This window comes from Stenotrophomonas sp. YJH_SMC_6 (genome assembly GCF_059371335.1).
On the sequence record NZ_JCAFUM010000016.1, the window covers coordinates 57031 to 112936 of the forward strand.

At 66.3% G+C, this 55906-nt stretch carries 52 protein-coding genes and 1 other RNA gene (2 of these 53 running past the window's edge); 24 read left to right on the forward strand and 29 right to left on the reverse strand.

What is annotated here, in order from left to right; translation table 11 throughout:
- From fabV to queA, 6 genes are all read right to left on the reverse strand, one after another.
- Positions 1-924: the 5' portion of an enoyl-ACP reductase FabV gene (gene fabV / locus AC5P9N_RS18040; RefSeq protein ID WP_005413023.1), read on the reverse strand. 336 nt of this gene lie to the left of the window's left edge; only the first 924 of its 1260 coding nucleotides appear in the window; it begins with the start codon at positions 922-924; the stop codon falls past the left edge of the window.
- An 875-nt stretch (positions 925-1799) separates the two neighbouring features.
- Entirely contained in the window at positions 1800-2780 is a 981-nt protein-coding gene (gene secF / locus AC5P9N_RS18045) for a protein translocase subunit SecF (RefSeq protein ID WP_005409259.1), read from the reverse strand.
- A gap of 16 nt (positions 2781-2796) precedes the next feature.
- A complete protein-coding gene (gene secD / locus AC5P9N_RS18050) occupies positions 2797-4653 on the reverse strand; it encodes a protein translocase subunit SecD (RefSeq protein ID WP_043035689.1) in 1857 nt (618 codons plus the stop codon).
- Between the two features lie 61 nt (positions 4654-4714).
- Positions 4715-5059, reverse strand: coding sequence for a preprotein translocase subunit YajC (gene yajC, locus AC5P9N_RS18055; protein WP_005409257.1), 345 nt, complete (start codon positions 5057-5059; stop codon positions 4715-4717).
- Positions 5060-5192: 133 nt separating this feature from the next.
- Positions 5193-6323, reverse strand: coding sequence for a tRNA guanosine(34) transglycosylase Tgt (tgt, locus tag AC5P9N_RS18060; RefSeq protein ID WP_099484006.1), 1131 nt, complete (start codon positions 6321-6323; stop codon positions 5193-5195).
- Between the two features lie 177 nt (positions 6324-6500).
- Complete coding sequence (queA, locus tag AC5P9N_RS18065) at positions 6501-7568, reverse strand: tRNA preQ1(34) S-adenosylmethionine ribosyltransferase-isomerase QueA (RefSeq protein ID WP_012479927.1); 1068 nt, start codon at positions 7566-7568, stop codon at positions 6501-6503.
- 211 nt (positions 7569-7779) lie between these two features.
- Between queA and AC5P9N_RS18070 the strand changes: the two genes are divergently transcribed.
- Positions 7780-9276 carry an aminotransferase class III-fold pyridoxal phosphate-dependent enzyme gene (locus AC5P9N_RS18070; protein WP_005409254.1) on the forward strand — a complete coding sequence of 499 codons (1497 nt, stop codon included), beginning with the start codon at positions 7780-7782 and terminating at the stop codon, positions 9274-9276.
- Positions 9277-9459: 183 nt separating this feature from the next.
- A complete protein-coding gene (locus AC5P9N_RS18075; RefSeq protein ID WP_005409253.1) occupies positions 9460-10053 on the forward strand; it encodes an LOG family protein in 594 nt (197 codons plus the stop codon).
- 19 nt (positions 10054-10072) lie between these two features.
- Here the strand turns inward: AC5P9N_RS18075 and AC5P9N_RS18080 are convergent, their stop codons facing one another.
- A complete protein-coding gene (locus AC5P9N_RS18080; RefSeq protein WP_223846490.1) occupies positions 10073-12871 on the reverse strand; it encodes a bifunctional diguanylate cyclase/phosphodiesterase in 2799 nt (932 codons plus the stop codon).
- 292 nt (positions 12872-13163) lie between these two features.
- On the opposite strand from AC5P9N_RS18080, the gene AC5P9N_RS18085 reads away from it, so the two are divergent.
- From AC5P9N_RS18085 to AC5P9N_RS18105, 5 genes are all read left to right on the forward strand, one after another.
- Positions 13164-13682, forward strand: a complete 519-nt coding sequence (locus AC5P9N_RS18085) for an RNA polymerase sigma factor (RefSeq protein WP_229295586.1) — start codon at positions 13164-13166, stop codon at positions 13680-13682.
- Positions 13679-14695, forward strand: a complete 1017-nt coding sequence (locus tag AC5P9N_RS18090; RefSeq protein WP_495223873.1) for a hypothetical protein — start codon at positions 13679-13681, stop codon at positions 14693-14695. Before AC5P9N_RS18085 ends, AC5P9N_RS18090 begins: the two co-directional genes overlap by 4 nt.
- A 40-nt stretch (positions 14696-14735) precedes the next feature.
- The gene (locus AC5P9N_RS18095; protein WP_005409249.1) at positions 14736-15332 is read left to right on the forward strand and encodes an IMPACT family protein; all 597 of its coding nucleotides are present in this window, start codon (positions 14736-14738) and stop codon (positions 15330-15332) included.
- Positions 15325-17097 carry an ABC transporter transmembrane domain-containing protein gene (locus AC5P9N_RS18100; protein WP_012479922.1) on the forward strand — a complete coding sequence of 591 codons (1773 nt, stop codon included), beginning with the start codon at positions 15325-15327 and terminating at the stop codon, positions 17095-17097. Before AC5P9N_RS18095 ends, AC5P9N_RS18100 begins: the two co-directional genes overlap by 8 nt.
- A 70-nt stretch (positions 17098-17167) precedes the next feature.
- The gene (locus tag AC5P9N_RS18105; protein ID WP_099484005.1) at positions 17168-17362 is read left to right on the forward strand and encodes a hypothetical protein; all 195 of its coding nucleotides are present in this window, start codon (positions 17168-17170) and stop codon (positions 17360-17362) included.
- A gap of 230 nt (positions 17363-17592) precedes the next feature.
- Here the strand turns inward: AC5P9N_RS18105 and AC5P9N_RS18110 are convergent, their stop codons facing one another.
- The 3 genes from AC5P9N_RS18110 to AC5P9N_RS18120 all read right to left on the reverse strand — a co-directional run bounded on the left by AC5P9N_RS18110 (position 17593) and on the right by AC5P9N_RS18120 (position 21393).
- The gene (locus tag AC5P9N_RS18110; protein WP_099484004.1) at positions 17593-18717 is read right to left on the reverse strand and encodes a prephenate dehydrogenase; all 1125 of its coding nucleotides are present in this window, start codon (positions 18715-18717) and stop codon (positions 17593-17595) included.
- Positions 18714-19622: a pyridoxal kinase gene (gene pdxY, locus AC5P9N_RS18115; protein WP_012479920.1), complete on the reverse strand. Its 909-nt coding sequence runs from the start codon at positions 19620-19622 to the stop codon at positions 18714-18716. Before pdxY ends, AC5P9N_RS18110 begins: the two co-directional genes overlap by 4 nt.
- 571 nt (positions 19623-20193) lie before the next feature.
- Entirely contained in the window at positions 20194-21393 is a 1200-nt protein-coding gene (locus tag AC5P9N_RS18120; RefSeq protein ID WP_099484003.1) for an MFS transporter, read from the reverse strand.
- Positions 21394-21465: 72 nt separating this feature from the next.
- Here AC5P9N_RS18120 and AC5P9N_RS18125 point away from each other — a divergent pair, with 72 nt between their 5' ends.
- Positions 21466-22263 (forward strand): AraC family transcriptional regulator, encoded by a 798-nt coding sequence (locus AC5P9N_RS18125; protein WP_043035461.1) that lies wholly within the window; start codon positions 21466-21468, stop codon positions 22261-22263.
- 59 nt (positions 22264-22322) lie between these two features.
- Here the strand turns inward: AC5P9N_RS18125 and dnaJ are convergent, their stop codons facing one another.
- The 4 genes from dnaJ to hrcA form a co-directional block, all read right to left on the reverse strand.
- The gene (gene dnaJ / locus AC5P9N_RS18130; protein WP_005409242.1) at positions 22323-23447 is read right to left on the reverse strand and encodes a molecular chaperone DnaJ; all 1125 of its coding nucleotides are present in this window, start codon (positions 23445-23447) and stop codon (positions 22323-22325) included.
- 154 nt (positions 23448-23601) lie between these two features.
- The gene (gene dnaK / locus AC5P9N_RS18135; protein ID WP_005409241.1) at positions 23602-25524 is read right to left on the reverse strand and encodes a molecular chaperone DnaK; all 1923 of its coding nucleotides are present in this window, start codon (positions 25522-25524) and stop codon (positions 23602-23604) included.
- A gap of 182 nt (positions 25525-25706) precedes the next feature.
- Complete coding sequence (grpE, locus tag AC5P9N_RS18140) at positions 25707-26222, reverse strand: nucleotide exchange factor GrpE (RefSeq protein WP_005409240.1); 516 nt, start codon at positions 26220-26222, stop codon at positions 25707-25709.
- A 63-nt stretch (positions 26223-26285) separates the two neighbouring features.
- Complete coding sequence (hrcA, locus tag AC5P9N_RS18145; protein WP_005409239.1) at positions 26286-27350, reverse strand: heat-inducible transcriptional repressor HrcA; 1065 nt, start codon at positions 27348-27350, stop codon at positions 26286-26288.
- A gap of 115 nt (positions 27351-27465) precedes the next feature.
- Between hrcA and recN the strand changes: the two genes are divergently transcribed.
- Positions 27466-29127 carry a DNA repair protein RecN gene (recN, locus tag AC5P9N_RS18150; RefSeq protein WP_099484002.1) on the forward strand — a complete coding sequence of 554 codons (1662 nt, stop codon included), beginning with the start codon at positions 27466-27468 and terminating at the stop codon, positions 29125-29127.
- A 109-nt stretch (positions 29128-29236) separates the two neighbouring features.
- On the opposite strand, the gene AC5P9N_RS18155 is transcribed toward recN, so the two are convergent.
- Positions 29237-30154 carry a LysR family transcriptional regulator gene (locus tag AC5P9N_RS18155; protein ID WP_005409237.1) on the reverse strand — a complete coding sequence of 306 codons (918 nt, stop codon included), beginning with the start codon at positions 30152-30154 and terminating at the stop codon, positions 29237-29239.
- A 97-nt stretch (positions 30155-30251) separates the two neighbouring features.
- Between AC5P9N_RS18155 and AC5P9N_RS18160 the strand changes: the two genes are divergently transcribed.
- Positions 30252-31478 carry an SGNH/GDSL hydrolase family protein gene (locus AC5P9N_RS18160; RefSeq protein WP_049460536.1) on the forward strand — a complete coding sequence of 409 codons (1227 nt, stop codon included), beginning with the start codon at positions 30252-30254 and terminating at the stop codon, positions 31476-31478.
- A 114-nt stretch (positions 31479-31592) separates the two neighbouring features.
- Here the strand turns inward: AC5P9N_RS18160 and fur are convergent, their stop codons facing one another.
- Complete coding sequence (gene fur, locus AC5P9N_RS18165) at positions 31593-32000, reverse strand: ferric iron uptake transcriptional regulator (protein WP_005409235.1); 408 nt, start codon at positions 31998-32000, stop codon at positions 31593-31595.
- A 103-nt stretch (positions 32001-32103) separates the two neighbouring features.
- Between fur and AC5P9N_RS18170 the strand changes: the two genes are divergently transcribed.
- Positions 32104-32496, forward strand: coding sequence for an outer membrane protein assembly factor BamE (locus AC5P9N_RS18170; RefSeq protein WP_005409234.1), 393 nt, complete (start codon positions 32104-32106; stop codon positions 32494-32496).
- A gap of 36 nt (positions 32497-32532) precedes the next feature.
- Here the strand turns inward: AC5P9N_RS18170 and AC5P9N_RS18175 are convergent, their stop codons facing one another.
- Together AC5P9N_RS18175 and AC5P9N_RS18180 are read right to left on the reverse strand one after the other, a co-directional pair.
- On the reverse strand, positions 32533-32790 hold the full coding sequence (locus tag AC5P9N_RS18175; protein ID WP_005409233.1) for an RnfH family protein: 258 nt from the start codon (positions 32788-32790) through the stop codon (positions 32533-32535).
- A gap of 3 nt (positions 32791-32793) precedes the next feature.
- Positions 32794-33219 carry a type II toxin-antitoxin system RatA family toxin gene (locus AC5P9N_RS18180; protein ID WP_005409232.1) on the reverse strand — a complete coding sequence of 142 codons (426 nt, stop codon included), beginning with the start codon at positions 33217-33219 and terminating at the stop codon, positions 32794-32796.
- Between the two features lie 57 nt (positions 33220-33276).
- Between AC5P9N_RS18180 and smpB the strand changes: the two genes are divergently transcribed.
- The gene (smpB, locus tag AC5P9N_RS18185) at positions 33277-33780 is read left to right on the forward strand and encodes an SsrA-binding protein SmpB (RefSeq protein WP_005409231.1); all 504 of its coding nucleotides are present in this window, start codon (positions 33277-33279) and stop codon (positions 33778-33780) included.
- A gap of 125 nt (positions 33781-33905) precedes the next feature.
- Here the strand turns inward: smpB and AC5P9N_RS18190 are convergent, their stop codons facing one another.
- Positions 33906-34478, reverse strand: a complete 573-nt coding sequence (locus tag AC5P9N_RS18190; RefSeq protein ID WP_005409230.1) for a hypothetical protein — start codon at positions 34476-34478, stop codon at positions 33906-33908.
- Between the two features lie 219 nt (positions 34479-34697).
- On the opposite strand from AC5P9N_RS18190, the gene ssrA reads away from it, so the two are divergent.
- The 3 genes from ssrA (at position 34698) to AC5P9N_RS18205 (ending at position 37167) form a co-directional block, all read left to right on the forward strand.
- Positions 34698-35051, forward strand: a transfer-messenger RNA (tmRNA) gene (ssrA, locus tag AC5P9N_RS18195).
- A gap of 61 nt (positions 35052-35112) precedes the next feature.
- A complete protein-coding gene (locus AC5P9N_RS18200) occupies positions 35113-36603 on the forward strand; it encodes a hypothetical protein (protein ID WP_133050682.1) in 1491 nt (496 codons plus the stop codon).
- Positions 36604-36684: 81 nt separating this feature from the next.
- Positions 36685-37167 carry a hypothetical protein gene (locus tag AC5P9N_RS18205; protein ID WP_043035468.1) on the forward strand — a complete coding sequence of 161 codons (483 nt, stop codon included), beginning with the start codon at positions 36685-36687 and terminating at the stop codon, positions 37165-37167.
- Between the two features lie 13 nt (positions 37168-37180).
- Here the strand turns inward: AC5P9N_RS18205 and AC5P9N_RS18210 are convergent, their stop codons facing one another.
- Complete coding sequence (locus AC5P9N_RS18210) at positions 37181-37642, reverse strand: methyltransferase family protein (protein ID WP_043035469.1); 462 nt, start codon at positions 37640-37642, stop codon at positions 37181-37183.
- Positions 37643-37795: 153 nt separating this feature from the next.
- On the opposite strand from AC5P9N_RS18210, the gene AC5P9N_RS18215 reads away from it, so the two are divergent.
- The 7 genes from AC5P9N_RS18215 to AC5P9N_RS18245 all read left to right on the forward strand — a co-directional run bounded on the left by AC5P9N_RS18215 (position 37796) and on the right by AC5P9N_RS18245 (position 44076).
- Positions 37796-39817 (forward strand): esterase/lipase family protein, encoded by a 2022-nt coding sequence (locus tag AC5P9N_RS18215; RefSeq protein ID WP_043035470.1) that lies wholly within the window; start codon positions 37796-37798, stop codon positions 39815-39817.
- Between the two features lie 84 nt (positions 39818-39901).
- On the forward strand, positions 39902-40774 hold the full coding sequence (hchA, locus tag AC5P9N_RS18220) for a glyoxalase III HchA (protein WP_043035483.1): 873 nt from the start codon (positions 39902-39904) through the stop codon (positions 40772-40774).
- A 5-nt stretch (positions 40775-40779) separates the two neighbouring features.
- A complete protein-coding gene (locus AC5P9N_RS18225) occupies positions 40780-41484 on the forward strand; it encodes a PA1136 family autoinducer-binding transcriptional regulator (protein ID WP_043035471.1) in 705 nt (234 codons plus the stop codon).
- Between the two features lie 86 nt (positions 41485-41570).
- On the forward strand, positions 41571-41807 hold the full coding sequence (locus AC5P9N_RS18230; protein ID WP_024956430.1) for a hypothetical protein: 237 nt from the start codon (positions 41571-41573) through the stop codon (positions 41805-41807).
- 59 nt (positions 41808-41866) lie between these two features.
- Positions 41867-42094, forward strand: coding sequence for a hypothetical protein (locus AC5P9N_RS18235; protein ID WP_223846394.1), 228 nt, complete (start codon positions 41867-41869; stop codon positions 42092-42094).
- Between the two features lie 138 nt (positions 42095-42232).
- Positions 42233-43084, forward strand: a complete 852-nt coding sequence (locus AC5P9N_RS18240) for an endonuclease/exonuclease/phosphatase family protein (RefSeq protein ID WP_043035472.1) — start codon at positions 42233-42235, stop codon at positions 43082-43084.
- Between the two features lie 35 nt (positions 43085-43119).
- Positions 43120-44076, forward strand: coding sequence for a toll/interleukin-1 receptor domain-containing protein (locus AC5P9N_RS18245; protein ID WP_080334826.1), 957 nt, complete (start codon positions 43120-43122; stop codon positions 44074-44076).
- Positions 44077-44126: 50 nt separating this feature from the next.
- On the opposite strand, the gene AC5P9N_RS18250 is transcribed toward AC5P9N_RS18245, so the two are convergent.
- Positions 44127-44390: a hypothetical protein gene (locus AC5P9N_RS18250; RefSeq protein WP_049395953.1), complete on the reverse strand. Its 264-nt coding sequence runs from the start codon at positions 44388-44390 to the stop codon at positions 44127-44129.
- 139 nt (positions 44391-44529) lie between these two features.
- On the opposite strand from AC5P9N_RS18250, the gene AC5P9N_RS18255 reads away from it, so the two are divergent.
- Positions 44530-44907: a VOC family protein gene (locus tag AC5P9N_RS18255; protein ID WP_043035474.1), complete on the forward strand. Its 378-nt coding sequence runs from the start codon at positions 44530-44532 to the stop codon at positions 44905-44907.
- A 41-nt stretch (positions 44908-44948) separates the two neighbouring features.
- Here the strand turns inward: AC5P9N_RS18255 and AC5P9N_RS18260 are convergent, their stop codons facing one another.
- From AC5P9N_RS18260 to AC5P9N_RS18285, 6 genes are all read right to left on the reverse strand, one after another.
- Positions 44949-46370 (reverse strand): efflux transporter outer membrane subunit, encoded by a 1422-nt coding sequence (locus AC5P9N_RS18260; RefSeq protein ID WP_043035475.1) that lies wholly within the window; start codon positions 46368-46370, stop codon positions 44949-44951.
- Positions 46364-47101, reverse strand: coding sequence for an SDR family oxidoreductase (locus AC5P9N_RS18265; protein ID WP_005409112.1), 738 nt, complete (start codon positions 47099-47101; stop codon positions 46364-46366). Before AC5P9N_RS18265 ends, AC5P9N_RS18260 begins: the two co-directional genes overlap by 7 nt.
- A 64-nt stretch (positions 47102-47165) precedes the next feature.
- Entirely contained in the window at positions 47166-50336 is a 3171-nt protein-coding gene (locus tag AC5P9N_RS18270; RefSeq protein ID WP_005409111.1) for an efflux RND transporter permease subunit, read from the reverse strand.
- Positions 50337-50448: 112 nt separating this feature from the next.
- A complete protein-coding gene (locus tag AC5P9N_RS18275) occupies positions 50449-51672 on the reverse strand; it encodes an efflux RND transporter periplasmic adaptor subunit (protein WP_005409110.1) in 1224 nt (407 codons plus the stop codon).
- Between the two features lie 91 nt (positions 51673-51763).
- On the reverse strand, positions 51764-52534 hold the full coding sequence (locus AC5P9N_RS18280; protein WP_005412995.1) for an SDR family NAD(P)-dependent oxidoreductase: 771 nt from the start codon (positions 52532-52534) through the stop codon (positions 51764-51766).
- On the reverse strand, positions 52531-52758 hold the full coding sequence (locus AC5P9N_RS18285; RefSeq protein WP_005409108.1) for a hypothetical protein: 228 nt from the start codon (positions 52756-52758) through the stop codon (positions 52531-52533). The genes AC5P9N_RS18280 and AC5P9N_RS18285 overlap by 4 nt, the downstream gene beginning before the upstream one ends.
- 147 nt (positions 52759-52905) lie before the next feature.
- On the opposite strand from AC5P9N_RS18285, the gene AC5P9N_RS18290 reads away from it, so the two are divergent.
- Positions 52906-53937 (forward strand): LysR family transcriptional regulator, encoded by a 1032-nt coding sequence (locus tag AC5P9N_RS18290; RefSeq protein ID WP_005409107.1) that lies wholly within the window; start codon positions 52906-52908, stop codon positions 53935-53937.
- Between the two features lie 179 nt (positions 53938-54116).
- On the opposite strand, the gene AC5P9N_RS18295 is transcribed toward AC5P9N_RS18290, so the two are convergent.
- Positions 54117-54812, reverse strand: a complete 696-nt coding sequence (locus AC5P9N_RS18295; protein ID WP_005409106.1) for a YiaD family glycine zipper/OmpA-like lipoprotein — start codon at positions 54810-54812, stop codon at positions 54117-54119.
- Between the two features lie 139 nt (positions 54813-54951).
- On the reverse strand, positions 54952-55906 hold the 3' portion of the coding sequence (locus AC5P9N_RS18300; protein ID WP_060380712.1) for a cryptochrome/photolyase family protein. The gene runs 461 nt beyond the window's last position; 955 of the gene's 1416 nt are visible here — the last part of the coding sequence; the start codon falls outside the window, past its right edge; it ends in the stop codon at positions 54952-54954.

Below are 55906 nucleotides of genomic sequence, written 5' to 3' on the forward strand. Positions count from 1 at the left end.
CAGCTGCTCAATGCAGCCTTCGTGGGTGCCCTTTTCCTTCATCACCTTGAACAGGAGCGACAGGTAGAGCGGCATGGTCGGAATGGCCGAGCTGGCCTGGGTGACCACGGCCTTCAGCACCGACACGCGCGCGTCGCCGCCGATTTTCGCCAGCTTCTCGCGCAGGCCCAGCACCTTGGTGTCCAGGTCCTTCTTGGCGGCGCCGATCGAGCCGTTCCAGTAAATCGCCTGGGTGATCTCTTCGCCCACGTAGGTGAAGGCCGTGGTGGTGCAGCCGTTGGCCAGCACGCCGGCGTCGGCCAGCGCGTCGATCCACATCTGCCAGTCTTCGCCACCCATCACCGCGACGGTGCCAGCGATCTCTTCCGGGGTAGCCGGCTGCAGGGTGGTTTCCGTGATTACTTCCTTGTCGGTATCCAGGCCGCGCAGGGTGATCGGCTCGCCGATCGGCTTCAGCGTGGAGCTGATGACTTCACCGGTCTTGGGGTGCTTGCGACGCGGCGCCGCCAGGCTGTAGACGACCTGATCGACCTGGCCGAGATCGGCCTTGATCATTTCGATGGTCTTCGCCTTCACTTCATCGGAGAAGGCATCGCCGTTGATGCTCTTGGCGTACAGGCCGGCTTCGTCGGCGTACTTGTGGAACGCAGCCGAGTTGTACCAGCCCGCGGTACCCGGCTTGCTCTCGCTGCCCGGGCGCTCGAAGAAGATGCCCAGGGTCGCGGCGCCGCTGCCGAAGGCAGCGGTGATGCGCGCAGCCAGACCGTAGCCGGTGGAGGCGCCGATCACCAGCACGCGCTTGGGGCCGTTCTGGATCGGCGGACGCGCGCGGATGTAGTCGATCTGCTGCTTGACCGCGGCCTCGCAGCCGGTCGGGTGGGTGGTGACGCAGATGAAGCCGCGGACGCGCGGTTTGATGACCATGGATACCTCGGGTTGGCAGATGCGGCGCACGGGGCGCTCAGCAGGAATACGGGTGCGCGCCTGCGCGCGCGAACCGCAGGATCGTAGTGCGCGGGGGCCGAATGCACAACCGACGCTGGCGTAGGGTGGTGTTTCTTTTGCAGGGTTGCACCCTGCACCCGCGGTAGTGCCGGCCGCTGGCCGGCAACCTCAACAGCAACGTCAAAAGCTGGGTTCCTGTGGGTTGGCGGGGTGGGTCCGGTTGCGGGGGGGCGCTGCAAGTCCCCCTCCGGGGCCCGGCCCAGCCGCTGGCGGCTGTGCGTTCGGGCGCTTGCGAAGCAGTGCTTCGCAAGCAAAGCGCCCTCACCCATGTAAGCTCGGTCGCCGCTTGCTCGTGTGCGCTGTCCTGCGCACACGGCAAGACCGGGGTTGGGCGTCCTGCCCAACCCGCCCGAGGCATGCCTCGGGCCCATGCGGCTCACGCCCCCGCAACCGGACCCACCCCGCCTTCGACAGATTTCCGCGATCTGTCGGGACAGCATTCTTCTCTGGTGGGTGTCGACCTTGGTCGACACGGTAGATCTGATTCCAGTTTGATTATCGATATCTGACAGATGTGTCGACCAAGGTCGACACCTACCAACAGCCGCCGGAATCTGTCAGAGGTGGGGCGGTGTCGGAGTGCGGGGTGTCAGCCGCATGGATGCGGCTGCCAAGCCTACACGGACGTACTTGCGGCGTCCCCGCACTCCGACACCGCCCCGCCCAACCACGGAATGCACGCTGTTGCTGTTGCCGGCCAGCGGCCGGCACTACCGCGGGTGCAGGGCTGCACGCCCTGCACACAAAAAACCCCGCTTGCGCGGGGTTCTCTGTGTGCTGCGTGCAGCAGGCGTTTACGGGCGACGGGCCAGGGCCTCGACGTCCTTCGCCTTCGGCAGCAGGTCCTGCTTGCTGACGCGCAGGAAGCCGATCGTCAGCATCGGCACCGCCACCAGGATCGAGGACAGCACCACGATCACCGCACCGATCATGTGCGTCTCGGCCAGGCCTTCCATCGAGCTGCCGCCGTACATGTACAGCGCCAGCGCCGACAGGAAGAACATCACCGCGGTGATCACCGTACGCGACAGCGTCTGGTTGATCGAACGGTTCAGCACTTCCATCGAGTCCACGCGCAGGCTGCGGAAGTTCTCGCGGACGCGGTCGAAGACCACGATGATGTCGTTGATCGCAAAGCCCATCACCGACAGCAGGCCGGCCAGCACGGTCAGGTCGAACTCACGACCCAGCAGGGACACGTAAGCGACCGTCACGATCAGGTCGAACATCGCCACGATGCTGGCGGTGACCGCGAACTTCCACTCGAAGCGCACTGCGATGTAGATCAGGAAGCCGGCCAGCATGAAGATGGTGGCGTACAGGCCATTCATCGCCAGATCCTTGCCGATCTGCGGGCCGACGAACTCGTTGCGCAGCACGGTGGCCTGGTTGTCGGCAGAAGACAGCGCCTTCACCACGGCGGCAGCGGTGGCCTTGTCCTCGGCGGCGGCGTCACCGGTACCCGGCGCATGCTCACCGTGCGGGGCCAGGCGGATCAGCAGGTCGGTGTTGCCACCGACGCTCTGGACCTGGGCGCCTTCGAAGCCACTCTGCTCGAGCTTGTTGCGGACCTGCTCGACGTCCACCGGCTTGTCGAAGCGGGCTTCGATCAGGGTGCCACCGGTGAAGTCCAGCGCGTAGTTGAAGCCCTTGATGCCGATGATGGCGACCGAGGCCAGGAACACCACGATGGTGACTGCCATGGCGACATGGCGCCAGCGCATGAAGTCGATCTTGGTGTCGTTCGGGAGGATGTGCAGCGGAAACAGTTTCATTGTGCGTGTCGTCCCGTCAGATGGCCACGTTCTGGAGCTTCTTGCGACGGCCGTAGATCAGCGTCGCCAGCGCACGCGACACGGTGATCGCGGTGAACATGGAGGCGAAAATACCGATGATCATGGTCAGTGCGAAGCCCTTCAGCGGACCGGTACCGAATGCGAACAGCGCCACACCGACGATCAGGCCGGTCAGGTTGGCGTCGAGGATGGTGCCCGAGGCACGCTCGTAACCGGTCACGATCGCGGTCTTGCCCGGCACGCCGGCACGCAGCTCTTCACGGATACGCTCGTTGATCAGCACGTTGGCGTCCACCGACAGGCCGACCGACAACGCCAGGCCGGCGAAGCCCGGCAGGGTCATGGTCGCGCCAAACAGCGACATCACCGCCACCACGATCAGCAGGTTGAACAGCATCGCGATCGAGGTGATCACACCGAACATGCGGTAGTACACGCTGAAGAACACCAGGGTGAACAGGAACGCGAACACCACTGCGCGCATGCCGTTCTTGACGTTCTCGGCGCCGAGGCTCGGGCCGACCACACGCTCTTCGACGAAGTCCATCGGCGCGGCCAGCGAGCCGGACTTCAGCAGCTTGGCCAGGTCGTCGGCTTCCTTCTTCTGCAGGCCGGTGGTCTGGAAGTTCTTGCCGAACACGCCGTTGATGTTGGCCACCGAGATCACTTCCTCGTTGACCTTGAAGCCACGCACTTCCTGGCCGTCAACCAGGGTCACGGTCGGCACGCGTTCGGTATACACCACCGCCATCGGCTTGTTCACGTTGGCGCTGGTGAAGTCGAACATGCGCTGGCCGCCGACGTTGTTCAGCGTCACGCTGACCGCCGGGGCACCGCTGGTGGAGTCGGTCACCGCCTGCGCGCCGACCATCTGGTCGCCGGTGACGATCACGCGCTTGTTCAGCAGGATCGGACCGCCGCCGTCACGGCGCTGATAGACCTTCGCTTCCGGCGGGATGCGGCCGGAGTCGATGGCGTCCTGGGCATTGCCCTCGACCACCGCGCGGTATTCCAGGGTGGCGGTGGCGCCGATCATGCGCTTGGCTTCGGCAGTGTCCTGCACGCCGGGCAGCTGCACGACCACGCGGTCGGCACCCTGGCGCTGGATGATCGGCTCGGCGACGCCGAGCTGGTTCACGCGGTTGCGCAGGGTGTTGATGTTCTGCTCGATGGCGCCATTGGCGATCTGCGCGATCTCGGTCTCCGGCACGGTCACCGTGATTCGGTTGCCGCTGACGTCGTAGCCGAGCGTCGGCTGCGCCTTCACCAGCGCCGCACGGGCACGCTGTGCGGCGTCATCACCGGCGGACGGGCTCAGGTTGGCCACGATGCTGTTGTCCGCGCGACGCTCCACCGACTGGTACGCGATGCGCGCGTCACGCAGGGTGCTGCGCACGTCTTCGGTGTAGGCGTCCAGGCGCTTGTCGAGGGCGGCCTTCTGGTCGACCTGCAGCACGAAGTGCACACCACCCTGCAGGTCCAGGCCCAGCACCATCGGGCGACCGCCGAGGTTGGCCAGCCAGTCCGGCACGGTCGAGGCCAGGTTCAGGGCCACGGTGTACTTTTCGCCGACGGTGTCGCGCAGGGCGTCGCTGGCAGCGGACTGCGCCTTCAGGTCCGGCAGGCGGACAATCAGGCTTTCCCCTTCCTTCTCGACACCGACGGGGGTGACTCCGGCCGTCTTCAGGTCGGCCAGCACACGGTCGCGCAGCGCATCGTCGATCTGCCCGCCACGGTTGGCGGTGATCTGGAGGGCCGGGTCCTTCTGGTAGATGTTGGGCAGCGCGTACAGCGCGCTGAGCGCCAGTACGATCAGGATGACGACGTACTTCCAGCGTGGAAATTCGAGCATTGCTTGGGTCCCGCGCGGCGCCATCCCCGGCGCCGCGGTTGTGCATCGGAAAGGGAGTGGCTTACTGGGCCGACTTCAGGGTACCGGCCGGCAGCACGTTGCCGACAGCGCCCTTCTGCACGCGGATGCGCACGTTGTCAGCCACTTCAATGGTGATGAAGTTGTCGCCGATGTCGGTGACGATGCCGGCGATGCCGCCGTTGGTCAGCACTTCATCGCCACGCTTGATCTTCTCCAGCATGGCCTTGTGCTCCTTCTGCCGCTTCATCTGCGGGCGGATCATCAGGAAGTACATGATGGCGATCAGGATGACCGGAAACAGCAGCGTGGTCAGGCCCATGCCCTGCGGTTGGCCGCCGGCGGCCTGGGCGTGGGCGGCGGGAATCAGGAAAGCAAGCAGGTTCATCGTTGGTCCTTTGGTTGGGCGGCGCTTCGGCCCTTTCACGGGCACGAGGTGTCGACCGCGGATCTGGGTCAGCCTTGAAGTATGCCACGGCCCCGGGCGTTCGTCCTTGGGCCGTTTGGCAGGGGCGTTCGGGTTACAGGGGCGGGGCCACCGCCCCGCGTGCCGCGTAGAAGGACTCGCGGAAGGCCAGGAAGGTTCCCGCCTCGATGGCCGCGCGGATGTCGGCCATCAGCTTTTCGTAATAGAACAGGTTGTGCAGGGTACCGAGCATCGGCGCCAGCATCTCGTTGCAGCGGTCCAGGTGGCGCAGGTAGGAACGCGTGTAACCGCCGGTGCAGGCCACGCAGCCGCAGCCCGGCTCGATCGGGTCCATGTCCCGCGCGTACTGGGAATTTCGGATGCGAACGGTGCCGAACGAGGTGAAATAGTGGCCGTTGCGGGCGTTACGGGTGGGCATCACGCAGTCGAACATGTCCACGCCACGTGCGACACCCTCGACCAGGTCCTCCGGCCGGCCCACACCCATCAGGTAGCGCGGACGGTCGCTTGGCAGCTCCGGGTCCAGGTGGTCGAGCATGGCGTTGCGCTCGTGCTCCGGCTCGCCCACAGCCAGGCCGCCGATGGCATAGCCGTCGAAGCCGATCGCCTGCAGGGCCTCGGCCGAGCGGCTGCGCAGGTCGGTGTGCACGCCGCCCTGGACGATGCCGAACAGGGCCGCGTCATTGCCCAGCTCGTCATGCGCGTTGCGGCTGCGCTGGGCCCAGCGCAGGCTCAGCTCCATCGACCGGCGCGCCACATCCTCGGTGGCCGGGTACGGGGTGCACTCGTCGAAGATCATCACCACGTCCGAATCGAGCATCTTCTGGATCTTCATGCTCTCTTCCGGGCCCAGGAACACACGGGCGCCGTCGGTGGGCGAGGCAAAGGTCACGCCCTGCTCGGTGATCTTGCGGCGGTGGGCCAGCGAGAACACCTGGAAGCCACCGGAGTCGGTCAGGATCGGGCCATCCCAGCGGCAGAAGCCGTGCAGGCCGCCGTGGTCGGCGATGATGTCCAGGCCCGGGCGCAGGTACAGGTGGAAGGTATTGCCGAGGATGATCTCGGCGCCCAGCGCACGCACCTGGTCCGGCAGGATGCCCTTGACCGAGCCATAGGTCCCGACCGGCATGAAGGCCGGTGTTTCCACCGTGCCACGCGGGAAGGTCAGGCGACCACGGCGGGCACGGCCGTCGCGGGTCTGGAGCTGGAACTGCAATCGGGACATGGAGCGGTCGTTCAGGCAAATAGTTGCCTATTGTCTCCCAAAACCGGGCCGGCCGCCCATTCAGGCCGGAACGGCACGGCAGTAGAGCCACGCCATGCGTGGCTTTCCTGGTCTCCAGGCACCTGCAAGTGCGCACCAACGGTGCGCACCCACCACAAGCAGGCAGAGGTCAGCGCCCTACCCCGCCTGCGGGAACAGCAGCATCGCGTCGCCGTAGCTGAAGAAGCGGTAGCGCTGCTCGATCGCGTGCCGGTAGGCCTCGAACACGCGCTCCTTGCCGGCGAACGCGGAGATCATCATCAGCAGCGTGCTTTCCGGCAGGTGGAAGTTGGTCACCATCGCGTCGACGCTGCGGATGCGGTAACCCGGGGTGATGAAGATCTGCGTTTCGCCGGCAAACGGCAGCAGCTCGCCGTCGCGCATCGCGCTTTCCAGCGCGCGCACCACGGTGGTGCCGACGCCGATCACGCGGCCGCCGGCGGCGCGCGTGCGCCGCACCTGCTGCACCAGCTCGGCACCCACGTTCAGCCACTCGCGGTGCATCACGTGGTCCTTCAGGTCATCGGCACGCACCGGCTGGAAGGTGCCTGCACCCACGTGCAGGGTGACGTGCCCGAACTCCACGCCCTTGTCCTTCAGTGCGGCCAGCAGCGGTTCGTCGAAATGCAGGCCGGCGGTCGGCGCCGCCACCGCCCCCACTTCGCGCGCGAACACAGTCTGATAGCGCTCGCGGTCGTCCACGCCCGGCTCGCGCTGGATGTACGGCGGCAGCGGCAGGCGGCCGGCATGCAGCAGCCACTGTTCCAGCGATTCCGGCACATGGAACTGCAGTACGTAGAACTCGCCATCGCGGCCCAGCACTTCTGCTTCACCGCCGGCATCCAGCGCGATGCGGCTGCCGGCCTTCGGTGACTTGCTGGCGCCCACCTGGGCACGTGCCTGCTGGCCGCCCAGCAGGCGCTCGATCAGTATCTCCACGCGGCCGCCGCTGGCCTTCTGCCCGAACAGGCGCGCCGGGATCACCCGGGTGTCGTTGAACACCAGCAGGTCGCCCGGCTGCAGCAGCGACGGCAGGTCGCGCACCTGCAGATCGGTGAAGGCATCGGGCGCCGGCGGTACCAGCAGCAGGCGGCTTGCGGAACGTTCGGCCAGCGGGGCCTGCGCGATCAGTTCAGCCGGCAGGTCGTAATGGAAATCAGACTTCTTCAAGGCAGTGGGCGGCAACAGGTCGACAATGGCGCGCATTGTACGTCCAGCGTCTGCGAGCCGGCGTGCTTCGCGGCGAACGTCGCGGAAAATGCTGCTATGCAGCAGGTTTCTGCGGGGTTATCGCGCAAAAAAACAAGTGCTAGCATCGAGCCGGAAGTCCGCTGCACGAGCCTGCCCCCAAGCGCGCGTGATGACGCGCGTTTTGCTTTTGAAGACCCGTGCGACCCATTGTTTCAGGAGATCTGCAATGAGCTTCATCGAACGCCTCGCCCCCCTGCGCAGCCAGCCCGGCACCCGTCTCACCACCGGGCTGGACGATGCCACCCTGACCGCCCTGTCCGCCAACCACCCGCAGCTGATCGCCGCGGTGGACGCCGCTGCCGAGGAATTCGCGCGCGTGCAGGCCGACCTGGGGCCGCTGCTGGCGCAGGACGAACAGGCGCAGATCGACGCGATGCAGGACGGTTTCGTCAATTTCTATGCCGATGACGCGGTGACCCCGTACGTGGCACTGGCTGCGCGCGGCCCATGGGTGGTCACCCTGAAGGGCGCCGTGCTGTACGACGCCGGCGGCTACGGCATGCTCGGCTTCGGGCACACCCCTGACGCCGTGCTGGAGGCGATGGCCCGCCCGCAGGTGATGGCCAACATCATGACCCCCAGCCTGTCGCAGCAGCGTTTCATCACCGCCCTGCGCGCCGAGATCGGCCACCGCCGTGGCGGCTGCCCGTTCGCCCGTTTCATGTGCCTGAATTCCGGTTCCGAAGCGGTTGGCCTGGCCGCGCGCATCGCCGACGTCAACGCCAAGCTGCAGACCGACCCGGGTGCGCGCCACGCTGGCGCTGCGATCAAGCGCGTGGTGGTCAAGGGCAGCTTCCATGGCCGTACCGATCGCCCTGCCCTGTATTCCGATTCCAGCCGCAAGAGCTACATGCAGCACCTGGCCAGCTACCGCGGTGAGGACTCGGTGATCACCGTGGCGCCGTACGACGAAGCCGGCCTGCGCAAGGTGTTCGAGGACGCCGCACGCAACCAGTGGTTCATCGAGGCGGTGTTCCTGGAACCGGTGATGGGCGAAGGCGATCCGGGGCGTTCGGTGCCGCCGTCGTTCTATGCCGTTGCCCGCGAACTGACCCGTGCCCACGGCAGCCTGCTGCTGCTCGACTCGATCCAGGCCGGCCTGCGCGCGCATGGCGTGCTGTCGGTGGTCGATTACCCGGGCTTCGAAGGCCTCGACCCGCCGGACATGGAGACCTATTCCAAGGCCCTCAACGCCGCGCAGTACCCGCTGTCGGTGCTGGCGGTGACCGAGCATGCCGCGCAGCTGTACCGCAAGGGCATCTATGGCAATACCATGACCAGCAACCCGCGTGCGCTGGACGTGGCCTGCGCCACCCTGGCCCAGCTGACCCCGCAGGTGCGCGCCAACATCGCCGAACGCGGTGCCGAGGCCGTGCGCAAGCTGGAACAGCTGAAGAACGAGCTGGGCGGGCTGATCACCAAGGTGCAGGGCACCGGTCTGCTGTTCTCCTGCGAGCTGGCCCCGCAGTTCAAGTGCTACGGTGCCAACTCGACCGAGGAATGGCTGCGCCAGCACGGCATCAACGTGATCCACGGCGGCGAGAACTCGCTGCGCTTCACCCCGCACTTCGGCATGGACAGCGAGGAGCTGGACCTGCTGGTGGGCATGGTCGGCCGCGCCCTGCGTGAAGGCCCGCGCCGCGAGCAGGCCGCTGCCGCGTAAGCCTGCTTGGCGTTTGTAGAGTCGAGCCGTGCTCGACTCGGCCTTTGCCGCGATCTGAACGAAGATCAGCCGAGCATGGCTCGGCTCTACAGAAGGGCTCATAATCCAAGGACACCCCGTCCCCGACCGCCCTGCGGTTGGCGACGGGGCGTTTTCGTTTCCGGCCAAGAGACAGGAAGATCCATGAAATCGATCTGTGTGTACTGTGGTTCCAACGCTGGCAGCAAGCCGGCCTACACCGAACGCGCCATTGCCCTGGGTGACCGCATCGCCCGCGACGGCCTGCGCCTGGTGTATGGCGGCGGCAACGTCGGCCTGATGGGAACCGTGGCCAATGCCGTGCTCGCCGCTGGCGGCGAGGTGACCGGCGTGATCCCGCGCCAGCTGGCCGACTGGGAAGTGGCGCACCGTGGCCTGACCGAACTGGAGATCGTCGGTTCGATGCATGAGCGCAAGTCGCGCATGTTCGATCTTGCCGACGGTTTCGTCGCCCTGCCCGGCGGCTTCGGCACCATGGAAGAGATCTTCGAGATGCTGACCTGGCGCCAGCTGGGCATCGGCAACAAGCCATGCGCATTCCTCGATGTGGACGGCTTCTACGCCCCGCTGATCGGCATGATCGATCGCATGGTGGAAGAACGCTTCCTGCATCCGGACCAGCGCCAGGACCTGTGGTACGGCTCGGACATCGAAGAGATGCTGGAGTGGATGAAGAACTACCAGCCGGCCCAGGCCTCGAAGTGGATCGACGAGAAGCGCCGCGCCGCCCTGCGATGATGCAGCTGCACGCGGTGGCTCAGGCCGCCGCGTGCGCCCACGGCGCGGGCCGCCCCAGCAGGTAGCCCTGGCCGTAGTCGCAGCCCAGTTCACGCAGGGTCTGCCGCTGCGCGTCGGTCTCGATGCCTTCGCCAATGGTCTCAATGCCCAGCGTGCGCGCCAGCGACAGCACGCCTTCCACCAGCGCCCGCGTACTCTGCACTTCCGGACCGTGCAGGCCGGCGATGAAGCTCTGGTCGATCTTCAGCGTGCTGATCGGGAAACGGTGCAGGTAGGACAGCGCGGAGAACCCGGTACCGAAATCGTCCAGCTGCACCTGGATGCCGCGCTCGCGCAGGCCCTGCAGGATACGCAGCGTGTGCGGGCCGTCGTCCAGCAACGCCACCTCGGTGATTTCCAGGCGCAGCCGGCGCGGATCGGCACCACAGCTGTCGAGCAGGCCGAACAGGCGATCACTGAACTCTGCCGAGCGGAAATGCCGGGGCGATACGTTCACCGAGACGTAGCCTTCGCCTCCCCGTGCCAGCCCCGCGATGACCTGCTCGTAGATCAGCCAGTCCACCTGTTCGATCAGGCCGCTCTCTTCACCCAGCTCCAGGAACGCGCCGGGCAGCAGCAGGCCACGGCGCTCATGCTGCCAGCGCAGCAGCGCCTCGTGACCGACCACTTCGCCGTCGGACAAGCGCACGATCGGCTGGTAGAACGGCACGAAATCGCGGTTGTTGATCGCACGGCGCAGGTCGGCTTCCAGGTCCAGGCTGCGCATGGCTTCTTCGCGCATGTCCTCGTCGAAGATCGCACAGCGGTCATGGCCCTGCGCCTTGGCCCGGTACATGGCCGCATCCGCATCGCGCAGCAGCTCTTCTCCGGTGCGGTAGCGCGGATTCCACAGGGCAATGCCCAGGCTGCCGGACGGAAACAGTTCGCGCCCGGCGATCCACATCGATTCCTGCAACGCCAGCAGCAGCCGCTGGCCGAAATCCAGTGCCTGCGCCAGGCCCTGCGGGCACTGCAGCAGCACAGCGAACTCATCACCGCCAAGCCGGGCCACCACATCTTCGGCACCTGCCATCGACACGATGCGCTTGGCCACTTCCACCAGCATGCGGTCGCCGGCGGCATGGCCGATGCTGTCGTTGACCAGCTTGAAGCGGTCCAGATCGAGGAACAGCACGGCGAACACCGGTCCGCCCTCGCGCTTGGCCAGCGCCAGTGAATCCTGCAGGCGATCCAGCAGGTGCAGGCGGTTGGGCAGGCCTGTCAGCGCATCGTGCATGGCCTGGTGGGTCAGGCGCTGCTCGGCACGCAGGCGCTCACCGATCTGCCCAAGCAGCTTTTCGTTGACCTCGGCCAGTTCGCGGGTGCGTTCCTCAACGCGCTTTTCCAGCTCGGCATGTGCCGAACGCAGCCGCTGCTGGTCGCGCTGGCGCGCAAGCCCGGTTCCGATGTTCTGCGCAACGAAGGTCAGCAGCCGCTGATCGTGCACGCTGAACGTGCTGTTCTCGCTGTAGCTCTGCACCACGATCGCACCCACCACCTCATCGTCGCGCAGCAACGGCACGCCCAGCCAGCAATGCGAGCGCGCGCCGGACTCGCGCACTTCACCACTGGCCAGCAGCGCATCGATCTGCGCGCGTGACGCCAGCAGCGGGCGCCGGTTGCGCACCACGTATTCGGTCAGGCCCCGGCTGAACGGCCGTGGCGCGCGGCTGGCATTGTGCTCGTCCACCGAATACACGAAGTCCAGGCCGTTGCCGGCCGGGTTGACCAGGGCGATGTAGAAATTGCGTGCGTCGAGCAGGCGCCCGACCACCCCATGCACCTGACCATAGAACTGGTCCAGGCTGTCGGCTGACATCGCCATCTCGGCGATGTTGTACAGCGCGGTCTGCAACTGTTCGGCACGGCGACGCTCGGCCACCTCATCCTGCAGGCTGCGGTTGGCGCGCTGCAGTTCCTGGGTGCGCCGCGCCACCTGCTGCTCCAGCCGCACCTGCGCCTGGCGCCGGTCCATCGCGGTCTGTACGTGCTGCGCAACGAAGCCCAGCAATGCGCGCTCGGCCTCGCCATAGCGGGCCGCCTGTTCATAGCTCTGAACCACGATGGCGCCGCAGACGCGGCCGTCGCGCAGCATCGGCACGCCCAGCCAGTCCAGGCTTTCGGGCCCACGCTGCGGGTCGTGCTCCTGTTCCATCACCTGCGCCAGCAGTCTGCGCGAGGGACCACTGAGCGGCTTGCCATGGCGCAACAGCGCCACGGTCAGGCTGCGCGGCATCTCGCTGGCGTCATGGCTCTGCGTGGGATCGGCGACGAAGTCATCGACCTGATCGGCGAAGTACAGGAAGCGTATCTGGTCGCGCACATCGTCGTATTCCACGATGTAGCAGTTCTCGGCATACATCAGCGTGCCCAGCACACCATGCACGTGGCGCAGCATCTCGGGCATTTCCAGGTCGGCACCGGCCAGATCTGCAATCTGGAACAGGGCCTGCTGCAGCCGTTCGGCCTCTTCCAGTGCCTTGATCTGGCCGGCCTGGCGGCCGCGCTGCAGCGCCAGCTCCATCGCCTGCCGGGCCAGCCCCCACCACGCGGGTGAAGGCACCGCGCCCGCAACCGACAGCAGCAGCCGCGCACCGTCATACTCCCAGCCGTGCTGGCCATCGCCGGTGGCGGGCTCCACGGACGCAGCGCTGTCAATCGCAGGCAAGGGCCAGCCCCCTCGGCCACTCCCCAGCTGCGGGTCGTCCCAGCCAACGCGGACCACGGCCGTTTCCGGCAAAAGCGCATGCAACGCGCGCACCAGCGCCGTGCTCAACACGGCCTCGTGTAGTGGCTCTTCCGCCGATTCAGCATGCGTGGACAAATGACAATCTCTTGGCGCCGTCTGTGCGTCGCCTCCCCTGAGCCGCCGAGCATAGCGCGCCACCCGGGGGGCAATGGAAGCCCGTAAACCCCGAATCGTGCGCCCGTACGTTTTTCGTGCTGTCCGTAGCTGCTTCCATGCCATGAACCTCGCCCTGCCCGCCCCTGCCACCGGCTATGCGCCACCGCCTGCAGGCCTTACCCTGTACGCCGTGGAAGCCAGCGCACTGCCAACCGATGAAGCCTTGATGCTGGCCTGGGCCGGTGGCGACCTGCGCGCGTTCGAAAGCCTGTATGGGCGCCACCGCAAGCGCCTGTTCGGCTTCCTGCTGCGGCAACTGCGCGACACCGCGCTGGCCGAGGAGATCTTCCAGGACGTCTGGCAGCGGGTGATCAGCGCCCGTGCCGGGTGGCAACCGGACGCGGCCTTCAGCACCTGGCTGTTCCGCATTGCCCACAACCGCCTGAACGACCATTGGCGCGCCGCCCGCCACCGCCCGGCTGCCCCGGCCGATGCCGATCTGCGCCTGGCCGCGATCGAGGATGGGCAGACCCCGGAAGGCGAGCTTTCCGAATTCGAACAACGTCGCCGCATCCAGCTGGCGATGGAACAACTGCCGCCTGAGCAGCGCGAAGTGCTGCAACTGCGGCTGGATCAGGAACTGAGCCTGGAGGAGATCGGCCAGATCACCGGCGTAGGCCGGGAAACCGTGAAATCGCGGCTGCGCTATGCGATGGACAAGCTGCGTGCGGGATTGAACGCATGAACCGAGACGAACCGCTGACGCCGGAAGAACGCGAGCTGGCCCGGCTGCTCGGCCGTCGCGCCGAGCAGGCTCCGCCCGCCGCACTGGACGCTGCCATCCTGGCCGCAGCCCGCGCTGCCGTGGACGCGCCGGCGGCCGATGCGGTCGCCTCTCCCGAGGCGCCGCGCACGCAGCGCACACGCCCGCGTTGGCCGGCGGTGTTCGGCATCGCCGCCTCGATGGTGTTTGCCATCGGCATCGCCTGGCAGCTGCGTCCGGAACCGCCGCCGGTTCCGGCCGGTGAGGCCGCTGTTGCTGCGGCACCGGCAGCGGCAGAAGACGTTGCGGCTGCCGATCAGGCCGCTGACCGCAGTGCAGCCGACAGCGCTGTGGCGGCCGCCCAACCAAGCGCTGCGCCCGCAGCACCCGAGGCCGCCCCTGTTGCCGCTGCCCCGGCACCGTCCATCGCACGCGCGCCCGAGCCGGCGCCGGCCGAAACCGCTGAAGCGCCGGCCCAGGCTGCACGATCGATGGCTGCGGATGCGTCCGCCGATACCGCCTTTGCGGCCCTCCCGCCGGCGCCGACGGCAGCACCGGCAGCGCCGGCAGCAGCGCCGCCTGCGCCACCGGCACCCGCCGCCTACTCGGCACCTGCACCGGCATTCGCGCCGGCAGCGTCCGGGGCACTGAAAGCACGCACGGCCGCGGCACCTGCACCGGCAGCCAATGCCGCCGAGGTCGAGCGGGCGGAGGCGCTGGATCGGGTGGAGATCACCTCGATGAAGCGTGAGGCTCCCAGCCGTTCGGCTCCGGGCATCATGCGCCGCGGCAGCGATGCGGGCCTGAGCGCGGATACCGTGCAGGCCGAGGTGGACGCCGACGCGCGCCTGCCACGCCGGCAGTGGCTGCAGAAAATCCGCGAGCGCCGTGACCAGGACCAGCGCGACCTCGCCCGCGCCAGCCTGGAGCGCTACATCCAGCAATATCCGGAAGCGCGCCTGCCGCGCGACCTGCGCCCGCTGCTGGACGACTGAAACGGGCGGGGGTACCCGGCAACACCGTAGAATGGCGGGAATGCTCGATACCCTCGCCCAGCCCGTCAGCCACACGCTGGAAGTCAAACACAGCCGTTTCATCGCCCATGCCGCGCCGATCGACGGCGCCCCCGCAGCGCTGGCGTTCCTGCAACAGGTTGCCGTGGCCGACGCCACGCACAACTGCTGGGCCTACCGGCATGGCCAGGACTACCGCTCCAGCGATGATGGCGAGCCGGCAGGCACCGCCGGGCGGCCGATCCTGGCCGCGATCGACGGGCAGGGCTTCGACCGGGTGATGGTGGTGGTGACGCGCTGGTTCGGTGGCATCAAGCTCGGCGCCGGCGGTCTGGTCCGGGCGTACGGTGGCGCCGCCGCAGAATGCCTGCGCACCGCGCCGCGGCTGGCGCTGGTCGCCATGGCACGGCTGCAGCTGCAGGCCGGCTTCGAAGACCTGGGCACCCTGCATGCGGCCCTTCCGGGGTTCGGCGCGGAGAAGCGCGATGAACAGTTCGACGCGAACGGGGTGTGCCTGCGGGTCGAATTGCCGGCCGATCAGGTCGACGCATTGAAAATCCGCCTGCGCGACGCCACTCGTGACCGTATCCGCATAGAAGACGACCACCAGGATGACTGACAAGGACGGCGCCCCCGCCTCGCCCCCGCCGCTGCGCCGCCTTGGCAGCCTGCGCACGCTATGGCCGTTCGTGCGCCGCCACAGTGGCCTGTTCACCGCCTGGCTGATGGCCCTGGCGGTGTCTTCGGCGGCCACGCTGAGCCTGCCGCCGGCGGTCAAGCAGATGATCGACCATGGCTTCAGCAGCGGCGGCCAGATCAACCGTGCCTTCGCCCTGCTGATGCTGGTGGCCGTGGTGCTGGCCCTGGCCACCGCCGCGCGCTTCTACTTCGTGTCGCTGCTGGGCGAAAAGGTCGTGGCTGACCTGCGCAGCCGCCTCTACGCACACCTCATCCAGCTCGGTGCCGGCTTCCATGACCGCAGCCGCAGCGGTGAGCTGGTCTCGCGCCTGACCGCCGACAGTGAGCTGCTGCGCAGCGTGGTCGGCTCGACCATGTCGGTGGCATTGCGCAGCAGCGTCACGGTGGTCGGCAGCCTGGCGATGCTGTTCGTCACCAGCCCGCGGCTGGCGGCGTGGTCGCTGCTGGGTATTCCGCTTGCGGTATTGCCGATCATCATCGGTGCGCGCAAGCTGCGCACCGTCGCGCGCAGCAGCCAGGACCGCATCGCCGATGCGAACAGCCTGGCCAGCGAGACCCTGGGCGCCGTAAGGACGGTGCAGGCGCATGCACGCGAACCCTACGAGCGCGGCCGCTTCGACCATGCACTGGGCGATGCCATCAAGGCCGCCCGCCGCCGCATCGGTGCGCAGTCGCTGGTCACCGCCAGCGCCATCCTGCTGGTGTTCGGCGCCATCGTCGGCGTGCTGTGGCTGGGCGCGCACGATGTCATCGACGGCCGCCTCAGCGCAGGCACCCTTGGCCAGTTCGTGCTGTACGCGCTGATCGGTGGTGGCTCGGTCGGTGCGCTGGCCGAAGTCTGGAACGAACTGCAGCGCGCGGCCGGCGGCATGGGCCGCATCGGCGAACTGCTGCAGGAAGACATCGAGATCCGCGCGCCGGCGCAGCCGCACGTGCTGCCGCAGCCGCTGCGGGGCGAGATCCGGTTCGACGACGTGGTGTTCCATTACCCGCAGCGGCCAGACCAGGCGGCGCTGGACCATTTCAGCCTGCACGTGCGCCCGGGCGAGACCGTGGCCCTGGTTGGCCCGTCCGGCGCAGGCAAGAGCACGGTGCTGTCGATGCTGCTGCGCTTCCACGATCCGGCCAGTGGCCGCATCTGCGTGGATGGCATCGACGTGCGCCAGGTCGACCCGGCCGAACTGCGCGGACAGCTGGCGCTGGTTCCGCAGCAGCCGACGCTGTTTGCCGCCAGCGCGCGCGACAACATCCGCTATGGCCGCCTGCAGGCCAGCGACAGCGAGGTGGAAGATGCCGCACGCGCCGCCGAGGCGGACGGATTCCTGCGCGCGTTGCCGCAGGGCTATGACAGTGAGCTGGGCGAGCGCGGCGCCCGCCTGTCCGGTGGCCAGCAGCAGCGTGTGGCGATTGCCCGCGCACTGCTGAAGGACGCGCCGATCCTGCTGCTGGACGAAGCCACCAGCGCGTTGGACGCGCAGAGCGAGCACAGCGTGCAGCAGGCGCTGGAGCGGCTGATGGCCGGCCGCACCACGCTGGTCATTGCCCACCGCCTGGCCACTGTGCTCAAGGCCGACCGCATCGTGGTGATGGACCAGGGCCGCATCGTCGCCGAGGGCACGCACGCGCAGCTGCTGGCCGAAGGCGGACTGTACGCTGAACTTGCACGCCTGCAGTTCATCGATTGATGACGTCCGCCTAACATCGGCGCGGCCAAGCTGGCCGCGCAACAGCAGCATCCGCTGAAGGAGGTGCACGATGTCGTTCCGTCAGTTCCCCGCCGTCGACAGCAACGGCGAAAGCCACATCATCATCGAGTTCAAGCCCGAGGCGAATAGCAGCGGGCACCATTCCGAAGCCACGCCACGCTACGAGCTGGATGATGGACGGCCGCTGGTTCGCGACGGCCGCGAGTTCACCACCAGTGGCGGTGAGCTGAGGCTGACGATCTGAGGTTCGCCGGGCATGGCCCGGCGCCACCGGATTTCGTACCGCTCCGCTCTGGTGGGTGTCGACCTTGGTCGACACGCTTTTTGCCAAAGGCGGTCGAGCATGGCTCGACCCTACAAAAAGCGTGATCAATTTTTGACCAAGCATCTTGACAGCCTTTACTACCAAGGGCTGAGCGAGGTTATCCACACCTTTGCTCAGAAACCATCCACACCGCCTGTGGATGAATGTGCTCAGCCCAGCACCCGCCCGATGCCGCTGGCGTCCACTTCGGCGGCCGCGCGACTGATCGCCCCCGGATCGCTGCCGGCCACGAACCCGATCCGGAAATGCACTTCGCCCCCAGGCGTGCGCGAGGAATGGATCGAGGACAGGCTGATGCGGTGCTGCTCGAACACGTTCAGCAGCTCACGCAGTGAGCCCGGCCGGTCTTCCGGCAGGTGCACCGACAACGCATTGCGCTCGGTCAGGTCAGCCAGCAGATAGCCCACGCGTTCAAAGGTGTAGTTGCCCTCGGCCAGTGCCTGCTCGCCGAAGGCACTGCGGTTGGCCGACAGCAGCCCCTCACGGAATGCATCGCGTGCAGTGTCGTCGCCCTGCCCGACCTGGGCCTGCAGGGTCTGCAGCTGGCCGACCAAGCGCTCCAGCATCGGCGCCACGTACGGGTTGCCGAACTGGATGTCCTCGTAGATCGCGGGGTTCAGCGACAGGATGCGCGAGATGATCGCCGTATCCAGTTCGAACGATGCCGACCGGTACGGCATCATCGCGGCCAGGTCGCCCAGCTGCGGCTGGTACTGGCGCAGCACGCCGGCCTGGGCCAGGTGGGTGGCATGCACCATCGCCTGTACCAGCGCCATCATCTGGTCGTGATGCTGTGGCGTGGCCCGCACGCACTCAGCCTGCAGCGCCGTGCACAGCGAATCGACCCATGGCTGCCAGTGCCGCAGCCGCGCTTCGCAGACCACCATCACCCGACCCTTCAGGGTCGGCGCTTTCGGTGGCGCGGTCATCGGGTGCAGCCCGACCACCTCGGCCTGCGAGGCCAGCATCGCCTGCACCGGTGCCTCCTTCACCGAGGTCACGTCCAGCCACAGCCGGTCCTTCTCGCGGCCGGCCGACTGCCGCACGTACTCGGCGATCAACGCCGGCGTATGCCGGATCGGCGCCGAGAACACCAGCACATCGGCCTGCGCGAGCAGCTGTTCCGGCGTATGCGAGCCCGGATCAGCCGGATCATGGCCGATTACCCGCAGCTGCATGTGCTGCTGGAAGAAGCGGGTCAGCCAGCGCCCGTAGGCGCCGGCACTGCCGACGATGCCGACCGTGCGCGGCGTGCGTTCGAGCAGGCCGCTCATGCCACGCGTTCGGCGCGGAAGCGCGTCCCCTCGGCCAGCGCGGCAGGCGCTGCAGCGATCACGTCGAATTCTTCGAAGCCGTTGTCCAGGGTCGCCTCCAGGGCCGCGTGGGTGCCGGCAATCGCACGCGAGATCGCCTGCTGCATCGATTCGCCGCGCAGCAGGAACGACACCACCAGCGACATCAGCACATCACCCGTACCGGCCACGTCCACCGGCAGCAGGGGCGAGGTCCAGCGCCAGGTCTCCTCGCGGCCGACAGCCAGGGTCACCAGTTCACCCGGGGTGCCGCCCACGCTGTGCGCGATCACCCAGTGCGGGCCACGATCCAGCAGCGTGCGTGCGGCGGCGATGGCATCGGCCTCGGCGAGCGCCGGCATGCCGGTGAGGCGATTGAGTTCAAAGGCGTTCGGGGTCACCAGCCAGGCATGCGGCAGCAGGCGCTCGGCGAAGATCGCTTCCAGGCCCGGTTCCACGTAGGGGCCGGTATGGGTATCACCAATCACCGGATCCAGGCAGTAACGCAGCTGCGGGCAGGCCGGCAGGATGTCGTCCAGCCAGTCGGCGAAGGCGGCACCGTTGGAGGTGCTGCCGAAGTAGCCGGACACCAGCATCTTCGCCCGCTGCGGCAGGCCGCGCTCGTGGGTGCCGAGCAGCAGGTCGGCGAACCAGTCGGCGGGCAGCACGCGACCGCGCGTGGTGTCGTAGAACGGCGCGTTGCTGAGCAACACGGTCGGAATTTCTGCTACGCGCACGCCGAGAGCGCGCATCGGCGGCACGGCGGCGCTGTTGCCGGCGTGGCCGTAGACAAGTTGCGACTGGACCGAGATGACATCGATCGGCGACGGGCCGTCGGGCCGCTGGCGGCGGCCGTGGACCAGGTGGTTATCAAGGGATTCGCTCATGGCCGCATTCTACGCCCGGTGGGCGGTTCGGCAGGGCTTGCAGCCCTGCACCTGCAGAATCAACGTCAACATCAAAAGCCAGAGCGGGCTGTCCGTGGGATGGCGGGGCGGTGTGGGTGGTCAGGACACGCCGTAAACCCATCCATGGGGGCTCGATGGCGCCATCCATGGCGCCAACGGTCCTGCGCACCCACACCGCCCCACCTTCGACAGTTGGCCGACAGCTACTGGTGGGTGCCGACCGTTGGTCGGCACATCTGTCGGATACCGAATGAATTCGTCCACGCATGGCGTGGCTCTACTGGCAACTGCGGCTGTTGGTAGGTGTCGTCCGTTGATCGACACGTCTGTCAAATATCGATATCCGACCCCGTGCCGACCAACGGTCGGCACCCACCAAAGCAGAACGCTGTTCCGACAGATCGCGGAAAACGGCGCGACCGAGCTACATGGACGTACTTGCAGTGTCCCCCTCAACCGACCCCACCCCGCCAATCCACGGATAGCACGCTTTGGCTTTTGCCGTTGCCTCTGCGGGTGCAGGGCGCAGCCCTGCAAAAAGAAGCACCCCTCAGTGAACAGCAGGCCGCGACGGCGGCAGCCACGCCGCCACGATGCCGAGCAGCGGCAGGAACGCAGTCAACTGGTAGACGTACTCGATGCTGGTCTTGTCCGCCAGCAGGCCGAGCACGGCAGCACCCAGTCCACCCATGCCGAACGCAAAGCCGAAGAACAGGCCGGACACCATGCCGATGCGGTGCGGCATCATTTCCTGTGCGTACACCACGATCGCCGAGAACGCCGACGACAACACGAAACCGATCAGCACCGCCAGCACCGTGGTCCAGAACAGATCGGCATGCGGCAGCATCAGTGCGAACGGTGCAAGGCCCAGGATCGAGGTCCAGATGATCGGCTTGCGGCCGATGCGATCGCCCAGCGGGCCACCGAGGAAGCCGCCGGCGGCGGACGCCACCAGGAATGCGAACAGATGCAGCTGCGCCTGTGCCACCGGAATGCCGAAGTGGTGGATCAGGTAGAAGGTGAAGTAGCTGCCGATGCTGGCCATGTAGAAGTACTTGCTGAAGATCAGCACCAGCAGGATCGCCAGCACCTTGGCCACGGTGCGCGGGGGATGGCGCGGCGCCATCGAGGCGGTGCTGGCCGGGCGCGGGGTGCCCAGGTGCAGCGCGTACCAGCGGCCGACATAGGTCAGCAGTGCAATGCCGATCAGCGCGGCGCCGGCAAACCACGACGCGGCATGCTGGCCATGCGGCACGATCACCGCTGCAGCAATCAATGGACCGAGCGCGGTACCGAAATTGCCGCCCACCTGGAACACCGACTGTGCGAAGCCATGGCGGCCACCCGAGGCCAGCCGCGCAATGCGCGATGCTTCCGGATGGAAAATGGCCGAACCAATGCCGACCATCGCCGCAGCCATCAGCACCACCGCATAGTTCGGCGCGAAGCCGAGCAGCAGCATGCCGCACAGGGTCGAGGCCATGCCGATCGGCAGCGAGTACGGCGCCGGGCGACGGTCGGTGGCGGCGCCAACCAGTGGCTGGAAGATCGAAGCGGTCAGCTGGTAGGTCAGCGTGATCAGGCCGATCTGGGTGAAGCTCAGGTTGAAGCCGCCCTTGATCACTGGATAGATGGCCAGGATCAGCGACTGCATCATGTCGTTGACGACATGCGAGGTGGAAATAGCTGCCAGCACACCGGGAGCCACCGGACGTGAGGTCGTTGCGGGAGAAGCCAAGGCGGACATGGACGCAGTCAGGTTGGGGGCGAGCCACGCATGCTACGGTTGCCCTCCCCTCCCTTCTGCCGCGTTCGGGTCATGGCCTATCGCAAAAAGGACATTGCCGGCGATGTCGACCCGGCTGCGCCGTGGCGTGATGTGCCACTGCATCGTCCGGTCACCTACCGGGTTACCCAGTACCCGGCAGGCACCCATATCGCAGGCCACAAGCACCAGCGCCACCAGCTGGTCTATGCCATCTCGGGGCTGATGGTGGTGCGCTCGGAAGTCGGTCGCTGGGTCGTGCCCTCCACCCGTGCGATCTGGATGCCGGCGGGCATGGTGCACGCGGTGGACTGCATTGCCGCCGTGCACATGCGCAGCCTGTACATCGATCCGTCGTTCGCCCCGCAGTTGCCGGCCGAACCGTTCGCGGTACAGGTGGCACCGCTGCTGCGCGAACTGCTGCAGGCAGCCACCCTGATCAAGGGCGAGCACATCGAAGACAGCCGCGATGGCCGCGTGGTGCGCCTGCTGCTGGACGAACTGCATCGCATGGACGTGCTCCCGCTGCACCTGCCCTCGCCCACCGACCCGCGCCTGCAGCGGATCTGCCAGCACATCCAGAAGCACCCCGGCGATGACGCCACGCTGCAGGACTGGGCACAGGCGCTGGAAGTGGACGTGAAAACCATCCAGCGCCACTTCGCCCACGAGCTGGGCATGACCTTCGGCCAGTGGCGACAGCAGGCGCGACTGCTGGCCGCATTGGAGCGGCTGGCGGTCGGCGACAAGGTCATCGATGTCGCGCTGGCGATGGGCTACGACAGCCCCAGCGCGTTCACCAGCATGTTCAAGCGCCAGCTGGGGCAGACGCCGGCGGCGTTTTTCCGCTGATCGCAAACGAAAACGCCGGGCATGGCCCGGCGCTACCGTTCAACACTTGCGTTGAAAACTCAGGACGTCATCCGGTCCCAGAAGCCCTTCACGCCATCCATGAAGGTGGCCGACTTCGGCGAATGCTTGCGTGCTTCCTCGCCGACGAAGGTGGCTTCGAACTGTTCCAGCAGCTTGCGCTGCTCAGGGGTGAGGTTGACCGGAGTCTCCACCACCACGCGGCAGTACAGGTCGCCCTCGCTGCGGCTGCGCACCGAACGCACGCCCTTGCCGCGCAGGCGGAACAGCTTGCCGGTCTGGGTCTCGGCCGGAATGCGGATCTCCGCTTCGCCGCCGAGGGTGGCCACGCGCACGGTGTCACCCAGTGCCGCCTGCGAGATGCGGATCGGCACTTCGCAGTGCAGGTCGTCGCCATCGCGCTGGAAGATCGCATGCTCGCGCACGCGCACTTCCACGTACAGGTCGCCCGGTGGCGTACCGGCCGGACCGGCTTCGCCCTCGCCCTGCAGGCGGATGCGGTCGCCGGTATCGACGCCGGCCGGCACCTTCACCGACAGCACCTTGTCTTCCTCGACACGGCCGTTGCCGTGGCAGGTCTTGCAGGGCTTGGCGATGATCTGGCCACGGCCGCCGCAGTTGTGGCAGGCCTGCTGCATGGCGAAGATGCCGCGCTGGATGCGCACCTGGCCGCGGCCATGGCACACATTGCAGGTTTCGACCTTGCCGTCTTCCGAGCCACTGCCATCGCAGTCGCCGCACTCGGCCAGGGTCGGAATCTCGATGCGGCGCTCGACGCCGCGCACGGCTTCTTCCAGGTCCAGCTCCATCACGTAGCCGATATCGGCGCCGCGACGCGCCTGGCGCGGACCACCGCCACCGCCGCCAAAGATGTTGCCGAAGATATCGCCGAAGATATCGTTCATGTCCGGGCCGCCCGGCCCGCCGCCGCCCATGCCGTGCTCGAACGCCGCGTGGCCATGGCTGTCGTACATGCGGCGCTTGTTGCCGTCGGACAGCACTTCGTAGGCTTCCTTGCACTCCTTGAAGGAGGCTTCGGCCGCCGCATCACCCGGGTTGCGGTCCGGGTGGAACTTCATCGCGCAGCGACGGTACGCCTTCTTCAGCTCGTCGTCGGTGGCGGTGCGGGCAACGCCCAGCACTTCGTAATAATCGCGCTTGCTCATATCGTGGATCTGGTTCCGGAAAGTCGGGATTCGTCAAAGCGGAAGAGCGGAACCAGGTCCGCTCTTGCGTCGGGCGCCCCGACACGCCGGTGGGCGGTCAGGACCCTGATGCGACAACGGGACGCTGGTGGCCAGCGTCCCGTGTCGGTCCGGATCAGGACTTCTTGTCGTCCTTGACTTCGGTGAACTCGGCGTCGACCACGTCGTCCTGCGCCTTGCCGGCATTGCCGGCGTCGGCACCCGGGGCACCGCCCTGGTCGGCCGAAGCAGCGGCGAACAGCGACTGGCCAGCTTCTTCCAGTGCCTTCGACTTGGCTTCGATCTGTGCCTTGTCGTCACCCTTCATCGCGGTTTCCAGGTCGGCCAGGGCCGCCTCGACCTTGCCGATGACATCGCCGCCGACCTTGCTGCCGTGCTCGGTGATGGCGCTGCGGGTGCCGTGGATCAGGGCGTCGGCCTGGTTGCGGGCCTGCACCAGTTCCTGGAACTTCTTGTCTTCTTCGCGGTTGGCTTCCGCGTCGGCGACCATGCGCGCGATCTCTTCCTCGGACAGGCCCGAACCGGCCTTGATCTCGACCTTCTGTTCCTTGTTGGTCTTCTTGTCCTTGGCCGACACGTGCAGGATGCCGTTGGCGTCGATGTCGAAGGACACTTCCACCTGCGGCAGGCCACGCGGGGCCGGCTCGATGCCGGACAGGTCGAACTTGGCCAGCGACTTGTTGAAGCGGGCCTGTTCGCGCTCACCCTGCAGCACGTGCACGGTCACGGCCGACTGGTTGTCCTCGGCGGTGGAGAACACCTGCGAGGCCTTGGTCGGGATGGTGGTGTTCTTCTCGATGATCTTGGTGAACACGCCGCCCATGGTCTCGATGCCCAGCGACAGCGGGGTCACGTCCAGCAGCAGCACGTCCTTGACGTCGCCGCCCAGCACGCCGCCCTGGATCGCAGCACCCAGTGCCACGGCTTCGTCCGGGTTGACGTCCTTGCGCGGTTCCTTGCCGAAGAACTCGGTCACCGCCTGCTGCACCTTCGGCATGCGGGTCTGGCCGCCGACCAGGATCACTTCGCTGATGTCGCTCGAACGCAGGCCGGCATCGTTCAGGGCGACGCGGCACGGCTCGATCGACTTCTTGATCAGGTCGTCCACCAGGGCTTCCAGCTTGGCGCGGGTCAGCTTGATGTTCAGGTGCTTCGGACCCGACGCGTCAGCGGTGACGTACGGCAGGTTCACTTCGGTCTGCTGGGCGCTGGACAGCTCGATCTTGGCGCGCTCGGCAGCATCCTTCAGGCGCTGCAGGGCCAGCGGATCCTTGCGCAGGTCGATGCCCTGGTCCTTGTTGAACTCTTCAACCAGGTACTCGATGACGCGGTTGTCGAAGTCTTCGCCACCCAGGAAGGTGTCGCCGTTGGTGGCCAGCACTTCGAACTGCTTTTCACCGTCGACGTTGGCGATCTCGATCACCGAGACGTCGAAGGTGCCGCCGCCCAGGTCGTACACCACGATCTTGCGATCCTTGTTGTCGCCCTTGTCCAGGCCGTAGGCCAGCGCGGCCGCGGTCGGCTCGTTGATGATGCGCTTGACGTCCAGGCCGGCGATGCGGCCGGCGTCCTTGGTTGCCTGGCGCTGGCTGTCGTTGAAGTAGGCCGGCACGGTGATGACCGCTTCGGTGACCTTCTCACCGAGAAAGTCCTCGGCGGTCTTCTTCATCTTTTCCAGCACCTTGGCCGAGATTTCCTGCGGGGCCATCTTCTTGCCGTCGCTGGTGGCCACCCAGGCGTCGCCATTGTCATGGGCCAGGATGCTGTACGGGACGTGCGCGATGTCCTTCTGCACTTCGGCGTCGGTGAACTTGCGGCCGATCAGGCGCTTCACCGCGTAGAAGGTGTTCTTCGGGTTGGTCACGGCCTGGCGCTTGGCCGAGGCGCCGACCAGGACTTCGCCGTCCTTGGTGTAGGCGACGATTGACGGGGTGGTGCGATCGCCTTCCGAATTCTCGATGACGCGGGCCTTGCCGCCGTCCATGATCGCCACGCACGAGTTGGTGGTGCCGAGGTCGATACCAATGATCTTGCCCATGGGGGAGACTCCTGAGGATGCTTGTTGGTGTCAGTCCGGCCGTTCGGCCGGTGGATGAATACGATGTGGGGGAGGCTCGTGGAACATTCAAGCCGTCTCCCGAACGCTGTGTTCAGCGCCTGGAAAACCTTGCCAGGCATGGCCTGGCACAACCGGGACCGGGCAAAGCCCGGCCTGGTCCATCAATCGGCGGCCACCACCACCAGCGCCGGCCGCAGCAGGCGCTCGTTGAGCAGGTAGCCCTTCTGGAACACGGTCACCACGCTGCCCGGGGCGGCGCCCGGCGTCGGCACCTGGCTGATGGCCTGGTGGTGTTCCGGGTTGAACGGCTGGCCGATCGGGTCCAGCAGGACCAGTCCGTTGTCGGCGGCCACCTTCAGCAGCTGCTTGTAGGTCAGCTCCAGGCCTTCGCGCAGCGGGTGCGGGTCGTCGCCGGCGGCCTTCAGGCCGGCATCCAGGCTGTCGAACACGGGGAGCAGATCGCCCAGCAGCTTCTCGTTGGCGAACTTGCGGGCCTGTTCGATGTCACGGGCAACGCGCTTGCGCTGGTTCTCCAGGTCGGCGCGCTCACGCAGGGCATCGGCCTTGACCTGTTCGATTTCGGCGCGCAGGCGCTCGACTTCGTCGTTGACGCCGGCGGTGGCGGCCGCATCGGCGGCACTCTGCTGGGATTCGATATCTGGCTGTTCGTGGTTCATGTCTGGGTCCCTGGCGGTCAATCTCCGCCTCCACCCACCCTAGTGTGGGCGGGATGCTGCGTTTCAAGCGTCGGATGTTCCCGGCGGGCGGCCGGCTGGCGAAAACGCCGCGCCCAGTACATCGGCGGTAGCCTGGACCAGCGGGATCACGCGGTCGTAGGCCATCCGCTTGGGGCCGATCACCCCCAGCACGCCCAGCACCTGGCCATTGGCCGTGTAAGGGGCAGTGACCAGCGAGACGCCCTGCAGCGGCATCATCCCGGTCTCCTCGCCGATGAAGATGCGCACGCCGGGCGCCTGGATGGTCCGCTCCAGCAGCTGCAGGATCTCCCGCTTGCTGGAGAACAGCTCGAACAGCTCGCGCAGGCGCTCCAGGTCGGACAGGTCCTGCACCCCCATCAGGCGGGTCTGGCCGGCCACCAGCATGTCGTCGGCCGCCGGCTGCAGGGCCTGCTCGGCCAGCTCGATGCTGTGCGCCAGCAGCTGTTCCAGCTCGGAGCGGGCATCGCGCAGTTCCAGCAGCAGTCGGGTGCGGATCTCGGCCATCGGCAGGCCGGCGAAATGGGCATTGAGGTAGTTCGCGACCTGCTCCAGCTGGCCCGGCGCGAACTCCTGCCGGGTCTCGATGACGCGGTTCTGCACCTCGTTGTCGGCAAACACCAGGATCGCCAGCACCCGGCGCCCGTCCAGCGCCACGAAGTCGATCTGGCGGAAGGCGAACTGCTCGCGTCGCGGCGCGCTGACCACGCCGACGAAGTGGCTCATCGCCGACAACAGCTCCGAGGCGCTGCCGAGCAGGGCCTGGGTGCTGCCGCCGCCAGCCAGTTCCTGGCGCAACCGGGCCAGCTCGCCTTCGCCCGGCGGCTGCATCTGCAGCAGGCTGTCGACGAAGACCCGGTAGCCATGTGCGGTCGGGACGCGCCCGGCGGAGGTGTGCGGCGAGGCCAGCAGCCCCAGGTCTTCCAGGTCACCCAGGATGTTGCGGATGGTGGCCGGACTGACCTCCAGCCCGGCCACGCGCGCCAGCGTCTGCGAGCCGACCGGCTCGCCGTCCTGGATGTAACGCGCGATCAGCGTGCGCAGCAGATGGCGCGCACGCGGGGCAAGCTGGTCGGGAGAACCGTGCATGGAATCAACCTGTGAGACACGGACACTAGATAATGGCGGCGCATCACCTTGGCAAGTCATTGGACCTCCCTCGCCCGCGTGCTAGCGTTGCGCGGCTGCTGATACCCCCTTACCCATGCTCAGACATCTTTCGATCAAGGATTTCGCCGTCGTCCGCGCCACCGAACTGGAGTTCGGGCCAGGCATGACCGTGGTTTCAGGCGAGACCGGCGCCGGCAAGTCGCTGATGGTCGACGCGCTGGGCTTCCTGTCCGGCCTGCGCGCCGACAGCGGCGTGGTCCGCCACGGCGCCGCGCGCGCCGAGCTTTCGGCCGAGTTTGCGCTGGAGCAGCTGCAGGCTGCACGCCAGTGGCTGGCCGACAACGAGCTGGACGACGAGGAGCAGTGCCAGCTGCGCCGGGTCATCCGCGCCGATGGCGGTTCGCGGGCCTGGATCAACGGCCGCCCGGTGACCCTGGCGCAACTGGGCGACCTGGCCTCGCTGCTGGTGGAGATCCACGGACAGCACGAACAGCAGGCCCTGCTGACGCGCCCGTCGCAGCTGGCCCTGCTCGACGCCTATGCGCGCAACGAGAACGAACGCCGCCAGGTGCGACGCGCCGCCGCGGCCTGGCAGGCATTGGTCGATGAATCGCTGGCGCTGTCGCAACAGGGCGACGTCAGTGACCGGATCGGCTTCCTGGAGCACCAGCTGCGCGAGCTGGACCGTGAAGACCTGGAGCCGGAGTCGATTGCCGCACTCGGCGCCAGCCACCGCCGCCAGGCCCATGCCAGCGCCCTGCTGAGCGCCTGCCAGGCCGCCAGCAACCAGCTCAACGGCGACGACGGCAGCTCCGCGCTGGACCTGCTGCAGCAGGTGCGCCACGAGCTGTCGCGCCTGATCGAGCACGACCCGCGCCTGGGCGAGGTGGATGGCCTGATCGAGAACGCTTCGATCCAGCTGCACGAAGCCCTGTCGCTGCTGGATCGGGTGCATGACGACCTCGACGCCGACCCGGAACAGTTCGAGGAGAACGAGCGCCGCCTCGGCCGTCTGCACGACCTGGCCCGCAAGCACCGCGTGCCGATGGACGAGCTGGGTGCGCAGCGCGAGCGCATGCACGCCGAAGTGGAACAGCTGCGCGGCGCCGACGAACGCCTGCAGCGCCTGGCCGGCGAGATCGACAAGGCCGCCGCCGCCTGGCGCGCACAGGCCGAAGTGCTGACCGCCAGCCGTCGCAACGCTGCTGCCGAGCTGTCGGCCACCACCACCGGCATCATCGCAGAGCTGGGCATGGGCGGCGGCCAGTTCCTGATCGAGCTGGAACCGCAGGACGCCGCCAAGCCCGACCCGCAGGGTGCCGAGCGCGTGGAATTCCTGGTCGCAGCCAATGCCGGCCAGCCGCCGCGCGCCCTGCGCAAGGTGGCCTCCGGCGGCGAACTGTCACGCATCTCGCTGGCCATCGAAGTGGCCGCGCTGGACCTGGATGCAGTACCGACCATGGTGTTCGACGAAGTCGACTCCGGCATCGGCGGCGCGGTAGCCGACATCGTCGGCCAGAAGCTGCGCGCGCTCGGCGAGAAGCGCCAGGTGCTGTGCGTGACCCACCTGCCGCAGGTTGCCTCCAAGGGCCATGCCCATTACCGGGTCAGCAAGGGCCCGGTGGAAGGCATGACCCAGAGCGCCGTGGAAAAGCTGGACAGCAAGGCGCGCGAGGAAGAGCTGGCACGCATGCTCGGCGGCGTGGAAGTGAGCAAGGAAGCGCGCGCCGCCGCGCGCAAGCTGCTGCAGCCCTGAGGCCGGCACTACCGTGCGTGGGCCCGGCTTCCGCACGGTAGTGCCGGCCGCTGGCCGGCAACCGATGCGAGGGGTCGAAGATCGTGAGGTTGCCGGCCAGCGGCCGGCACTACCCCCGTGGCTGCGTCAGGTCGACGTTCTCCACCAGGAAATCAAGAAACGCGCGCACCCGCAGCGGCAGGTAGCCGCCCTGCCCCAGGAACACCGCGTGCACCTCTTCCAGGTCACCGGGGTTGGCCTCTTCCAGCACCGGCAGCAGGCGCCCGGCGGCAATATCCTGCTGCACCTGGAATGCTGCCAGCCGCGCCATGCCCAACCCACCCAGCACCAGCTGGCGCAGCGCATCGCCGTTGCTGGCGCGGGCGTTGCCACTGGGCAGCAGCATGCGTTCGCGCCCGTCCTGCAGCAACGGCCAGCCCTGCATCGCGCGCGCATGGCCGATATCCAGCCGGTTGTGCGACTGCAGCTCCTCGGCAGTGCGTGGCAGCCCGTGCCGCTGCGCGTAGGCCGGTGCAGCCACGATCATCATCCGCGTCGCGCCCAGCCGCCGCGCCACCAGGCTCGAGCTCTTCAGCGGACCGGCCCGCACCGCCACGTCGGTGCGCTGCTCCAGCAGGTCGATCACCTCGTCGTTGAGGGTCAGGTCCACGCCTACCTGCGGATTGCGCTGCAGGAACGCCGGCAGCAACGGCAACAGGAAATGCTGGCCGAACGGCACGTTGGAATTGACCCGCAGGCGTCCACGCGGCTCGGCGTGAGCACTGGCACAGCGCTCGGCCTCGTCCAGGTCGGCCAGCACGCGCAGGCCGCGCTCGTAGAACGCGCAGCCCTCGGGAGTCAGCTGCAGCTGGCGGGTGGAACGCTGCAGCAGGCGCGTCCCCAGACGTTGTTCCAGCCTCGCCACCAGCTTGCTGACCGCCGACGGGGTCATCTCCAATGTTCGGGCGGCTGCGGAAAAGCCCCCGGTCTCGATCACCCGCACGAACACTTCCAGTTCGCCGGATCGGTTGATGTCGGAGCGCGCCATGGCAATGAATCCAGTTCACAGATGATTGTCCATGCGCAGTCTAGTTCACAGATGAGTACGGAATCACCATGGCAATCCCTCCACCCGGGATTGCCCGATGAATCGTTTCAGCCAGCTCGTCACCACCGCATTGATCGGCCTGTCCAGTGCCGCCAGCGCCGCCCCTGCGCCACACTGGGTCGCCAGCTGGCAGGCCAGCCCGCAACCGGTCTGGGGCCCGGAATTCCTGTTTCCGACCCTGGTCCCAGCCGCACTGCAGGACCAGACCTTCCGCCAGACGGCACGTATCAGCCTGGGCGGGTCTCGGCTGCGGGTGCGGCTGAGCAATGCCTACGGCACTCAACCACTGCGGATCGGGGCGGCGAGCGTGGCCGCCCGGGCGGGGGACACCCCGCAGCCGCTCAGTTTCGAAGGCCAGCCCGGAGTGCTGATCGGCCCCGGGCAGGAACGGCTGAGCGATCCGCTGCCACTGGCCACGGCTGACCGGCAGGCGCTGCAGGTCAGCGTCTTCGTGCCGGGGCCGATGCCGGTACAGACGTTCCATTGGGAGGGCAGGCAGACCAGTTGGATTGCGCCTGGCGACCAGAGCCAGGCCCAGGCACTGAGCGGGGCCAGCAGCACCACGGCCCGCCTGTTCCTGGCCGGCATCGAGGTCGAGGCGCCGACCAGCGCACGCAGCGTGGTGGTGATCGGCGATTCGATCACCGACGGCGCCACCGCCAGCCTCGACCAGGACCAGCGCTGGACCGACCATCTGGCCGCACGTTTGGTCCCGTACGGGGCGGCGGTGGTCAATGCCGGCATCTCGGGTGGCCGCCTCTTGCACGACGGCATGGGGGAATCCGCGCTCGCCCGCTTCCAACGCGATGCACTGGATCAGCCTGGCGTGTCCAGCGTGATCGTGCTGGTTGGAATCAATGACATCAGCTGGCCCGGCACTGCCTTCGCGCGCAAGCAGGCGCGGCCCACGCTTGCCGAGCTGCAGGCAGGCTACCGCGCCCTGGCCGAACAGGCCCATCGGCGGGGTCTACGCATCCTCGGCGCCACCCTGATGCCGTTCGCCGGCGCCCTGCCCGGCACGCCGCTGGACGACTACTACCACCCGGACAAGGACGCCCTGCGCCGCCAGCTCAATGCCTGGCTGCGCACCGACGGGCCGTTCGACGCGGTGATCGACCTGGACGCGGCCCTGCGCGATCCGGCCGATCCGTCACGGATGGCCGCTGCCTACGACTCCGGCGATCACCTGCATCCGGGTGATGCGGGGAACCGGGCGATGGCCGAGGCGGTGGATCTGGACGTGCTGCTTGGAGGTCAGGGGTAGGCCGGGGTCGGATCCCTTTGCGCCAGCAAAGGGCTCTGACCCCAGCACGCGACCCAGCAACGAAAAACCCCGGGCAGGCCCGGGGTTTCGTCGCATCTGGCTGGCTGGATCGGCTTACTTGCGCTTCTTGCGCACGTACAGCACCAGCGAGTGCTCTTCCAGTTCGTAGCCGTGGTCGGCTGCGATCTTGCGCTGCAGCTCCTCGATCTCATGGCTCTCGAACTCGATGATCTTGCCGCTGTCCACGTCGACCATGTGGTCGTGGTGGCCGCCACGGTCAAGTTCGTAGACCGCCTGGCCGCCCTCGAAATTGTGCTTGAGCACGAGGCCGGCGGCCTCGAACTGGGTCAGCACCCGGTACACCGTCGCCAGGCCGATCTCGTCGCCATGCTCCAGCAGCTGGCGGTAGATGTCTTCGGCGGTCATGTGGTGCTGGGCATTGCGCTGCTCGAGCAGCGCCAGGATCCGCATCCGCGGATGGGTCACCTTCAGGCCGACTTTACGCAGGTCGTGGGTTTCCATAGGTCTCCGTTCATTGGCGATTTAGCGCCAGCTGCCTCGGATTGGGTCGCGGTGGCACGCCGGGAGTGTATCATCGGTTTGATTTCCCCAACCGCCAGTCCCGATGCGCAATCTCCTGTTGGTCGCCGCCGTCGCCCTGTCCACCACCGGGTGCGGCATCATCTACAAGCAACCCATCTATCAGGGCAACCTGATCCGGGAAGATGCCGTGGCCAAGCTGCAGGTCGGGCAGAGCAAGCAGCAGGTCACCGCGCTGCTGGGCACCCCGTCCATTCCCGATCCGTTCCACGCCCAGCGCTGGGACTACACCTCCAGCCAGCGGGTGAACCGCTTGGGACGTACTGAAGTGAAGAACTTCGTGGTGTTCTTCGAGAATGACACCGTGACCCGTTGGGAAGGCGATTACTTCCCGGGCAACGACAAGGCCCTGGCCCAGCAGACCGTGCGCCAGTTCGGCCGCAACCTGCCGAAGGACAAGAAGAAGAAGGGCCGCTGAGGCCCCCTGCCCGTCCCCACGGACGGGTTGCGGGCATCAACCGCCGAGCGCGCGGCGCCGGCGGTTGTCCTTGGGGTCGGCCAGCAACGGGCGTAGCAGCTCAATGCGGTCACCCTCCAGCAACACCTGCTGCGGGCGCGCCAGTACGCCATGCACGGCCACGGCCGGGCATCGGTCACTGCCTTCCAGCGCGGCGGCGGCAATGGCATCGGCCACGGTCGCGCCCTCGTCCAGCTGCAGCCGGCGCGACAGCACCTGCTGCGGCCAGGCCAGCACCACCTCGACCTCGATCATCGCTCAGGCCTCGTCGGCGACGCGGACGAAATCATTGACCATCCGATCGGCCAGACCCTGGAAGCCGATCGCCAGGGCCGGCCCCAGCAGGCGCGAGCTGGGCTCGAATTCCAGGGTCAGGGTGACCTTGCAGGCGTCCTCGGCCAGCGCATGGAATTCCCAGCGGCCGTGCAACTGCTTGAACGGGCCATCGCGCAGCTGCATGTCGATGCTGTGCGGGCGCTGCAGGGTGTTTTCGGTCTGGAACCAGGTGCTGAACGAACCCAGGCCCAGGTCCAGGCGCGCCACCAGCCGGTCCTCGCCCTGCTCCAGGATCTGGGCAGCCGAGCACCAGCGGAAGCGGCGCGGATAGGCCTGGACATCGTTGACCAGGTCGAACATGCGCGCGGACGAATGTTCGACCAGGGCGCTGCGGCGGATAGTAGGCATGAATACAGGACGTTTCGGCAATCGACCGGGCGGGCCCGAATCGGAGACAATACGGAAATGAGCAAGAACAGCGGCAAGGATAAAGCAAAGAGCGCGACGGCCAACAAGACCATCGCGTTGAACAAGCGTGCCCGCCACGAGTACCACATCGAAGAACGCTTCGAGGCCGGCCTGGCACTGCAGGGCTGGGAGGTGAAGTCGATCCGCGCTGGCCGCGGCAACATCATCGATGCCTACGCCTACGTGAAGCACGGCGAGATCTTCCTGATCGGCGCCCAGATCACCCCGTTGATCCAGGCCTCCACCCACGTGGTGGCCAACGACCGGCGCGAGCGCAAGCTGCTGCTGCACCGGAGCGAGATCGACAAGCTGGTCGGCAAGGTCGAGCGCGATGGCTACACCATCGTGCCCACCGCGATGTACTGGAGCAAGAACAAGATCAAGCTCGAAGTCGCGCTGGCCAAGGGCAAGCAGACCCACGACAAGCGCGATGCCGCCAAGGACCGCGACTGGGCGATCGAGAAGCAGCGCGTGATGCGTCGCGGCAACCGCGACGCGTAAGGCCGCTGCGCATCACCCTGTAAAGCCGAGCCATGCTCGGCTGTCTTGGTCTTCTGTAGAGCCGAGCCATGCTCGGCTTCGGTAAGAAAAGCAGTCGAGCATGGCTCGACGCTACAAAAGGCGGGTCACCCCGCCAGCATGCCCTGCCCGCGCATGCGCGGCGCCAGCGCCGCGTGCATCACCGCCAGGTGCATCACCACCGCCAGTTCCGGCGCGTAGCGGTCATCGCCTTCCCGCCACTGCTGGGCCAGCTGCGCGGCATCATCGGGCAGCAACGACAGCAACTGGGCATCATCCAGCGCATCGGCGGCGCCCTGCAGCTGGCGCGCCAACTGCCGCGACTGCCACACGTGCACGCCAATACTGAGACTGGCCAGCGACATCAGGACCACGGCCAGCCCGTGCTCGAACCACTGCGACAGCACTTCCGGCCCCCACAGCAGGGCCGCCAGTACGGCCAGGCCCGGTAGGCGCCAGCCGAGCCAATGGATGCGACCGCGCTGCGACCAGTGCACCACCACCGCGCTGGCGACCAGTGCCGCCGCGGCCGTGGCCGGCAACTCCGTCACCCAGGTGGCCGCCAGCAGCACCGCCAGCACGGCCCAGACCCAGCCGGGCGGCAACGCGCGCCGCTGATAGTCGGCACCGACCGGCCCGATCAGCTGTCGCAGGCTGCGTTGTTGGCTTGCATCGGTCACCCACAGTCTCCGTGTCTGTCCTGGCTCGGATGGTCGTCGCCAGTGTGTCGCAAATTCGTGCCAATGACGTTACCAATCCGCTATGACGGCGGCTCTACAACGTGTTGTGGACTGCAAAGGTGACTGTTCAGCTGTTTTGCCGTAGCATTGCAACCGTTGGGCAGGCCCTGACCGTGGCAACGCGGGATCGGCCCTGTACCTTGCAGCACTGTAGAAACCGGGGGTGCATTGGTTTCGACGGGGGTTGTGAAGTCGCCTGGCGCATGCCGAGGGGGTAGCTTTCCTCGTAAATCCAGCTGCAAAACTCTAGTTGCCAACGACGACAACTACGCTCTGGCCGCTTAAGGCCTAAGCCTCGAAACCGCTTGTGTCCATGCTCGCGGTGTAGAGTCACTATCATGGAATCGCGCTGGGTGGCTGCCTGTCAGTCCGGCACTAGAACACAACAGGCTGGTTCCCGGATGCGCTTTGCACGCCGTGCTGTTCGGGGACGAGATCCAACGGTGAGCTAAGCATGTAGTGCTGGGGATGGAGTGCCTTCGGACGGCGGTTCAATTCCGCCCACCTCCACCATCTGTATGGCCTGTCGAGGCCGCAAGAAGCCGGATCTCCCGTCAATGGAGTTCCGGCTTTTTTGTTTTCCGAGGATGGCGCTTCCTCTGCTGTCCCGACATTCCCCGATGCCACCCGCATCGGGAGCCAGTCACAGAAGCTGAGATCCGGATCCAGTAGAGTCCCTGCGTCACACGACGTGACCCGAAACCTGAAAGGACATCAGATGAAGCGCATCACACTGTTTGTGGGCTTGGCCGTGGCGTTGGCACTGGGGCAGGCTTCCGCTGCCACGCCAGGCTCCCGCTATCTGCAGCTGGCCGCTGACCAGCGCGTACAACCCGGCACGGCAACCCTGCTTTCGAGCACCATCGATCTGAACGCCCCTGGATGGGTATACGTGCAGTCGGATGGACGGTACTTCCCTGGCGGCCGCTCTGCCGCCAACGCCTACATCACCATCAACGGTGAGGTGGTCTCCAACGACAGCTACATCGACTGGCGGCAGTCGACATCGGCCCAACAGCACTCCTTCAATGTCATCGGTGCCAAGTACCTGCCCGCCGGACACCATACGGTCAACCTGGCCGGACAGGCCATCGGTTCGGCCGTCAATTTCGGCTCCGCCAGCAACCTTTCCGTGCTCATCACATCTGCAGGCTCGGTAACCAACAGCAGCCTTCCGAGTGACACCGCGCAGCTGGACTTCAATACCGTCGGCAGTCCTGAAGGAATGGCGTTGCAGGCCAAGGACCGCAAGCTGCTGATGACTGCCCAGGCCGGCAATCCCGGTGGCCCCATCGTGGCCATGGCTTCCGGCCGCGCGTTCGCATGGGGCAACTACGGCGATGGCATGATGGGAATTTTCCTGAACGAGCAGGAGCCCGGCATCGAATCGATGACCTGGTCGATCAATGACATCTTCAGTGGCGCAGAAACGCAGGCTCCCTTCTATTCGCAAGGCCTGTTCGTCAATCCGCCGGCTTACAGCACTGTCAGCTTCGTCGCGTCCGAATCGCCGTACTACCAGCCGCAGGACGCCAACACCAACAACGTAAAGTACAAGTTCGGCGCCAACTCCCGACTGGTGACGCTGTCCAACGGCTTTGGCGTGGTCGGAAAGGGGTTGAATCCTGGATTCAACTACGCCGCCGCAGGCCCCTACCGCCGCTTCGCCTATGTCTGCGTCGGGACCAATGGCTTCGCGCCGGGCTGTCCGTCAGCGGGCTCGCAGGTGGTCATTGGCGAGGGCCAGGTCTGCATTCCGCAGGGGCACAACGGCGTGGTGCTTTTCTCGACAAAGTCCCGCGTGCAGGGTGACCCGAACGACGGTGGCGGAAGCGTGTTCCTGTTCCTGAAGATCGATGGCCAGCAGGTGGGCAGCCTCGGCACCCAGCAGTTGGGCTCCAGACCGGACTCGGTCAGCACCCGTACCATCTCCGCCAGCTACCTGAGCGCGGGATCGTCCGCGCTGGGAACGGGCTGCCACACCGTGCAGGCCGTGGCCCAGGTGCTAGGAGATTTCCGCCACATGTCGCTCAATGCCGACATGCCGCTGGTCTGGTTCGACTGACCCATCACGCCGAATGTGGCCGGTGGCCGGGATCTGTTCGCCCCGCCACCGGCTATCCCGCGACACATTAAAGGATCTGCCATGAAAGCTCCCGTCGCTCTCACCCTGTTCCTCGTCACCCTCGCCGCAACCCCAGCCACGCACGCCGCGGCACCGGCCATCGCGCCCCCCGGCACCGCCACGCTGGAAGCCCTGCTGGCCTGCAAGGCCGGCTCGGACTTCAGCGAGGCCGACGCCATCGATGCACTGCAGGCCGCTGGCCTGGCCAGGAAACCGGGTGGCACCTTCGAGCCGGAAGACAAGCCGGTCGCCCTGTTCGGCGGCACCGTCACCAGTGCCGATGTGAACGTGGCCGAGGGCGAGAAGAGCCTCTTCGTCTACTTGAACGGCGTTGACGCCACGCATCTGGCCAAAGCGTGGTCAGTGAACACGGTCAACGAACACGCCAACACGCAGGAACCTTCATACGTGAAGACCACTGACAAGCGCCACACCCTGCACGTGATCGCAGGCGATGACTACGAAGGCTATTCCGCTGCCGTGAAGTGCCAGATCTCTCGATAATGGGTGATGCCCGCTACAGCCAACGCCGCACTCGTTGGCGGAACATCGGATACACGTCGGGGAAGCGGGCCAGCAACGCCCGCTCTTCCGGCATGATCTGCAACCAGGTGATGTAGAGCACGAACAACGGCACAGCCAGCAACGCGATCGTGTTCTGCAGGTACAACATTGCGCCAGTGAGGATCGTTGCCTGGCCCAGATACATCGGATTGCGCGTGTAACGGTACATGCCGCGCGTGACCAGCGCGCTTGATGCCGAAGGGCGCAGCGGATTGACCGTGGTGCGCGCCCGCTGGAACGCAAGCTTCGGCAGCAGGTTCAGCGCCACACCGATCGCCATCACCCCGCCTGACATCAGCGCCCGCATCGGCAGGGGCAACACCGCCTCCGGCCACAGTCGGCTCCCCAGCCAGCCGATCCCCGCGCACAGCAGCATCACCAGCGGCGGCGGGATCCGGGTCTCAAGCCACGTCATCGCAGTCCCTGCATCGCTCCATTCACCCCAGTGTCACACGGAACCGGCTGAATCGCTCGGATGGCAGCGCCTGAGCGCCCCAAAACGACCGCCCGGTATCTTCCGCTTTGACATGCCGACCGCTAGAGTGGCGCCACCGCGCAGGAGGATCGTATGGCAACCACGGGCTTGGGCTTCATCGGCCGCACGACCCTCATCATCACTGTGCTGCTCACCTTGGGCGGCTGCGCCACGTTGCGCCAGTTCGGGCCGTCGGTGCAGGTGGCCTCGGTCACGCCCGGCCAGTACATCGCGCTCAAGCGCGGTGACATCCTCACTTCCGGCAAGCTCAGCGCGGCGACCACGGAGACCTTGCGGGTGGCCGGCCTCGATGAAGGCGTATGCGCCAAACCGGGCCTGCCCTGCATCGAGGCGATGGAAAGCAGCATCGTGGTGCGCGAGGAAGACAAACGCTCCAGCCTGGCCGAGTTGTGGCTGCAGTATGCGATGACCCTGCCGGCGCCGAAGCGTGAGTACTCGGCATCCGGCCGCGCCAAGAGCGCGATCACCGAGCTGGATGCCGATTTCCAACCGCGCCTGGATGCGTGGATGCAGGTCGCGCGCCAGGCCTATGCCTATCTTTTCTTCACCGAGCGCACCGCCAACCAGCGCGGCTTCGAAGATCGCCAGACCCAGGTGCGCGACTACTACAACCTGGCCGTGCAGGAAGCCTCGGTACAGCTGTACGACGCCTATGCCACGGGCCGCGTGCACGGCCAGGCCAGCCACTTCCAGCTGGGCCGCTGGACCTTCGTGCTGGCCCCTTCAGGCGAAGCATCACCGCTGGATACGCGTACCCCTACCGAACTGGTACCGGCGGCCTCGCTGTCGTTCACTGGCACGCTGCGCAGCGTGCATCGCCGCGATGGCTTCGGTGCCGAACTGGTGGCGGTGATGAACGACCCGGCTGGCAGCATGGCCACCCCGCCTTCGGCAGCGACGCCCGCCGCGCAGGCAAGCACATCGGCCGCGCAAAGCTGGAGCGAGATGCCCTCCCCTTCAATGACGGTGCTGCTGCGCTTCTCGGGAAAGAACCTGTGGGAAGTGCTGCACGACGACGAGCCTGAGCTGGAGATCCACGATCCCTACCAGGTCACGGAAGTCACCCTGCATGGCCAACAGGTTCCGCTGGCCGCGAACTTCACCGCCGGCTATGCGTTGTGGCTGGCCCGTTCCAACTTCAGCCACCAGTCGCTGCGCTCGCTGTTCGGTGGCAAGGGCGGCATCGACACGCCGCACCTGTACATGATGCAGCCCTACGATCCGAACCGCCGCGTGCTGCTGATGATCCATGGCCTGGCCAGCAGCCCGGAAGCCTGGGTGAACGTCGCCAACGAACTGATGCGCGACGACGAGATCCGCCAGGACTTCCAGGTCTGGCAGTTCTACTACCCGACCAACATGCCCATCGCGATGAGCCACGATGCGATGCGTCATACACTGTCCGGAGTGCTCAAGCATTTCGACCCCAGCGGCAAGGCGCAGGCTTCGCATGACATGGTGCTGGTCGGGCACAGCATGGGTGGCGTGATCGCGCGGCTGATGATCTCCTCTTCCGGCGATCATCTGGTCGAGACCCTGCTGGAGACTGCGCAGATGACGCCGGCACAGCGTGAACTGCTGCGTACCAAGGGCGCACCGGTGCTGACTTTCCTGCCGGAACCGGAAGTATCGCGCGTGGTATTCATCGCCACGCCACACCGCGGCACCGACGTGGCGGGCACCCGCCTGGGCCGCTGGATCGGTCGCCTGGTGCGGTTGCCGCTGACCGTGCTGGAAGACGTCGCCACCATCGCCAACGACGGCCAGATCGACCGCAATGATGGCAAGCACGGTTACCAGATGAACAGCATCCAGAATCTGGACAAGGACGATCCCTTCGTCCGCGCGGTGGCCGACCTGCCGATGTCGCCGAAGGTGCACTACCACTCGATCATCGCGCGCGCCAAGGCCGATGGGCCGCTGGAAAAGACCGACGACGGGCTGGTGCCCTACTGGAGCTCGCACCTGCCGCACGCGGATTCGGAGAAGGTGATCGTATCCGGGCACAGCGTGCAGGAAGCCACGCCGGCCATCGTCGAACTGCGGCGGATCCTGCATGAAGACATGCAGCAGCATTCGGCCACGGTGAAGTAGCTGCTCGCGGCTGAGGGAAAACCCTCATCGCCTGTACGCATCAGCCCTTCTATGCTGGATCCCACCACCCCACTGGAGGTCCGCATGAACACGCAAGAGCCCAGCCGCCAGCCCAGCCCCGACCCGGCCGAGCGCGATGCCTTCTTCCCGTCGCCCTACTCGCTGTCGCAGTTCACATCGCCCAGGAGCAACCTGTCCGGTGCCGACTATCCCGACGCACGCCGCGATGGCCGCTGGAAGGTGCTGATGATCGCTGCGGACGAACGCTATCTGCCCACTACCAACGGCCACTTGTTCTCCACCGGCAACCATCCGGTGGAAACCCTGCTGCCGATGTACCACCTGGACAAGGCCGGCTTCGACATCGATGTGGCCACGCTGTCCGGCAACGCCGCCAAGTTCGAGTGGTGGGCGTTCCCGCGTGAGGACACGGAGATTGGCGGACTGTACGACCGCTACGAAGCCCGCTTCCGCCAGCCACTGCAGTTGGATGAGGTGGTGGCAGGCCTCGATGCCGCATCGGATTATGCAGCCGTGTTCATCCCCGGTGGCCATGGCGCACTTATCGGACTGCCGCAGAGTCGCGCGGTAAAGGCAGCCCTGCACTGGGCGATGGCCGAGCAACGTCACATCATCACCCTTTGCCACGGCCCGGCCGCATTGCTGGCCGCAGGCGTTGACGAGGCCGATGGTGGTTCGCTGTTCCGCGGCTACCGCATCTGTGCCTTCCCCGATGCGATGGACCGGCAGACGCCGGAGATCGGCTACATGCCCGGGCAGCTGCCGTGGTTCTTCGGTGAGCGCCTCGCGCAGCAGGGCGTGCAGATCGTCAATGACGGCATCGATGGCAGCGTGCTACAGGACCGCCTGCTGCTGACCGGCGACAGCCCGCTGGCCGGTAATGCGCTGGGCAAGCTGGCCGCGCGCACGCTGCTCGACGCCCTGGCCGGGCGCTGACCCGGATGAGCGAATTGGTGCAGGCGTTGCTGGAACTGGAACGCGCCCGCTCACTGAGTGCGGTGGGCGCCGTACTACGCAGCATCTCTGCACCGCTCGGCTACGACCGCGTGCTGGTGTTCGCCACCGGCACGGGGTTGGAGCGCGGTACACAGCGTGTGTACTGGATCGAGGGCGACTGGTTCGGCGACGGCGGCAGTACCGACCTCGCGCGCTACCTGCACGCCTGCCCGGTCAATCGGCACGTACTGGACAGTGACGCGCCGTTCTTCTGGAGCAAGCGCCAGGGTGTTCGCGGCGAACGCTATCAGGTGGTGAAGCAGCCACGTGGTGAAGGCCTGCACGGTCTGCAGGTGCCGGTGTTCGGCATCACCGGTCTGGAAGGCGCGATCAGTTTTGCCGGGACAGCGATCGATGCATCGGCCAGCGCGCGCCTGCAGCTGGAAGCTGCTGCAGCTGCAGCATTCCGTGCCGCTCGCCATCTGGCCGAATCGCCTGCCGAGCTTTCGGGAAGCGCACTGAGCAACCGCGAGCGCGAAGTGCTGCGCTGGGTCGCCGCTGGCCGTCGCCAAGCTGAGATCGCGGCCACGCTTGGGCTTTCCACGCGCACCGTGGAGAACCACCTGCGCCACGCGCGGCAACGGCTGGGTGTGGCGACCACCGCGCAGGCAGTGCGTGCTGCCAGCCGTCGCGGCGAGATCGAAGACTGATCACGGCGAGACACTTCCGGCGGCCTGGTTCGCGTGTTACACACGCCATGCGCATGTGCGCGATTGCAGAAGCAAGGATGATGCTTATGAAACTGCAACTGGCCGCGATGGCTGCATTGATGTTGGCATTGGGTAGTGTGGTACCGGCAACCGGCCACGCGGCCGGGTCCCCCGGATCGACGACCGATTGCGTGCCCGTAAGACTTGGGCCCAACCTCGTGCATCAGCGCTGCACCGTCACCCGCACTCTGGCAGACGGCACCGTTCTCACGTCGGTGTACTGGATAGACGAGAACGGTCAGTGGTACCTCCCGGCAGACTGATCTGCATCGGACACCGACTACGACTCCAAGGAGTGTGATCAATGACGCTGCACAATCGAATGACCGCTTTTTCTTTCGCTGCAGTAGTTGCACTTGCCGCCCTGGTGCCCTCGCCGCCGGCGAATGCAGCCGAAGAGGTCGGCCTGCAGGAGGAGTGCGTGCCCTTCCGCATCAGCGGCAACGTGTTCCACCAGCGTTGCACGTTGTACGTGGTCCATGACGACGGCACCCGCGTAGTCAGCGACCACTACAACCGCGACGAGAACGGGATGATCTACGACCCCTGATCGGGCAAGGGGCATCTGCCGGGCGGAGCGTCCAGCGCCCGTCCGGCATCTCCCAGTCGCCCATCCCGGCATACCGCTGCCCTCGCCTTCCATGGCATGCTTCATGAAACCGTTTTCATGGAATGGAGGGATTCCACGATGTTGTCGCGTTTCCGTCGCCCCGCGCTGTGTGCGCTGCTGGTGCTTGCGCTGCCTGCCGTCGCCTGGGCTGCTGCACCGGCGCCACTGAAAGTAATGTCCTTCAACGTACGCACCCCGGCCGATACCGAACCGGGCAAGCGCTGGCCCGACCGCCGCGATGCCATGGTCAAGGTCATCCTCGATGCGCACCCGGCTGTGATCGGCACCCAGGAACTGGTGAAGGAGCAGGCCGACTACCTGTCCGAACACCTGCCCGGCTACCGCTGGTTCGGCGAAGGCCGCCGTGGTGGCAGCGGTGACGAACACATGGGCGTGTTCTACGACAGCAAGGTGCTGGCCATCGAGGAGTCCGGCAACTTCTGGTTGTCCGATACACCCGACGCACCCGGCAGCATCACCTGGGGCAACCTGTACCCGCGCATGGTCACCTGGGCCCTGTTCCGCCGCCTGGACGATGGCCGTCGTTTCTATTTCATGAATACCCACCTGCCCTACCGCGACGAGGATGAACCGCGCCGGGTGAAGGGTGCCGAGCTGATCGGCAAGCGCGTGGAAGCCCTGCCGGCCGATCTGCCGGTGGTCCTGACGGGTGACTTCAACAGCGAGCCCGGTGGTGACACCTACAAGGCATTCACCCGCCTGCTGCAGGACACCCGTACCCAGGTGAAGGTTCCGCAGGGGCCACGCCTGACCTTCCACGATTTCACCGGCAAGGCCACCGTGCAGCTGGACTGGGTGCTGGTGCGTGGCTTCCATGCACGCAGCTTCCTGACCGATGACCGTCGCATCGACGGCGTGCTGCCTTCGGATCATTTCCCGCTGGTGGTCGAGCTGGACTGGCCTGAGTAGAATCCGGTCGAATCCAAAACAATCATACTGACTGAATGGACACACCTTGGCGCGAAGATGCATCTGTCTTCATTTCTTACGCTTGGGGCGGGCAATTTCATGCAAAGGAATGGATCCGTAGCGACATTGTCCGCAACTTGGATTGGAAGTATCGAGTCTTTTGGGACAGGGACAGCGTCGGTTTTGGTCAAAACATCGACAAGCTGATTGAACGCGCGTTTGCGGAACGCCCACTGATCGTTTTCTGCCTTTGTGACAGCGACTTTCTCTCGGCCATGTCGAGACCCGGCTCAGGATTGAATCGCGAACTGGCTATGCTGGAGAAGCACGTGGATCAGTCCGACGTGCGAATCGTCCCAGTCATCCTCGATGCTGAAGCCCGCACAGCACTCCCTCCTGTTCTACAAGGACGAGCATACCTGGATCTCACCGAACTGCATTCGGAGAGCATTCCATTGGGTGAATTTCTGCTCGCGGCAACCGATGGATCCACGCAAGCCCAGATTACACAGGGGGTACGGCAGCGTCTCGAGTATCACGCACTGAGCAAACGTGCACTTTGCTGGCTTCAGCACCACGGAGTGAGATTTACCGGCTCAGCGAGAACCCATGAAGTTCTCTACAACGGCAGGCTCCTTACGCCACCAGACTGGATGTACGAGAGCCCCGACTGGAACTACATGATTCACGATGACAACGAGGACTTCTGTCCGGCAAAGGGTCGCTGGCTCTGGGACCATAGCGGTCCTTCTCTCGCGATGCGGGCCCTGGGAACTGCTGTTGCTTCGGTGCTGTTCCTTGACCGTTCAAGGCCGGAGCTGCATGGAGCATTCAATTCAGCCGGCTCCGTTCTTGCTGAAAAATTTTTCTGCTACATCAAGTCCCATGAATCATTTCATGTTGATGGAGAAGAGATCATTAGAACGTTACTGAATAGTTCCGATGGCTACCGCGTGATGTCGCGTCTATTCCCACCTGCAGGCCAAGTGTAATTCTGGAAGTGTGGCCATTGCTTCGTTCAGGATCTCAATGCGGTGCAATCTCAATGCCGCGGCTGTCGCGACATCAGCCGGTACAGCGCCTGATGCTGGTTGCGTGCCTGGCAGATGCGGGCACCGACCGCCAGAAACACGGAGATGCCGATCAGGCCCAGCCCCAGCATCTGGTCCGGCAGGCGCATGAAGCCGATCGCAGCCGCCATGGTAGCCAACACCATCAGCACTACGACCGCTACCGACAGCCCTGCGCCAGGCGGTCCCGGATCACCAAACAGCATGCGCTGGGTATCACGTTTGTCGTCGCTCATCGCCTTCCCTCCTGGAATCTGCCCCACTAGTTACACCGCAGGCCCCGGTTCTGGCAGAGTCAGAAACGTCATGACTGTGACAACGTCCACAGCAAGCGACGCGCTACCCTCCCTCCATTCCCGATCTGCGGAGGACGTCATGGCGCACCAGAGCCGTCTGGCCGGATTCATCATCGACTGCCAGGACACGCCCGCTGACGAAGGCGCACGCTTCTGGGCGGCCGCACTCGGCCTGCAGGCGCAGCCATCGTATGGCGAAGATGGCGCCGAGTACGCCGGCCTGCAGGGCGCACCCGCGGGCCTGAACGTGGAAGTGCAACGTGTCGCTCACCCCTCACGGGTGCACCTGGACATCGAGAGCGACGACATCGATGCCGAGGCAGATCGACTGGAAAAACTCGGCGCGCGCCGGATCGGCTTCGTCAAACGCTGGTGGGTGATGGAAGCACCCACCGGCCATCGCTTCTGCATCGTGCGCATGCGCGAGCGCGACGCACCGGCCAATCACTGGCCCTGACAGAAGAAAGGGACGGAAGCCACTGCTTCCGTCCCGTGCGGTTACTGCACCTGCGCCACGCTGGGTTGCTGCGGCGATTGCCCCCAGCCACCCAGCGCCTTGTACACGCCCACCACGCTGACATTGACCTCGGACTCAGCCGCCGCCAACGCATCGTCGGCCGCCAGCTGCGTGCGCTGCGCATCCAGCAGGGTCAGGAAGTCTTCCGAGCCCTCGCGGTAGCGGATCTGCGCCAGCGACTCAGCCCGGCGTGCCGCCTGCGCCTGCTCGACCACGATCGCCAGCCGCGCCTGCTGCTTGGAATAGCGGGTCAGCGCGTTCTCGGTGTCTTCCAGCGCCAGCAGCACGGCCTGCTCATACTGCGCAGCCACACCCTCGGCCTCAGCCTTGCTGGCACGCAGGCGTGCACGCACGGTGCCGAAGTCGAACGCGGCCCAGCTCAGCGACGGCGTCAGCGACCAGGCCTTGTTGTTGCCATTGACCAGGCCACTGGCGTCGCCGCCAAGGAAGCCGACGAAACCGGACAGTGACAGCCGCGGGAACAGGTCCGCAGTGGCCACGCCCACCCGCGCGGTGGCAGCGGCCAGGCGACGCTCGGCCACGCGCACGTCGGCGCGTTGGCGCAGCAGCTCGCGGGTATCGCCCAGCGGCAGCGCCTTGGCAAATGCCGGCACGTCGTGCGGCGCAAGCATGGCGGTCAGCGTTTCCGGACGCTGGCCCAGCAGAACCGCCAGGCGATTGCGCGACTGCGTTTCGGCCACTTCCAGCAGCGGGATATCGGCCTCGATCGCCTTCAGCCGGGCGCGACTGCTCTGCACGTCCAGCTCGCTGCCGGCGCCCAGCTCCCAGCGCGCCTCGGTCAGCTTCTGCGTATCGCGCAGGTTGACCAGGGTGTGCTGGGCCACCGCGATGCGCTTCTGCGTACCGCGCAGCTCGAAGTAGTTGCGTGCCACTTCGGCGGCGACCAGTACCTGCGCATCGGCCAGGTTGGCCTGCTCGGCGTCCAGGTCGGCGCGCGCGGCTTCTGCTGCACGGCGCTTGCGGCCGAACAGATCCAGCTCCCAGCCGGCATCGAAGCCGAGCTGGTAGCTTTCACTGAACACCCGCTGCCCACCCAGCTGCGGATCGGGTTGCTTGCGGCGGTCGTAGCTGCCGCCCGCGGTGATGTGCGGGGCCTGGTCGAAGCGGCTTTCGACGAACACCGCACGGGCCTGGCTGACGCGGGCCACGGCCACGCGCAGGTCCAGGTTATCCGACAGTGCACCGTGCACCAGTTCTTCCAGCACCGGATCATCGAACTGCGCCCACCAGCTGGCCACCGGCGAGGTAGTGCTGAACACAGGCTGCTGCGCCCCCTGCAGCACCACCGGTTCCTGCACCGGCGCCTTGTAGTTCGGGCCGACGCTGACACAGCCCGCCAGCACCAGGCTGGAGACGGCCATCGCCAACGTGCGGATCACCATGGCAGCACCTCACCCAGGTAGGTGAAGCTGCCGCTGGCACCGGATTCACCGATGAGTGCCATTTCCACGCTGGAGCGTGCACCTTCACTGATTTCGATCTCGCCGTTGCCGCCGTTCATGTCGGTCTTCACGTAACCCGGATGCACGGTATTGACCTTGATCGGCGTGTTGCGCAGTTCGTAGGCCAGGCTCAGGGTCCAGCTGTTCACCGCGGCCTTGGAGGCGTTGTACGCCGGAATCTTGAAGTCATAGATGCCCGAGGAGGGATCCGCGTGCAGGGTCTGCGAGCCGAGCATGCTGGACACATTGACGATGCGGCCGGACTTGGCCTGCTTGACCAGCGGCAGGAAGGCCTGGGTGACCGCCACCAGCGCATACACGTTGGTGTCGAAGGTACGCTTCCAGGTCTCGAGCGATTGCTCCGACGGCGCCTGCGCGGGATTCTCGATCATGATGCCGGCATTGTTGACCAGGATGTCGAGGCGGCCATGGCGCTGGCGCACCTGCTCGACCGCTTCGGCGATGCTGGCCGCGTCGGTCACGTCCAGTTGCAGGGCTTCAACCGGCAGGCCTTCAGCCTGGAGCTTCAGCGCCAGCTCAACGGCGGTCTCACGCTTGCGACCGGCCAGCAGCGTGTGCACGCCCGCCTGGGCCAGCTGGCGCACGGTTTCCAGGCCGATGCCACGGGTGGCGCCGGTGACCAGCGCGATCTTGTTCTGATGGGTATTCATGGATGCATGCCTTGTGAGGGGGAAGCCGCCGCCGGCCATTGACCGGCGGCGACGGGGTTCCATGTCAGTGGTGGATGGTCGGCTCGCCGTGCTGCACCAGCTGGCCACCACCGTTGCGGGTGACGAACTTGCGCAGGGCCACGTAGAACACCGGGGTGAGGAACAGGCCGAACAGGGTCACGCCCAGCATGCCGGCGAACACGGTGATACCGGTCACCGAGCGCACCTCGGCACCTGCACCGTGCGACAGCACCAGCGGCACGGTGCCGGCGATGAACGCGATGGAGGTCATCACGATCGGGCGCAGGCGCAGGCGGCAGGCTTCCAGCGCAGCTTCAACGATTCCCTTGCCGCCCATCTCCAGTTCTCTGGCGAACTCGACGATCAGGATCGCGTTCTTGCACGCCAGGCCCATCAGCACCACCAGGCCGACCTGCACGAACACGTTGTTGTCACCGCCGGTCAGCCAGACGCCGAACAGCGCGGACAGCAGGGTCATCGGCACGATCAGGATCACCGCCAGCGGCAGCGACCAGCTCTCGTACAGCGCGGCCAGCACCAGGAAGGCCAGCATGATCGCCACCGGGAACACGATGAAGGCGGCTTTGCCTTGGGTCGCCTGCTGGTAGCTCAGGTCGGTCCATTCGGTGGTCATGCCCACCGGCAGCACCTTGCCGGCGATCTCGGTCAGCTTGGTCATCGCCTCGGCCGAGGACAGCAGGCGCGGGTCGGCTTCACCGGCCAGGTCCGCTGCCGGGTAACCATTGAAGCGCAGCACCGGGTCCGGGCCGAAGGTCTGCTTGATGGTGACCATCGAACCGATCGGCACCATCTCGCCGCGGTCGTTGCGGGTACGCAGCTTGCCGATGTCCTCGACCGTCTCGCGGAACGGACCGTCTGCCTGGGCGATCACCTGCCAGGTACGGCCGAACTGGTTGAAGTCGTTGACGTAGGCCGAACCCAGGTAGGTCTGCAGGGTGTCGAACAGTTCGGTGAGCTGCACGCCCTGTGCCTTGGCCTTGACGCGGTCGACCTCGGCATCCAGCTGCGGCACGTTGGCCTGGTAGCTGGAAATCGGGAAGGCCATGCCCGGCGTCTGCGCCACGGTGCCCTGCATCGCCTGCACCGCATTCTGCAGCGCGCCGTAGCCCAGGTTGCCGCGGTCCTCGATGAACATCTGGTAGCCGTTGCCGTTGCCCAGACCGAGGATCGGCGGCGGCATCATCGCGAAGGCGAAGCCTTCCTGCAGACCGGCGATCTTCTGGTTGATCTCGGCATTGATCTGCGCAGCGGTACGGCCATGACGCTCGGCGAAGGGCTTGAGCGGAATGAACGCCACACCGGTATTGGGCGTATTGGTGAACTGCAGCGCGTTCAGGCCCGGGAACGAGATGGTGTGGGCCACGCCATCGGTTTCCTGGGCGATCTTGGCCACCTTGCGCAGCATTTCATCGGTACGCGCGATCGACGAACCTTCCGGCAGCTTCACGCCGGCGATCAGGTACAGCTTGTCCTGGGTCGGGATGAAGCCCGGCGGCACCAGCTTGAAGATCACGCCGGTACCGACCAGCAGGATCGCGTAGACCACGAACACCGCGCCACGTCGGCCGAGGATGCGGGCCACGCCACGTTCGTACTTCTCCGAGCTGGACTTGAAGAAGCGGTTGAACGGACGGAACACCCAGCCGAACAGGCGGTCGATCAGGCGGCTCGGGCCATCCTTCGGTGCGCCGTGGGCCTTCAGCAGGCGCGCGGCGAGGGCCGGCGACAGGGTCAGCGAGTTGATCGCCGAGATCACCGTGGAGATGGCGATGGTGACCGCGAACTGCTTGTAGAACTGGCCGGTGACACCGGACAGGAACGCCATCGGCACGAACACGGCACACAGCACCAGCGCGATCGCCACGATCGGGCCGGACACTTCGCGCATGGCCTGGTGGGCCGCGGCGGTGGGCGACAGACCTTCCTCGATGTTGCGCTCGACGTTCTCCACCACCACGATCGCGTCGTCGACCACGATGCCGATCGCCAGCACCAGGCCGAACAGGCTCAGCGTATTGATCGAGAAGCCCAGCAGGTACAGCGCGGCGAAGGTACCCACCACCGACACCGGCACGGCGATCAACGGGATGATCGAGGCACGCCAGGTCTGCAGGAACAGGATCACCACCAGCACCACCAGCGCGATCGCTTCCAGCAGCGTGGAGACCACGGCCTTGATCGAGTCGCGCACGAAGATGGTGGTGTCATACACCGCTTCGTACTTCACGTCGGCCGGCATGGTCTTCTGCATCTCGTCCATCGTCGAGATGACCTGGTCACGGATTTCCAGCGCGTTCGCACCCGGCGACTGGAAGATGCCGATACCGACCGCGTTCTTGCCGTCCAGCTGCGAGCGCAGGGTGTAGTCACCCGCACCCAGTTCCAGGCGGGCCACGTCGGACAGGCGCACGATCTCGCCATCGGTGCCGCTCTTGAGCACGATGTCGCCGAATTCCTTTTCGGTCTTCAGCCGGCCCTGGGCATTGATCAGGGTCAGGAACTTGCTGTCCGGCAGCGGTTCGGCGCCGAGCTGGCCGGCCGACACCTGCACGTTCTGCTCGCGCATGGCGCGCACCACGTCGCTGGCGGTCAGGCCGCGCGAAGCCACCTTGTCCGGATCCAGCCAGGCGCGCATGGCGTAGTCGCCACCACCGAAGATCTGCGCATCACCAACGCCCGGAATGCGCGCCAGCGCATCCTTGACGTGCAGGCGGGCGTAGTTGCGCAGGTACAGGGTGTCGTACTTGCCTTGCGGGGAGGTCAGGTGCACCACCATCAGGAAGGTCGGCGACTGCTTCTGCGTGGTCACGCCCTGCCGGCGCACGTCCTCGGGCAGGCGCGCCTGCGCCTGCGCCACGCGGTTCTGCACCTTCACCGCCGCTGCGTCCGGGTCGGTACCCGGGCGGAAGGTGACGGTCATCTGCAGCACGCCGTCGGAACCGGCGACCGACTTCAGGTACATCATGCCTTCGACGCCGTTGATGGCTTCTTCAAGCGGCGTGGCGACGGTCTCGGCAATGACCTTGGGGTTGGCGCCCGGATAGACCGTGCGCACGACCACCGACGGCGGCACCACTTCCGGGTACTCGCTGATCGGCAGGATTGGAATCGTGATCAGGCCTGCGGCAAAGATCACGATCGACAGCACCGCCGCGAAGATCGGCCTGTCGATGAAGAAACGGGAAAAGTCCATGGAGGAATTCCTGGGAAAGGCATTCGGCGGGCAACAGCCACCCTGCCCCTCGCCGAAATGACGAAGGCAGGGAAGGCTGCCGCTGGCGCCGGCAGCTAAGCGGGGACGCGGATCAGTGCTTCAGGGCGGCGGTGGCATCGCGGCCCGGTGCCGGCGCCGGCTGTGGCTGCATCGCCACCGCCTTGGCCTGCACCGGCATGCCCGGCATGAAGACCTTCTGCACGCCGTCGATGATCACCTTGTCGCCCGCGGCCAGGCCGTGTTCGACAATGCGCAGGCCATCAGCGGTGCGACCGAGCTGGATGTCGCGGCGCTGGGCCTTGCCATCCTTGTCGACCACGTAGACATACTTGCGGTCCTGGTCGGTCAGCACGGCCTTGTCATCGATCAGCAGCGCCTGGAACTGGCCGCTGCCGAGCAGCTGCACGCGGGCGAACAGGCCCGGCGTGAACTGGCGGTCGGCGTTGTCCAGCAGTGCGCGGACGCGGATGGTGCCGGTGCTGCGGGCGACCTGGTTGTCGAGGAAGTCGACCTTGCCCGAGTGCGGGTAGCCCTCTTCGCCGGACAGGCCAACCTTCACCGGCAGTTCGCTGTCACGCTCGCTCGGGCGCTCGCCCTTGCGTGCCATCTGGGCGTAGCGCAGGAAGGTGCTTTCGTCGGCATCGAAGTAGACAAAGACGGTATCCAGCGAGACCAGCGTGGTCAGCACGCTGGCACTGTCGCCGGCGGTGACCAGGTTGCCGGCGGTGACCATCGCGCGACCGGCACGGCCGTCGATCGGTGCACGCACCTTGGTGAACTCCAGGTTGAGCCGGGCCGCGTCCAGCGCAGCCTGCGCGGCCTGCACGGCGGCACCGGACTGGTCGGCGGCCGCGCGACGCTGTTCGGCGGTCTCGGTGGAGATCGCCTGCTGCTCGGACAGTCGCTTGGCGCGCTCGGACTCGCTGCGGGCCAGCGTGGCCTGGGTGCGGGCGCGGGCCAGCTCGGCAGCCGCTCGATCGTACTCGGCCTGGTAGCTGCGCGCGTCGATGGTGAAGAGCACTTCGCCCTTCTTCACTTCCTGGCCTTCGACGTAGTTGACCTTGTCGATGTAGCCGGACACGCGCGGGCGCAGTTCAACGCTCTGCACCGCTTCGACGCGGCCGCTGAACTCGTCCCACTGGCTGACCTGCTTGACCAGTACCGGCGCGGCGCTGACCTGCGGCGGCGGCGGTGCACCGGCTTCTTCGGCGTGGCCGCCGCTGCAGGCCGCAAGCACGGCTGCGGCGAGGATCGACACGCCGACCATCGCAATGCGATGGCCGAAACGATGTGGGGTGGTATTGGGGGAAGTCATGGCATGCATCCGTACGGAGGGGTGGTACAGCTATATGAGAACGTGTTGCAAAAATCGGCGGCGTATCCTGCGACCTCAACCATGGTCGAGGTCAAGCAACGCCTGCGGTATCGCGCCACAAAGGGGGAACTTCCAGGTGCAGCAGGCCGCGCGGCAGTTCGGCATCGCTGCTGTCACAGCGGACGATGGCACGGTTGTCGCGGCAACCATCCAGCAGCGACACAACGCGGCGACCGACCAGCAGCGAGCTGGGCCACTCGATGCAGGCATTGGCCGCATTGGCCGGGGTGCACACCGGGCTGCAGACTTCCAGCATCTGCGCGCGCACGCCCAGCGCCTGCGCTTCCTGGTGCACGACCTGCGCGTACATGCGCAGCGCGGCGGTGGTGATCGAGGTCTCGCCGTAGCCCGCCCATGGTTTGGCGTTGGCCGGGCTGCCGATCATCACGTAGCGGCGCGCATGCACGTTGTCCTGCAGCAGCGGCAGCAGGTGACGCACCGCGTGCACGTGCGGCATCAGATCGGCCTGCATCGCGCCCATCAGTTCGTCACCGTTGCGGTCGACCACGCGACCGCGGCGGTACGGTCCACCCATTGCGGCGATCACCGCCGCCAACGGGCGCGGGCGCTGCGCGATGCGTTCGGCCAGCGCGCGCGCCGATCCGTCGTCGCTGAGCGACCCCAGCAGCGTCTCCAGGCCCGGCTCGTCAGCGAACTGCTCGTGCAGCGCCGCCAGCCGGCTCGGATCGCGGCCGACAACCAGTACCGGGCTGCCGGCCTCCAGCAGCGCGCCAACCACACCCTGGCCGACGGCACCGGTGCCGCCCAGGACCAGGACTTCAGGCGTCAGCATCCCATTCACGGGACATTTCCTCCCAAATCCGGGATAGTCCCGATTCGGCGCAGGCGGTCACCCTTGTGAGGGGCCAGGCGGATGGCACCGCCACGCTGCTGACGCATGGGCGCGGTAAACTCACGAAAGTCCTTGTGTACCAAGGAACTCGGACGGGCTTCGACGGTCATCGCCAGGTCCAGGGTGTTCTGGCCGGCGTTCCGGAGTCGGGCAAGAATGTTGCGCAGGCTCATGGCGGACGGGCTCCAATTAACGAATGGCGCCACGATAGACCTCAAACCTTTACTTGATTAGTCCTGATTAAGGGGAATAATCATCCCGCTCCCGGTCCAATCGTTCTGTCACGATTGTCCCATCCCCGACGTCCAGGATCCCCGACCATGTCCCACGATCTCAACGAGACGCTGATCTTCGTCAAAGTGGTCGAGCAAGGCAGCTTCATTGCCGCTGCCAAATCGCTCGGCCTGCCCAAGACCACGGTCAGCCGCAAAGTGCAGGAGCTGGAAACGCGCCTGGGCGCGCGCCTGCTGCACCGGACCACGCGCCGCCTCGGCCTGACCGAAGCCGGTTCGATCTACCACGAACATTGCCAGCGCATCGCGCGCGAACTGGAAGAGGCCGAGAGCGCGGTGAGCCAGCTGCAGTCCGGCCCGCGCGGCTGGCTGCGCTTCACCGTGCCCTATTCGATCGGCATCACCTGGATCGCCCCGCTGCTGGGCCAGTTCCATGCGCAGTATCCGGAGATCCGCCTGGACATGCACATGGGCAACGAGAAGCTGGACCTGATTGCAGGTGAAGCGGACCTTGCGCTGCGCGTGGGGGCCCTGCCCGATTCCAACCTGGTCGCACGCAAGCTCGGCAGCCTGCGCACGCAGGTGTTCGCCAGCCCGGCCTACATCGAGCGCTATGGCGAGCCGCTGCATCCGGAGGAGCTGCAGTTCCATCGCATCCTGGCGATGCGCAAGCCGTACCACACCGGCAATTCGCCGCGCTTCACCTGGCAGCTGGGCGAGAACGGCGGCGAGCTGCGTGACTTCCCGGTCACCCCGCTGATGACCGCCAACGACATGTCTGCGTTGAATGGTGCATTGGTCTGTGGCGAAGGCCTGCTGCTGACCGGCGACGTGATGGCCAAGCCGTTCGTTGAATCAGGCATGGTGCGCCGCGTGCTGGCCGGCTGGACCGGCCCGGAAGTGGACTTCAACGCCGTGTTCGCAGGCGGCCGCCTGGTTTCGCCGAAGGTGCGGGCGTTCGTCGACTTCCTGGTCGAGAAGCTCAACTTCGACGCCAATTACATGCTGGCGCAGTGCCCGGGCGCTAAGCTGGCGCAGCAGCAGAAGGAAAAGGAAGACGCCGCTCTGGAAAGCAGCGGCAAGCGGATCCTGGAGAAGGTGGCCGCTTCTGCGGCGTAGCCTGCAACAAGAGCGCCTACCCATCTCCTGGTAGTTGCCGACCTTGGTCGGCATGGCTTACAGAAGGATGCGCTATCGGCGTGCCGAGCAACGCTCGGCACCCACAAAAATGCCGCCTGCAAGGGCGGCATTTTCGTTCCGGCCGATGGCCGGACCGGCTCAAGCAATAACGCTACGCGTTATTGCTTGAGCGGAATCACCCGGATCTCGACGCGGCGGTTCTTGGCGCGGCCGGCGTCGGTGCTGTTGTCGGCAATCGGGTACGACTTGCCGGCGCCCAGCGTTTCGATGCGCACGCTCTGCACGCCCTGGCCGATCAGGTACTGCGCGACCGAGTCGGCACGTTCCTTCGACAGGCGGTTGTTGACCGCATCGCTGCCGATGCTGTCGGTGTGGCCGACCACTTCGATCATGGTCTGGTTGTAGTCACGCAGGGTGCCTGCCACGCCATTGAGCGCGCCGTAGAACTGCGGCTTCAGGGTCGACTTGCCGAAGTCGAAAGTGATGCCGTCCGGCAGGTTCAGCATGATGTTGTCGCCCTGGCGCTGCACATCGATGCCGGTGTTGGCAGTGCGCTCGCGCAGTGCGCGTTCCTGGCGATCCTGGTACTGGCCGACGGCGGCGCCGCTGAGCGCACCGATACCGGCGCCGATCAGGGCATGCTGGCGTCGCTCGGTGGCGCTGTCGCCGGTCAGCAGGCCGGCTGCCACGCCGATGGCGGTACCGATCAGGGCGTTGCGCCCGGTGCGGTTCTGCTGCTCGGTGGGGTTGCCGTACTGGTCACTCTGTACGTAGGAGCCGCCGGTGGCGCAGGCCGACAGGACGGCCGCGCTCATCAGGGCCAGTGCGACGTTGCGGGTGGTGTTGCGGATCATGAGGTTCTCCTTGGTTTCCGGTCGGCCGGCGGCCTGCGGGCGCAAAGAGAATAAACAGCCCGATGCGATGCCGGAATGATGATCGGGCACACCGACAGGGCCGCGTTCAGCTAACTGACCAGATCACTCAGGTCGCCCTTTACCCCGCCCCCGACTGGCGGTAAGCCGCCAATGCGGCGTCGCGGCCCGCGGCCAGGTCCACCAGCGGCGTAGGCGGATAGCCCGGGGCATGTGTCGCCAGCAGCAGCGGATGCTGCCAGGGCGCAAACCGGGCCTTCACCGGCAGCGCGGCCAGTTCGGGCACCCAGCGGCTGATGTACCGTGCCTGCGGATCGAACTTCTCGGCCTGGGTCACGGGGTTGAACACACGGAAGTACGGTGCCGCGTCGGCACCGGTCCCGGCCACCCACTGCCAGCCCATGGTGTTGTTGGCCAGGTCGGCATCGACCAGGGTGTCCCAGAACCAGCGTGCGCCATGCAGCCAGTGCGCGCGCAGGTGCTTGCACAGGTAACTGGCCACGATCATCCGCACCCGGTTGTGCATGTAGCCGGTGTGCCACAGCTCGCGAAGGCCGGCATCGACGATCGGCACGCCGGTGTTGCCGCGCTGCCAGTCGTACAGCTGCGCCTCACTGGGCGTTGCCCATGGGAAGCGATCGAAACGCGGGTTGAGGTTGTCGGTGGGCGTCTTCGGGAAGTGATGCAGCAGGTGGTAGGCGAAGTCACGCCAGCCCAGCTGGCGCAGGTAGCCGTCGATGTCGGCGTCGGTGCCGGCACTACGCAGCCCTTCCAGCGCATGGGCAATCCGCCAGGGTGCGATTTCGCCGAAATGCAGGTGCGGCGACAGCCGCGAGGTCCCGACACGGTCCGGCAGGTCACGCTGCTCGCGATACCCGCGCAGGGCACCGTCTTCAAAGACGGACAGTGCTTCCAGCGCACCGGCTTCACCCGGCTGCCAGTGCTCCCAGAAGCCGGTATCCCAGTCCAGCGTCGGCGCCAGCTGGAGGTCATCCAATGCCAGGCTGTCGGCCGCGTGCGGCGCCAGTGCTTCCGGTGCGGCCTGCAGTGCCGGCAGGCGCCAATGACTGAGCACG

Excerpts from the sequence above, each read along its gene's own strand:
- AC5P9N_RS18125 (WP_043035461.1), top strand. The coding sequence starts at position 21,466 with ATGGCCTATCGCAAAAAGGACATTGCCGGCGATGTCGACCCGGCTGCG.
- AC5P9N_RS18110 (WP_099484004.1), bottom strand. The coding sequence starts at position 18,717 with ATGAGCGGCCTGCTCGAACGCACGCCGCGCACGGTCGGCATCGTCGGC.
- AC5P9N_RS18175 (WP_005409233.1), bottom strand. The coding sequence starts at position 32,790 with ATGATCGAGGTCGAGGTGGTGCTGGCCTGGCCGCAGCAGGTGCTGTCG.
- AC5P9N_RS18105 (WP_099484005.1), top strand. The coding sequence starts at position 17,168 with ATGTCGTTCCGTCAGTTCCCCGCCGTCGACAGCAACGGCGAAAGCCAC.
- AC5P9N_RS18205 (WP_043035468.1), top strand. The coding sequence starts at position 36,685 with ATGAAAGCTCCCGTCGCTCTCACCCTGTTCCTCGTCACCCTCGCCGCA.
- hchA (WP_043035483.1), top strand. The coding sequence starts at position 39,902 with ATGAACACGCAAGAGCCCAGCCGCCAGCCCAGCCCCGACCCGGCCGAG.
- AC5P9N_RS18070 (WP_005409254.1), top strand. The coding sequence starts at position 7,780 with ATGAGCTTCATCGAACGCCTCGCCCCCCTGCGCAGCCAGCCCGGCACC.
- pdxY (WP_012479920.1), bottom strand. The coding sequence starts at position 19,622 with ATGAGCGAATCCCTTGATAACCACCTGGTCCACGGCCGCCGCCAGCGG.
- AC5P9N_RS18210 (WP_043035469.1), bottom strand. The coding sequence starts at position 37,642 with ATGACGTGGCTTGAGACCCGGATCCCGCCGCCGCTGGTGATGCTGCTG.
- AC5P9N_RS18155 (WP_005409237.1), bottom strand. The coding sequence starts at position 30,154 with ATGGCGCGCTCCGACATCAACCGATCCGGCGAACTGGAAGTGTTCGTG.
- AC5P9N_RS18245 (WP_080334826.1), top strand. The coding sequence starts at position 43,120 with ATGGACACACCTTGGCGCGAAGATGCATCTGTCTTCATTTCTTACGCT.
- AC5P9N_RS18095 (WP_005409249.1), top strand. The coding sequence starts at position 14,736 with ATGCTCGATACCCTCGCCCAGCCCGTCAGCCACACGCTGGAAGTCAAA.
- secD (WP_043035689.1), bottom strand. The coding sequence starts at position 4,653 with ATGCTCGAATTTCCACGCTGGAAGTACGTCGTCATCCTGATCGTACTG.
- AC5P9N_RS18085 (WP_229295586.1), top strand. The coding sequence starts at position 13,164 with ATGCTGGCCTGGGCCGGTGGCGACCTGCGCGCGTTCGAAAGCCTGTAT.
- AC5P9N_RS18260 (WP_043035475.1), bottom strand. The coding sequence starts at position 46,370 with ATGGTGATCCGCACGTTGGCGATGGCCGTCTCCAGCCTGGTGCTGGCG.
- AC5P9N_RS18295 (WP_005409106.1), bottom strand. The coding sequence starts at position 54,812 with ATGATCCGCAACACCACCCGCAACGTCGCACTGGCCCTGATGAGCGCG.
- fur (WP_005409235.1), bottom strand. The coding sequence starts at position 32,000 with ATGGAAACCCACGACCTGCGTAAAGTCGGCCTGAAGGTGACCCATCCG.
- recN (WP_099484002.1), top strand. The coding sequence starts at position 27,466 with ATGCTCAGACATCTTTCGATCAAGGATTTCGCCGTCGTCCGCGCCACC.
- AC5P9N_RS18180 (WP_005409232.1), bottom strand. The coding sequence starts at position 33,219 with ATGCCTACTATCCGCCGCAGCGCCCTGGTCGAACATTCGTCCGCGCGC.
- grpE (WP_005409240.1), bottom strand. The coding sequence starts at position 26,222 with ATGAACCACGAACAGCCAGATATCGAATCCCAGCAGAGTGCCGCCGAT.
- AC5P9N_RS18225 (WP_043035471.1), top strand. The coding sequence starts at position 40,780 with ATGAGCGAATTGGTGCAGGCGTTGCTGGAACTGGAACGCGCCCGCTCA.
- AC5P9N_RS18100 (WP_012479922.1), top strand. The coding sequence starts at position 15,325 with ATGACTGACAAGGACGGCGCCCCCGCCTCGCCCCCGCCGCTGCGCCGC.
- queA (WP_012479927.1), bottom strand. The coding sequence starts at position 7,568 with ATGCGCGCCATTGTCGACCTGTTGCCGCCCACTGCCTTGAAGAAGTCT.
- AC5P9N_RS18250 (WP_049395953.1), bottom strand. The coding sequence starts at position 44,390 with ATGAGCGACGACAAACGTGATACCCAGCGCATGCTGTTTGGTGATCCG.
- AC5P9N_RS18285 (WP_005409108.1), bottom strand. The coding sequence starts at position 52,758 with ATGAGCCTGCGCAACATTCTTGCCCGACTCCGGAACGCCGGCCAGAAC.
- AC5P9N_RS18075 (WP_005409253.1), top strand. The coding sequence starts at position 9,460 with ATGAAATCGATCTGTGTGTACTGTGGTTCCAACGCTGGCAGCAAGCCG.
- AC5P9N_RS18255 (WP_043035474.1), top strand. The coding sequence starts at position 44,530 with ATGGCGCACCAGAGCCGTCTGGCCGGATTCATCATCGACTGCCAGGAC.
- AC5P9N_RS18120 (WP_099484003.1), bottom strand. The coding sequence starts at position 21,393 with ATGTCCGCCTTGGCTTCTCCCGCAACGACCTCACGTCCGGTGGCTCCC.
- AC5P9N_RS18215 (WP_043035470.1), top strand. The coding sequence starts at position 37,796 with ATGGCAACCACGGGCTTGGGCTTCATCGGCCGCACGACCCTCATCATC.
- secF (WP_005409259.1), bottom strand. The coding sequence starts at position 2,780 with ATGAAACTGTTTCCGCTGCACATCCTCCCGAACGACACCAAGATCGAC.
- AC5P9N_RS18160 (WP_049460536.1), top strand. The coding sequence starts at position 30,252 with ATGAATCGTTTCAGCCAGCTCGTCACCACCGCATTGATCGGCCTGTCC.
- AC5P9N_RS18235 (WP_223846394.1), top strand. The coding sequence starts at position 41,867 with ATGACCGCTTTTTCTTTCGCTGCAGTAGTTGCACTTGCCGCCCTGGTG.
- AC5P9N_RS18275 (WP_005409110.1), bottom strand. The coding sequence starts at position 51,672 with ATGACTTCCCCCAATACCACCCCACATCGTTTCGGCCATCGCATTGCG.
- AC5P9N_RS18290 (WP_005409107.1), top strand. The coding sequence starts at position 52,906 with ATGTCCCACGATCTCAACGAGACGCTGATCTTCGTCAAAGTGGTCGAG.
- smpB (WP_005409231.1), top strand. The coding sequence starts at position 33,277 with ATGAGCAAGAACAGCGGCAAGGATAAAGCAAAGAGCGCGACGGCCAAC.
- AC5P9N_RS18270 (WP_005409111.1), bottom strand. The coding sequence starts at position 50,336 with ATGGACTTTTCCCGTTTCTTCATCGACAGGCCGATCTTCGCGGCGGTG.
- dnaK (WP_005409241.1), bottom strand. The coding sequence starts at position 25,524 with ATGGGCAAGATCATTGGTATCGACCTCGGCACCACCAACTCGTGCGTG.
- AC5P9N_RS18230 (WP_024956430.1), top strand. The coding sequence starts at position 41,571 with ATGAAACTGCAACTGGCCGCGATGGCTGCATTGATGTTGGCATTGGGT.
- AC5P9N_RS18265 (WP_005409112.1), bottom strand. The coding sequence starts at position 47,101 with ATGAATACCCATCAGAACAAGATCGCGCTGGTCACCGGCGCCACCCGT.
- AC5P9N_RS18170 (WP_005409234.1), top strand. The coding sequence starts at position 32,104 with ATGCGCAATCTCCTGTTGGTCGCCGCCGTCGCCCTGTCCACCACCGGG.
- hrcA (WP_005409239.1), bottom strand. The coding sequence starts at position 27,350 with ATGCACGGTTCTCCCGACCAGCTTGCCCCGCGTGCGCGCCATCTGCTG.
- AC5P9N_RS18240 (WP_043035472.1), top strand. The coding sequence starts at position 42,233 with ATGTTGTCGCGTTTCCGTCGCCCCGCGCTGTGTGCGCTGCTGGTGCTT.
- yajC (WP_005409257.1), bottom strand. The coding sequence starts at position 5,059 with ATGAACCTGCTTGCTTTCCTGATTCCCGCCGCCCACGCCCAGGCCGCC.
- AC5P9N_RS18090 (WP_495223873.1), top strand. The coding sequence starts at position 13,679 with ATGAACCGAGACGAACCGCTGACGCCGGAAGAACGCGAGCTGGCCCGG.
- tgt (WP_099484006.1), bottom strand. The coding sequence starts at position 6,323 with ATGTCCCGATTGCAGTTCCAGCTCCAGACCCGCGACGGCCGTGCCCGC.
- dnaJ (WP_005409242.1), bottom strand. The coding sequence starts at position 23,447 with ATGAGCAAGCGCGATTATTACGAAGTGCTGGGCGTTGCCCGCACCGCC.